At 61.2% G+C, this 43,204-nt stretch carries 40 protein-coding genes and 1 pseudogene; 2 read left to right on the top strand and 39 right to left on the bottom strand.

Translation table 11 applies throughout. From position 1 onward, the window contains the following. Positions 1-417: 417 nt before the first annotated feature. The 25 genes and pseudogenes from rplX to ACESWY_RS08535 all read right to left on the bottom strand — a co-directional run bounded on the left by rplX (position 418) and on the right by ACESWY_RS08535 (position 19,058). The gene (rplX, locus tag ACESWY_RS08415; RefSeq protein WP_099432059.1) at positions 418-723 is read right to left on the bottom strand and encodes a 50S ribosomal protein L24; all 306 of its coding nucleotides are present in this window, start codon (positions 721-723) and stop codon (positions 418-420) included. A gap of 13 nt (positions 724-736) precedes the next feature. Then, entirely contained in the window at positions 737-1,105 is a 369-nt protein-coding gene (rplN, locus tag ACESWY_RS08420) for a 50S ribosomal protein L14 (protein WP_006235041.1), read from the bottom strand. 118 nt (positions 1,106-1,223) lie between these two features. Beyond that, positions 1,224-1,484, bottom strand: a complete 261-nt coding sequence (gene rpsQ, locus ACESWY_RS08425; RefSeq protein ID WP_006235040.1) for a 30S ribosomal protein S17 — start codon at positions 1,482-1,484, stop codon at positions 1,224-1,226. A 16-nt stretch (positions 1,485-1,500) separates the two neighbouring features. Then, positions 1,501-1,716, bottom strand: a complete 216-nt coding sequence (rpmC, locus tag ACESWY_RS08430) for a 50S ribosomal protein L29 (RefSeq protein ID WP_006235039.1) — start codon at positions 1,714-1,716, stop codon at positions 1,501-1,503. 86 nt (positions 1,717-1,802) lie between these two features. Continuing rightward, positions 1,803-2,219, bottom strand: a pseudogene (rplP, locus tag ACESWY_RS08435) (50S ribosomal protein L16); the annotation flags it as partial. Further along, on the bottom strand, positions 2,219-2,929 hold the full coding sequence (gene rpsC / locus ACESWY_RS08440) for a 30S ribosomal protein S3 (RefSeq protein WP_006235037.1): 711 nt from the start codon (positions 2,927-2,929) through the stop codon (positions 2,219-2,221). The pseudogene rplP and the gene rpsC, both read right to left, overlap by 1 nt. Before the next feature lie 6 nt (positions 2,930-2,935). Further along, positions 2,936-3,307, bottom strand: a complete 372-nt coding sequence (rplV, locus tag ACESWY_RS08445; protein WP_006235036.1) for a 50S ribosomal protein L22 — start codon at positions 3,305-3,307, stop codon at positions 2,936-2,938. A 14-nt stretch (positions 3,308-3,321) separates the two neighbouring features. After that, entirely contained in the window at positions 3,322-3,582 is a 261-nt protein-coding gene (rpsS, locus tag ACESWY_RS08450) for a 30S ribosomal protein S19 (RefSeq protein ID WP_006235035.1), read from the bottom strand. Between the two features lie 32 nt (positions 3,583-3,614). Beyond that, on the bottom strand, positions 3,615-4,445 hold the full coding sequence (gene rplB, locus ACESWY_RS08455) for a 50S ribosomal protein L2 (RefSeq protein ID WP_022094198.1): 831 nt from the start codon (positions 4,443-4,445) through the stop codon (positions 3,615-3,617). Positions 4,446-4,624: 179 nt separating this feature from the next. After that, on the bottom strand, positions 4,625-4,912 hold the full coding sequence (gene rplW, locus ACESWY_RS08460; RefSeq protein WP_022094197.1) for a 50S ribosomal protein L23: 288 nt from the start codon (positions 4,910-4,912) through the stop codon (positions 4,625-4,627). Then, the gene (rplD, locus tag ACESWY_RS08465) at positions 4,913-5,539 is read right to left on the bottom strand and encodes a 50S ribosomal protein L4 (RefSeq protein WP_006235032.1); all 627 of its coding nucleotides are present in this window, start codon (positions 5,537-5,539) and stop codon (positions 4,913-4,915) included. Positions 5,540-5,585: 46 nt separating this feature from the next. Continuing rightward, entirely contained in the window at positions 5,586-6,206 is a 621-nt protein-coding gene (gene rplC / locus ACESWY_RS08470) for a 50S ribosomal protein L3 (RefSeq protein WP_035137484.1), read from the bottom strand. A gap of 451 nt (positions 6,207-6,657) precedes the next feature. Further along, positions 6,658-7,284, bottom strand: a complete 627-nt coding sequence (locus ACESWY_RS08475; protein ID WP_373094031.1) for a histidine phosphatase family protein — start codon at positions 7,282-7,284, stop codon at positions 6,658-6,660. A gap of 39 nt (positions 7,285-7,323) precedes the next feature. Continuing rightward, entirely contained in the window at positions 7,324-8,478 is a 1,155-nt protein-coding gene (locus ACESWY_RS08480) for a cation diffusion facilitator family transporter (RefSeq protein ID WP_373094033.1), read from the bottom strand. A 151-nt stretch (positions 8,479-8,629) separates the two neighbouring features. Beyond that, entirely contained in the window at positions 8,630-9,844 is a 1,215-nt protein-coding gene (locus ACESWY_RS08485) for a PTS sugar transporter subunit IIC (protein ID WP_148331880.1), read from the bottom strand. Positions 9,845-9,884: 40 nt separating this feature from the next. Next, positions 9,885-11,609, bottom strand: coding sequence for an acetyl-CoA carboxylase, carboxyltransferase subunit beta (gene accD / locus ACESWY_RS08490; protein WP_373094034.1), 1,725 nt, complete (start codon positions 11,607-11,609; stop codon positions 9,885-9,887). Then, the gene (locus tag ACESWY_RS08495) at positions 11,596-12,939 is read right to left on the bottom strand and encodes an acetyl-CoA carboxylase biotin carboxylase subunit (protein WP_373094036.1); all 1,344 of its coding nucleotides are present in this window, start codon (positions 12,937-12,939) and stop codon (positions 11,596-11,598) included. Before ACESWY_RS08495 ends, accD begins: the two co-directional genes overlap by 14 nt. A 10-nt stretch (positions 12,940-12,949) precedes the next feature. Continuing rightward, on the bottom strand, positions 12,950-13,372 hold the full coding sequence (fabZ, locus tag ACESWY_RS08500; protein ID WP_117563763.1) for a 3-hydroxyacyl-ACP dehydratase FabZ: 423 nt from the start codon (positions 13,370-13,372) through the stop codon (positions 12,950-12,952). Between the two features lie 9 nt (positions 13,373-13,381). Beyond that, positions 13,382-13,855 carry an acetyl-CoA carboxylase biotin carboxyl carrier protein gene (accB, locus tag ACESWY_RS08505; protein WP_022094191.1) on the bottom strand — a complete coding sequence of 158 codons (474 nt, stop codon included), beginning with the start codon at positions 13,853-13,855 and terminating at the stop codon, positions 13,382-13,384. A 3-nt stretch (positions 13,856-13,858) separates the two neighbouring features. Then, positions 13,859-15,106, bottom strand: coding sequence for a beta-ketoacyl-ACP synthase II (gene fabF, locus ACESWY_RS08510; protein WP_373094039.1), 1,248 nt, complete (start codon positions 15,104-15,106; stop codon positions 13,859-13,861). Positions 15,107-15,145: 39 nt separating this feature from the next. Continuing rightward, positions 15,146-15,919 (bottom strand): 3-oxoacyl-[acyl-carrier-protein] reductase, encoded by a 774-nt coding sequence (gene fabG / locus ACESWY_RS08515; RefSeq protein ID WP_138374774.1) that lies wholly within the window; start codon positions 15,917-15,919, stop codon positions 15,146-15,148. 30 nt (positions 15,920-15,949) lie between these two features. Next, positions 15,950-16,876 (bottom strand): ACP S-malonyltransferase, encoded by a 927-nt coding sequence (locus ACESWY_RS08520; RefSeq protein ID WP_373094042.1) that lies wholly within the window; start codon positions 16,874-16,876, stop codon positions 15,950-15,952. Further along, positions 16,864-17,808 (bottom strand): enoyl-[acyl-carrier-protein] reductase FabK, encoded by a 945-nt coding sequence (gene fabK, locus ACESWY_RS08525; protein WP_195520903.1) that lies wholly within the window; start codon positions 17,806-17,808, stop codon positions 16,864-16,866. The genes ACESWY_RS08520 and fabK overlap by 13 nt, the downstream gene beginning before the upstream one ends. A 2-nt stretch (positions 17,809-17,810) precedes the next feature. Then, entirely contained in the window at positions 17,811-18,047 is a 237-nt protein-coding gene (locus ACESWY_RS08530; protein ID WP_006235019.1) for an acyl carrier protein, read from the bottom strand. Positions 18,048-18,098: 51 nt separating this feature from the next. Next, on the bottom strand, positions 18,099-19,058 hold the full coding sequence (locus ACESWY_RS08535; RefSeq protein ID WP_055309399.1) for a 3-oxoacyl-ACP synthase III family protein: 960 nt from the start codon (positions 19,056-19,058) through the stop codon (positions 18,099-18,101). Between the two features lie 176 nt (positions 19,059-19,234). Here ACESWY_RS08535 and ACESWY_RS08540 point away from each other — a divergent pair, with 176 nt between their 5' ends. Continuing rightward, positions 19,235-20,011 carry a biotin--[acetyl-CoA-carboxylase] ligase gene (locus tag ACESWY_RS08540; protein WP_158554570.1) on the top strand — a complete coding sequence of 259 codons (777 nt, stop codon included), beginning with the start codon at positions 19,235-19,237 and terminating at the stop codon, positions 20,009-20,011. 116 nt (positions 20,012-20,127) lie between these two features. On the opposite strand, the gene rpsJ is transcribed toward ACESWY_RS08540, so the two are convergent. The 10 genes from rpsJ to ACESWY_RS08590 all read right to left on the bottom strand — a co-directional run bounded on the left by rpsJ (position 20,128) and on the right by ACESWY_RS08590 (position 36,380). Further along, entirely contained in the window at positions 20,128-20,436 is a 309-nt protein-coding gene (gene rpsJ, locus ACESWY_RS08545; RefSeq protein WP_022094184.1) for a 30S ribosomal protein S10, read from the bottom strand. Positions 20,437-20,496: 60 nt separating this feature from the next. Beyond that, entirely contained in the window at positions 20,497-22,596 is a 2,100-nt protein-coding gene (gene fusA, locus ACESWY_RS08550) for an elongation factor G (RefSeq protein ID WP_022094183.1), read from the bottom strand. A gap of 19 nt (positions 22,597-22,615) precedes the next feature. Then, a complete protein-coding gene (rpsG, locus tag ACESWY_RS08555; protein ID WP_006235013.1) occupies positions 22,616-23,089 on the bottom strand; it encodes a 30S ribosomal protein S7 in 474 nt (157 codons plus the stop codon). Positions 23,090-23,162: 73 nt separating this feature from the next. Then, positions 23,163-23,540 carry a 30S ribosomal protein S12 gene (rpsL, locus tag ACESWY_RS08560; protein WP_006235012.1) on the bottom strand — a complete coding sequence of 126 codons (378 nt, stop codon included), beginning with the start codon at positions 23,538-23,540 and terminating at the stop codon, positions 23,163-23,165. A gap of 712 nt (positions 23,541-24,252) precedes the next feature. Beyond that, positions 24,253-28,728, bottom strand: a complete 4,476-nt coding sequence (locus tag ACESWY_RS08565; protein ID WP_172677957.1) for a DNA-directed RNA polymerase subunit beta' — start codon at positions 28,726-28,728, stop codon at positions 24,253-24,255. A gap of 6 nt (positions 28,729-28,734) precedes the next feature. Further along, positions 28,735-32,226 carry a DNA-directed RNA polymerase subunit beta gene (rpoB, locus tag ACESWY_RS08570; RefSeq protein WP_443984554.1) on the bottom strand — a complete coding sequence of 1,164 codons (3,492 nt, stop codon included), beginning with the start codon at positions 32,224-32,226 and terminating at the stop codon, positions 28,735-28,737. A 287-nt stretch (positions 32,227-32,513) separates the two neighbouring features. Beyond that, positions 32,514-33,422, bottom strand: a complete 909-nt coding sequence (locus ACESWY_RS08575) for a UTP--glucose-1-phosphate uridylyltransferase (protein WP_373094048.1) — start codon at positions 33,420-33,422, stop codon at positions 32,514-32,516. A 313-nt stretch (positions 33,423-33,735) separates the two neighbouring features. Next, the gene (rplL, locus tag ACESWY_RS08580; RefSeq protein WP_006235005.1) at positions 33,736-34,113 is read right to left on the bottom strand and encodes a 50S ribosomal protein L7/L12; all 378 of its coding nucleotides are present in this window, start codon (positions 34,111-34,113) and stop codon (positions 33,736-33,738) included. Positions 34,114-34,215: 102 nt separating this feature from the next. Continuing rightward, positions 34,216-34,737 carry a 50S ribosomal protein L10 gene (gene rplJ / locus ACESWY_RS08585; RefSeq protein WP_117646079.1) on the bottom strand — a complete coding sequence of 174 codons (522 nt, stop codon included), beginning with the start codon at positions 34,735-34,737 and terminating at the stop codon, positions 34,216-34,218. Between the two features lie 506 nt (positions 34,738-35,243). After that, the gene (locus tag ACESWY_RS08590; protein ID WP_373094051.1) at positions 35,244-36,380 is read right to left on the bottom strand and encodes a pyridoxal phosphate-dependent aminotransferase; all 1,137 of its coding nucleotides are present in this window, start codon (positions 36,378-36,380) and stop codon (positions 35,244-35,246) included. A 93-nt stretch (positions 36,381-36,473) separates the two neighbouring features. On the opposite strand from ACESWY_RS08590, the gene ACESWY_RS08595 reads away from it, so the two are divergent. Continuing rightward, positions 36,474-37,133 (top strand): hypothetical protein, encoded by a 660-nt coding sequence (locus ACESWY_RS08595; RefSeq protein ID WP_373094053.1) that lies wholly within the window; start codon positions 36,474-36,476, stop codon positions 37,131-37,133. Position 37,134: 1 nt separating this feature from the next. On the opposite strand, the gene ACESWY_RS08600 is transcribed toward ACESWY_RS08595, so the two are convergent. The 4 genes from ACESWY_RS08600 to feoB all read right to left on the bottom strand — a co-directional run bounded on the left by ACESWY_RS08600 (position 37,135) and on the right by feoB (position 42,960). Beyond that, entirely contained in the window at positions 37,135-37,698 is a 564-nt protein-coding gene (locus tag ACESWY_RS08600) for a DNA-deoxyinosine glycosylase (RefSeq protein WP_195568931.1), read from the bottom strand. A gap of 3 nt (positions 37,699-37,701) precedes the next feature. Next, complete coding sequence (locus ACESWY_RS08605) at positions 37,702-39,078, bottom strand: alpha-amylase family glycosyl hydrolase (protein WP_373094055.1); 1,377 nt, start codon at positions 39,076-39,078, stop codon at positions 37,702-37,704. A gap of 153 nt (positions 39,079-39,231) precedes the next feature. After that, on the bottom strand, positions 39,232-40,428 hold the full coding sequence (locus ACESWY_RS08610) for an MFS transporter (RefSeq protein ID WP_346979492.1): 1,197 nt from the start codon (positions 40,426-40,428) through the stop codon (positions 39,232-39,234). Positions 40,429-40,548: 120 nt separating this feature from the next. Beyond that, complete coding sequence (feoB, locus tag ACESWY_RS08615; protein WP_373094057.1) at positions 40,549-42,960, bottom strand: ferrous iron transport protein B; 2,412 nt, start codon at positions 42,958-42,960, stop codon at positions 40,549-40,551. Between the last annotated feature and the right edge of the window lie 244 nt (positions 42,961-43,204).

Here is a 43,204-nt window from a genome sequence, read left to right on the forward strand (position 1 = left end):
ACGGCAGGCCCCGCCGACCGATTGCAAGCGGTCGGCGGGGCCATTGTGGCTCTTGACAGCGGATTGGGTCATATGAGAGAAGGCTGTATTACTTCACCCCTCTGGGGGCATCAGACATCAAAGGACCGTCCCAAATTGCCGGCACCTGAGGACTGTCCCTAAGTACCGCTTTCGTTGAAGCCCATCCCAGATGGCCAGATATATTAATCTAAAGACTGTCCTCATAGGCTAGTCGTTTAAGAACGTCCCAAACGACCAGTCATGTAAGTCTGTCCCCAATGAGTGTATGCTTACCCAGTTAGGGTACTCATTTAAGTCTGTCCCCAATGAGTAGGGATACCAAATGAGTGGGGATAGAAAAAGGCCCGGGTGCCGTGGCATCCGGGCCATTGCTAGCAACTTGATGTTGCGGGCAGCTTAGAACTTGTGGCCGCACTTCTTGCAGACGCGCAGCTTGTTCTTGCCGTCCTTCTCGTGACCGACGCGGGTAACCTTACCGCACTCGGGGCAAACGAGATTGACGTTGGAGGCATCGATGGGAGCCTCCTGCGAAACGATGCCGCCCTGCTGGTTGGCAGCGTTGGGCTTGACGGCCTTCTTGACGACCGAAACGCCCTCGACAACGACCTTGTTCTCTGCGGGGAGAGCACGCAGGATAACGCCCTGCTTGCCGCGATCCTTACCAGAGAGAACCTGGACCTTATCGCCCTTCTTGATATACATATATCTCCCCTAACTACAGGGTCTCGGGAGCGAGCGAGACGATCTTCATGTACTTCTTGTCACGAAGCTCGCGAGCGACGGGCCCGAAGATACGGGTGCCGACGGGCGAACCATCGTTGTTGATGACAACGCAGGCGTTCTCATCAAAGCGAATGTAGGAGCCATCCTTGCGGCGGATCTCCTTAACGGTGCGAACGACGACGCAACGGACAACGTCCTTCTTCTTGACGTTGGCGCCAGGGGTAGCCTCCTGGACAGCACCGATGAACACATCGCCGATGCCTGCATAACGACGCTTGGAACCGCCAAGCACCTTGATGCAGCGAATCTTGCGAGCGCCGGAGTTGTCGGCGACGTTCAGCATGGTTTGCATCTGAATCATGGTAGATGTTCCTCCGAACTAAGAACCGAAGAGAGGTGCGCAGCCTTTATACGGCCCGTGGTATGCAAGCCAGGCATACGCACATCTTCGGAAACGTACAAGTCGTAAGAGCGACTGCTTATTTAGCGCGCTCGACGACCTCGATGAGGCGCCAACGCTTCATCTTGGACATAGGACGGGTCTCCATAACGCGGACGGTATCGCCCACGCCAGCCGTGCACTCCTCGTCGTGAGCGTGCAGCTTCTTGGAGCTGGTCATCATCTTGCCGTACTTGGGGTGACGCTTGCGCTCGGTGATGGTGACAACAATGGTCTTGGCACCGGAGACGGAGGTAACGACACCCGTACGGACCTTACGCGAGTTACGCGAATCAGTCATGTTCTCTCCTTAGGTCCTACTCGGCGACAGCGGACTTCTCCGCTGCGATCTCGCGGGCGCGCTGCTCCGTGAGGACGCGAGCGATGTCCTTCTTCACGGTGTTGACGCGAGCGGTGTTGTCCAGCTGGCTGGTGGCCATCTGGAAACGAAGGTTAAAGAGCTCGGCGCGCATTTCCTTCAGCTTCTCAACGAGCTGAGCGTCCGAGAGCTCACGAATCTCTGCGGGCTTCATTAGTTCTCCTCCTTGGCGGCGGCGGCGTCCTCAGCAGCCCACTTGGCCTCGAGAGCGGCCTCCTCAGCCATCTCCTTCTCGATGCGCTGCTCAGCGTTCTTAGCAGCAACAATCTTGGTCTTGATGGGAAGCTTGTGCTGTGCAAGACGCAGAGCCTCGCGAGCGACCTCCTCGGGCACGCCCTTGACCTCGAACATGATGCGGCCGGGCTTGACGACGGCCACCCACTCCTCGGGGTTACCCTTACCAGAACCCATGCGAGTCTCAGCAGGCTTCTTGGTGATGGGCTTATCGGGGAAGATCGTGATGTACACACGACCGCCACGCTTCATGTAGCGGGTCATGGCAATACGAGCGGCCTCGATCTGACGGTTGGTGATCCAATGGGCCTCGAGAGCCTGGATACCAAACTCGCCGAAATGCAGCTCGGTATTACCCTTGGCCTGGCCCTTCATGGAGCCACGCTGCACCTTGCGGTGAAGAATACGCTTAGGGGCAAGCACTACTGACCCCTCCTCTCGGAGTTACGACGACGAGGACGGGAAGAGCCCTCGAGTGCAGGGTTGGGAACAGGCTGGCCCGGGAGCTTCTCGCCCAGGTAGATCCAGACCTTCACGCCGCAAGCGCCCATGGTGGTGCTGGCGACAGCCGTGCCGTAGTCGATCTTGGCACGGAGGGTGTGCAGAGGCACGCGACCCTCGCGGTACCACTCACGACGGCCCATCTCGGCACCGCCGAGACGACCGGAGCACTGGATACGGATGCCCTTAGCGCCGGCCTTGCGGGCGGACTGGACAGCCTTGCGCATAGCGCGACGGAAGGCAACGCGGCCCTCGAGCTGCTCGGCGATAGACTGAGCAACGAGGTTGGCGTCGAGCTCGGGGCGCTTGATCTCGACAACGTCGACGGAGAGCTGGCCCTTGGAGACGCCAGCAACCTTCTCGAGCTCGGTGCGGAGGGTATCGATCTCGGCACCCTTCTTACCGATGACAACGCCGGGGCGAGCGGTGAGGATGATGACCTTCACCTTGTCGCCAGCGCGCTCGATCTCGACGCGGGAGACAGCTGCGCGGGAAAGACGCTTCTCGAGGTACTTGCGGATCTCGAGATCGTTACCGAGGGTCTTAGCGTAATCCTTCTCTGCGAACCAGCGGGAGCGCCAGTTCTCGGTGATGCCAAGACGGAAGCCGGTGGGGTAGACTTTCTGACCCATACAGCTTTACGCCTCCTTTCGAGGAGCAACGACGACGGTGATGTGGGAAGTACGCTTCAGAATGCGAGAAGCGGAACCCTTGGCGCGGGGACGGATGCGCTTAAGCGTCGGACCCTCGTCAACATAGGCAGCGGCGACAACCAGGTTGTCGGCACGCAGACCGTTGTTGTTCTCGGCGTTCGCAACGGCGGAACGGAGAACCTTCTCGACATCCACGGCGACGGCGCGGTCGCAGAAGTGGAGGATGTCGAAGGCCTGAGCGACAGGCTTGCGGCGGATCAGATCGACCACCAGGCGGGCCTTGCTGGGGGAAACACGCACGTACTTAGCGACGGCGCGAACCTCGGTGGCCTCAGTTTCAATAGACTTAGTTGCCATTTACGGTTAACCCCCTATTTGGCCTTGTGGCCACGGAACGTACGAGTCGGCGCGAACTCGCCGAGCTTGTGACCAACCATGGACTCGGTAACATACACGGGCACATGCTTGCGGCCGTCGTGGACGGCGATGGTGTGACCAACCATCTCGGGGAAGATGGTGGACGCGCGGGACCAGGTCTTCACGACGTCCTTCTTGCCAGCCTCGTTCATCGCGGTGATACGCGAGAGAAGGCGAGTCTCCACGAACGGGCCCTTTTTGAGACTTCTGCTCATAAGTGCTTTCTCCTAAAACTCGGTATCCGAAATTACTTCTTACGGCGACGAATGATGTGCTGGTTCGAGACCTTCTTCTTCTTGCGCGTACGAAGGCCCTTCGTCGGCTTACCCCAGGGGGTAACGGAGGGACGACCAGAGGTGTGGTTCTTGCCCTCGCCACCGCCGTGCGGGTGGTCGACAGGGTTCATGACGGTACCGCGGACGGTCGGGCGCACGTTCATGTGACGCTTACGGCCGGCCTTGCCGATGACGATGTTGGAGTGATCGGCGTTGCCGACCTCACCGACGGTGGCGCGGCAGGTAACGAGGATGCGGCGCATCTCGGAGGAAGGCATACGGACGATAGCGTACTTGCCCTCCTTACCCATCAGCTGGCAGGAGTTACCGGCGGAACGGGCGATAGCAGCGCCCTTGCCCGGCTGGAACTCGACGGCGTGGATGAGCGTACCGACGGGAATGTCGGCGAGGGGCAGAGCGTTGCCCGGCTTGATGTCGGCGTCAGAACCGGACATGATGGTCTGACCGACCTCGAGGCCCTTGGGGGCCAGGATGTAGCGCTTCTCACCGTCAGCGTAGTGCAGCAGAGCGATGCGAGCGGAACGGTTCGGATCGTACTCGATCGTGGCAACCTTGGCGGGCACGCCGTCCTTGTTGCGCTTGAAGTCGATCACGCGGTAACGACGCTTCACGCCGCCGCCCTGGTGGCGGGTGGTGATGCGGCCGTTGTTGTTACGACCGGCCTTCTTGGGCAGGGGCTCGAGAAGAGACTTCTCGGGCTTGGTGCAGGTGATCTCGGAGAAATCGGAGATCGTCTGCCAACGCCTACCAGCGGAGGTCGGCTTAAGGTGCTTTACAGCCATTACAATCCCTTTCAATAGGAATCCGTTAGCCATCGCAGACAGGGATTCGAGGTTCTGCCTCGGGTGCGATGACACCGGACGTATACACGGTTCCGGGCGTGTCCATTTTATACGCCCAAAACCTTGAGCTCTCGCCTCCCCTATTTGGGAGGCATGAGCTCACTCAACAGCAGCGAGTCTTAGGCCTGGTTGCCAAAGACCTCGATGGTGTCGCCCTCGGCCAGCGTGACGATGGCCTTCTTCCAAGAACGGGTCTTGCCGGCGACATAGCGCACGCGCTTGGTCTTGGGCTTGACCGTCAGGGTGTTCACGCGAACGACCTTGACGCCGAAGATCTCCTCGACAGCGTCCTTGATCTGATACTTGTTAGCATCCTTGGCGACCTCGAACGTGTACTTGTTCAGCTCCATGCCGGAGAAGGAACGCTCGGACACGATCGGACGGATGATGATCTCGTGGGCGGTCATTTATGCAAGCACCTCCCCGAAGTGAGCGGCGATGTCGGCGGGCATCAGCACAGCGTTGTTGTTGACGAGATCGTAGGTGTTGGCCTCGTCAGCGGTGATGATGAACGTCTTGGGAATGTTGCGGAACGACAGGTAGGCGTTGACGTCCTCATCGCGAACGATGATGGTCAGACGCTTGCCCTCAAGACCGAGAGCCTTGAGCATGGCGACGGCAGCCTTGGTGGAAGGCTTCTCGAAGCCGTAGTCGTCGACGAGCACGAGCTCGCCATCGGCCAGCTTGGCGGACAGCGCGGAGCGCATAGCCAGCTTGACCTCCTTGTTGTTCATACGCTTAGCGTAGGAACGGGGCTTGGGGGCGAAGACAACGCCACCGTGACGCCACTGGGCAGCACGGATGGAACCCTGGCGGGCACGGCCGGTGCCCTTCTGACGCCAAGGCTTCTTGCCGCCACCGGAAACCTCAGAGCGACCCTTAGCAGACTGGGTGCCCTGACGCCAAGAGGCCATCTGGCACTTGACGATGTGGTGCATAACGTGGATGTTCGGCTCGATGCCGTACACCTCAGCGGCGAGCTCGGCCTCGGCGACCTTCTTGCCCTCGCTGTTCTTTACTTCAAACTTTGCCATTTAAGTGTTCTCCTTGGTATGACGCTGGGCTAAATGGGCTGGGCCCTTAGGCCATACGGATGGCGACGAGACCATTCTTGGCACCCGGGACAGCGCCCTTGACCAAGATGAGGTTCTGCTCGGCATCGATGCGGACAACGGAAAGGTTCTTGACGGTAACGCGCTCGTTACCCATGTGACCGGCCATCTTGACGCCCTTGAGGACGCGCGCAGGATAGGCACACTGACCGATAGAACCGGGGTGACGCTGGAAGTGAGAACCATGCGTCATAGGACCGCGGCGCTGACCCCAGCGCTTGATGCGACCCTGGAAGCCCTTACCCTTGGAGGTACCGATGACGTCGACCTTCTCGACATCAGCGAAATCAGCGACGGTAACGACCTCGCCGACCTTGTGCTCCTCGCCGTTCTCGACGCGGACCTCACGAAGGAAGCGGACAGGCTCGACGCCAGCCTTGGCGAAGTGACCAGCCATGGGCTTGTTCACGTTCTTGGCCTTGATGTCGCCGAAACCGATCTGGACGGCGTCATAGCCGTCGGTTGCCTGAGTTTTAACCTGCGAGACAGCGCAGGGGCCAGCCTGGATGACCGTGACGGGAACGACGTTGTCGTCCTCGTCCCAAACCTGGGTCATGCCAATCTTGCGGCCGAGAATCATGCTGATCAAGATATGATCCCAACTCTCGCGTGGTCTTGGGACAATGCGTACACCACCGAGCGTACGCCCCTAGAGGACCACTACTTACACGACGTGCTCCCCAGCCTTGTATTGCGTCCGGACTACCTGACAACCCTATTAAGCAGGCATTTTGTCCAGCCAGAATACTCCCTTGGTTACACACAGCTGTTTAGTATACACGGCTGCGGGCGTATCCATCGAGATTCATATTTCACTCACATTGTTTACGCAGGTAAAGTGCGTGGCACGTCTCCCGAGCACGGCGGAGGGCCGGAGAAATATATTAAGGTCCCTGCTCTACAGTCCTGCGCAAGACGAAGGCCACATTAAGTGGCCTTCTTTGCGTGCGGAACTCGCGATGACCTTAATATATTTCTCCGGCCCTCCGCCGTGCTCGGGAGACGACACGTTGATGTCTGCGTAACTCTGCTCGTTCAGGCTAATGACTTTGTTGGGGGTCCACTATTTGCTGGAGGGTGAACTTGCATTGCATTGGCTCGCCTTCTGCTTGTGGCTTTGCCTCATCAAAATTGAAGATCATGATGGCGCAGTTGGGGAGTTTTGTTGGGAGCTCGAAGCCCTCTGGGGCTGCGGCCTTGATAAATTGGCGGCTGGCGCTGCCGTGGCTTACCGCTAGAAGGGTCTCGATGCCCTCGGAGCCCATGAGATTGGTGAGGGTGCCTACCATGCGTTCTTGCAGCGCGCGGCTTCCTTCTCCTCCGAAGGGGACCAGGTCCTCGCCCGGATCCCAGACGTCGGTGGGTAGCGCGTCGTGGGGGCCTTCTTCGAAGGTGCCGTAGCAGCGCTCGATGATGCCTTCGCAGGGCTCGACGGCAGCGTCCGGGCCGAGGAGTTCGGTTGCGACGAGCTGAGCTGTGTCCATGGCTCGACCCAAAGGCGAAGAGACCACTTTGTCGGGGACAACGTCGTGGGCCTTGAGCCATGCGGCTGCCATTCCCGCTTGTTTGCGGCCCAGGTCGGTCAACGGTGAATCGCAGCGGCCCTGGACCAGCTTTTTGACGTTGAATTCCGTCTGGCCGTGACGGAGTAGGTATAGGCGCTTCATGCTCTCCCCTTCTGCATAATTTGCTTTGCCGGCACAGCTCTACTCGTGGGTATGGCCGACGTAGTCCTCGTCGATCGTAATCTTGGCAATCGACTTGGGATATTCCGATTCGACCCGTTTTGCCAGCGCGTGCTTTACGTCTTCGGCACTCATCTGCAGATCCGAGGGACGCACGCAGTCAAAGATCACGTTGGTGTGCGTGGGACCCGGCACACAGCGCAGATCATGAATCGAGAGGCGGCTATCGATCTGTTGGGCCATGGCGTGAATGCGCAAGCGCATGCTCGCCACCTTGGGGTCATCGGTCACGATGGGATCGTAGTGAAGCGTGACGATCATGCCGTCTTCGTTCCTAAACGCCTGCTCGATGTTGTCGAGCGTGTCGTGACTTTCCAGCGGGCTGGCCTCGGCCGCCATCTCGGCGTGAGCGCTTGCGAACTTCCTGCCCGGGCCGTAGTCGTGAACCATCAAATCGTGAACGCCCAAAACGCCGGGGTAGCTCATGATCTTGTCTCGAATGTGCTTGACCAGCTTGGGATCGGGCGCCTGGCCCAAAAGCGGGCTCACCGTATCCTGGATGAGTTCAAAACCGCTCCAGCCAATATAGGCGCCAACGGCAAGGCCGACCCATGCGTCAAGATTGATGTGCGTCGCCTGCGAAACAATTGCGCACGCTAACACGGCGCCTGTGGCAAGGACATCGTTCTTGGAATCCTGCGCGGTCGCATGCAGCGTCTCGGACTCAATGCGATCGCCGAGCTTTTGGTTGAGGGCCGCCATCCACAGCTTTACGGCCATCGAAAGCACAAGGACCGCCACCAGGGCAAGCGAGAACTCGACAGGCTCGGGGTGAATGACGCGCTCAACCGAGGACTTCACCAGCTCAACGCCAATCAGCAGCACGAGTGCTGCTACGACCAGACCCGAGAGATACTCGTAGCGACCGTGGCCGTAAGGATGCTCGGGGTCGGCCGGCTTGCTCGCCAGCTTAAAGCCCAGCACGCTCACGATATTCGAGCTTGCATCGGACAGGTTGTTCATGGCATCCGCCACAATCGAAACCGATCCCGACAGCACGCCAATTACGCCCTTCGCAGCGCATAGTGCCACATTGGCGAGAATACACACCACGCCCGTCAACGTGCCCACGCGCGCACGGTCACCCTGCGCACGCTTAACAATCCACTCGACCATCTACATCCGCCCCCACGGTACTACCTATATATCTATTGCTCAAACGGATTGTAGTGTAGCCACTTTGTCCCCCAGATACAAAAAAGGCCGCAACCCACACGGGCCACGGCCTTGGAATATGGCAAAGGAATCGTCCTTGTGTCGCACAGGTTTACGCGCTTACTTCGGCCACGCTCTTCGAGGTTTCGGGTGAATCGGCTCCGTCCCCCGTCGTCTGTCCCTTCGCCGGCACCACGCCAAAGCAGTAGCTCAGCGCCGCAGACACCGCAAATGCCACACCGCCGGCAGCGCAGCACCACAGCAGGTTCGAGATGCCGCCCGTGGCAAAGCCAATGACCATAAGGACATTCGTCATGCCGATGGTATAGGCCGTAACGTGGCCCACGGCCGCAACAAGGCCTCCGACGGCGCCGCCAATGGCCATGCACGTCAGGCACCTGCCATATTTAAAGCCGCAACCGTACAGCGCCGGCTCGCTTACGCCGCCAAGAACACCCGAGATTGAATAGCCCAGCATGAGCGCCTTCTCGTCCTTATCCGCAACGCGAAGCGACGCGCCAAAGGGCATGCCCCAAACGGCGAACGTTGCCATCGTCGCGGCGATCAGGATGCACGAATCCGTTCCCACACTCATAAACTGCGCATAGGCGAGCGATAGGACAACGTTGCTGACGCCGGCGATCTTTAGGAACTCCCAGCCCGCAGCAAGCCCCATGAGCGTGAGCAGCGACACGATGCCACCGGAATTGCCAAGCATAAACATAAGCTGGCCCAACAGCATGCCCAGATAGCTGCCCGCCGGCGCCGTAATACACAGCGAAACCGGAACCATGACAAGCATGGTCGCAAACGGAACGAACGAAAACGCCACGGCCTTAGGGATAACGCGCTTAAAGAAACACTCCACTCGCCATAGCACGGGCACCGAGATGAGAACCGGAATAACAGTCGTCGTGTAATCGTTGACCGGCGCAGGAAGCAGACCATACACGGAAGTCATCGATGCCCCCGTCGTCGATGCGGCATCGACAAGCTTGAGTAAATCGGGTGCAATCAATACGCCGCCCAGCATCATGCCCAGCTGCTCCGAGCAACCGAGCTGGCGGGCGGCCGCCCAACCAAGATAAATGGGCAAAAAGTAGTAGCCGGCGTTATAGAGCCAACTGTAGAACAGGCGATAGATATCGGAATCGGCAGACCACAGGCCCAGCATGCCTTCGCCCATAATGACAGCGACGGTGCGGAACAACGCCGCGCAGACAATAAACGGCAGCGCCGACATCATGCTTTTGGACAGATAGTCCACCACGGCCATGGCGTTTGATGAAACCGACGTTGTAAACGAGGTGTTAGAAACTTGTAGCATGGAACGCCTTTCCCAATATGACATGCGGGCTGTCCCTTTGTCACATCGTGCGGTATCGACCGATTGCGCGGTACTTTTCGTAGCGGAGGTTTGTGAGGGTCGCGTCGTCGAGCTGCCCAAGCGTATCGAAGGCATCAAATGCCGAGGACATGACGGCACCGGCGATCTCCTCATGCGACAGGCCCTTATCGTCAACAATGCCGTCGATGATGCCGAGCGCCAGCAGATCGGGGGCCGTGAGCTTAAGCGCCTCGGCGGCCTCATCCGCACGCTCGGTATCCTTCCACAGGATCGACGCACAGGCCTCGGGGCTCACGACTGAATAGGCCGAGCTCGAGAGCATCAGGATGCGGTCGGCCACGGACAGCGCCAGCGCGCCACCAGAGCCGCCCTCGCCTGTCACCACCGAGACAATCGGTGTCTTAAGGCCGCTCATCTCCATGAGATTCTGGGCAATCGCCTCGCCCTGACCGCGCTCCTCGGCACCGATGCCGCAAAACGCGCCCGAAGTATCGACCAGGCACAGAACCGGTCGACCAAACTTTTCGGCCTGGCGCATAAGGCGACGCGCTTTGCGGTAGCCTTCGGGATGCGCCATGCCAAAGTTGCGGCGCATACGCTCTTTGGTCGTGGTGCCGCGCTCGATGGCGATGACCGTTACGGGACGTCCGTCTTTCCAGCCAATGCCAGCCACCACAGCGGCATCGTCGCCAAAGTAGCGGTCGCCGTGCAGCTCCACAAATCCATCCAGGCCCAGCGAGATCATCTCGCCCGCCGTGGCACGATCTGCCGAGCGCGTCTGTTTGACAATTTCGAGTGCGGCTTTTGGCGCGGCCGAGCGCTTGAACAAATGTCCCAGCTTTTTGCCGCGGCGGCCCGTATGCACGATCTCATGTGGTGCCCCCAGGCCGGGTGCGCGCCCTTCGTGCAGCGCCAGCAGCTCGCCTACCGTGAGCGCAATCTCGCCACGCGGAACAACGGCATCGCAAAAGCCGTGCTCCAGCAAAAACTCGGAGCGCTGGAATCCCTTGGGCAAGCGCTTGTGCATGTTCTGCTCGATCACGCGCGGGCCGGCAAACGCCGTCAGGGCATCGGGCTCGGCCAAGATGATGTCGCCTTCCATGGCAAAGCTCGCAGTCACGCCACCGGTCGTCGGATCGGTGAGCACCGTGATGTACAGGCCGCCCGCCTCGCTATGACGCCTAACCGCCGCAGAGATTTTGGCCATCTGCATGAGCGAGGTCACGCCCTCCTGCATGCGGGCGCCACCCGATACGGTAAAGCCAACGACCGGCAATCCCAACTCGGTCGCATGCTCAAATGTGCGACAGATCTTCTCGCCCACCACGGAACCCATCGAGCCCATCATAAAGTTGGCGTCCATAAAGAAGAGCGCGGTATCGAAGCCGCAGATTTTACCCCTACCGCACACGACGGCATCACGCTCGCCCGAACGCTCGCTCACGCTCTTGAGCTTGTCGGCATAGCCGGGAAACGAGAGAAAGTCCTCCGACGCCAGATTGGCATCCCATTCCTCAAACGTGCCCTCGTCGACCGTCATGCGCATGCGCGCGCGACCACTCACGCGAAAGTGTTTTCCGCAACGAGGGCAGACCTCGAGGTTGTCGTGCAGGCGCGCCTCATCGATCACGCGGCGGCACTCCGGGCACTTGATAAACACATGGCGCGCGGGAAACTCGGCGCACGACTCGGTCATCGGCCCCTCGAGGACGTTGACCGTCTTCGCTTTTCTATTCATCAGCATAGAGATGCCCCATCAGATCGGTGTGATACATGCCCGACAAGAACTCGTCGTTTGCCAGCACGTCGAGCTGAAGCTCGCTGTTTTCGCTCACGCCCTCAATCACGAGCTCGCCCAGGGCCGAGCGCATCTTGCGAATGGCGCCGTCACGCGTGGGCGCACACACGATGAGCTTGCCAAGCATGGAGTCGTAGTACGGCGGAACTTTTGCACCGGTAAACATGGCGGAATCCCAGCGCACGCGCGGACCACCCGGCACACGCAACGCGGTGACCGTTCCGCATGACGGCAGAAAGTCCGGCGTTTCGGCATTGATGCGGCACTCCATGGCGTGGTTGCGGACCGGCATGTCCTCCTGCTCAAAGGGCAGAGGCTGGCCGGCTGCCACGCGCAGCTGCCACTTGACCAAGTCGGTATCGGTCACAAACTCCGTAACCGGATGCTCCACCTGCAAGCGCGTGTTCATTTCCATAAAGTAGAAATTGCCGTCGTCCGAATACAGGAACTCGATGGTACCGGCTCCTTCGTAGCCGACGGCACGAGCCAGGTCACGCGCTGCCTTGTGCATGCGAGCACGAATGTCGTCGTGTCCGTCGAGGCACGGCGCGGGGCTCTCCTCGATCAGCTTTTGGTTGCGCCGCTGCACCGAGCACTCGCGCTCGCCGAGCGAAAACACATGACCCTGCTTATCGGCCATAATCTGCACCTCAACGTGATGCGCCGGCGCGACGAACTTCTCCATGTAGCACTCGCCGTCGCCAAAAACGGCCTCGCCCTCGGCACGCGCCTCGATGAACGCCTTTGCCGCATCTTCCACGCGCTCGACCTTGCGAATGCCGCGACCGCCGCCACCTGCACGCGCCTTAATAAGCACGGGGCAGCCAATGCGCTCGGCCTCGGCCGTCGCCTCCTCGGGGCTTTTGAGCAAATCGCAGCCCGGTACGATGGGCACGCCCGCCGCGGCAGCCGTTCGACGTGCGGCATCTTTGTCGCCCATGCTGTCGATCACCTCGGCCGAAGGACCGACAAACGTCAGGCCATACTTGTCGCAGTCGCGCACGAAGCTCGCCTTCTCGGAAAAGAAGCCATAGCCGGGATGGATCGCCTTTGCTCCCGACTTCACGGCACAGGTGAGCACAGCATCGTCGTTGAGGTAGCTCTCGGCAAGACGCGGGCCGCCGATGCAATACGCCTCGTCGGCAAGCTGCACGTGCAGCGCGTCCGCATCGGCCGTGGAATAAACGGCGACGGTCTTGATGCCCATATCGCGGCACGCGCGGATAACACGGACCGCGACTTCTCCGCGGTTGGCGATGAGCACTTTGTCGAACATGAAGCCTTCCTTAACTTTCGTGCATGAGTGCAAAAGACATATCGGCGCGGCAGCAAACCTCACCGTTGACGCTCGCAGTACCCGTCGCAAAGCGGAACGGCCCGCGCGCACGCGTGATGGTGCACACCAGATCAACCGTGTCGCCCGGGCGCACCGGACGCTTAAAGCGCACCTTGTCCAGACTCGTGTAGAACGGCGTCGCGCCGCGCGCCTCCTCATCGCCCATCAGCAGCACGCAACAGTTTTGGGCGAGCATCTCGCACTGAATCACGCCGGGGACCACCGGGTTTCCCGGAAAATGCCCCTGCAAAAAGTATTCGTCGCCCGTAATCGTGATCTTGCCGTGGGCCTCGTCGCCCACCAGCTCGGCTTCGTCGAGCAAAAGCATCGGCTCGCGATGCGGTAACAGTTCTTTAAGCTCTTCTTTGTTCATGGATATCACCTATCCGATCCTCATGAGGCAGCTGCCGAACTCCACGAGGTCGCCGTCGGCCACGCAGATCTCGAGCACCTCGCCATCCGCCTCTGCCGTTACCTCGTTGAGAACCTTCATGGCCTCGATGATGCAGAGCGTCTCGCCGGCCTTGACCTTAGAGCCCACGTGCACAAACGGCTCGTCGCCCGGCGCCGGGGCAGCATAGAAAACGCCGACCATGGGAGCGGTCACCTCGGTGCCCTTGGGCTCCGGTGCGGCGGCAGGTGTCTGCGCGGCGGGCTCCGGTGCGGCAGGCGCGACTGTGGGAGCTGCAACTGGAGCGGCCATAGCGCTCGGCATGGGCATGGGCACGGCAACCGGCTGTGCGGCGCTCGCGCGCTCGAGTTCGACCGCGGTGCCATCGGGCTCCTCAACGCGTACGCGCGTGAGGCCGCGGTCCTCCATAACATCGGCTATCTCGGCAAGTCTTTTGGAATCCATGCTCTAGCTCCTCGTATATCTACGCAGCGCGATGGCGGCGTTGTGCCCGCCAAAGCCCAGGTTGGTCGAAAGCGCCCAGGTAAGGTCGGCGCGAACCGCGCGATTGGGCGTGTAGTCAAGATCGCAGGCGGGATCGGGCGTGTGGTAGTTAATGGTCGGCGGCACCACGCCCTGCTCGAGCGCCATGGCGCAGGCCATGACCTCGATGGCGCCCGTGGCACCGATCATGTGGCCGGTCATCGACTTAGTCGACGAGACGTGCGCGGCGCGCGCCGCGTCCTCGCCGAGCGCACGCTTAATGCCCGCCGTCTCGGACGAATCGTTGAGCTTGGTCGATGTGCCGTGGGCATTGATGTAGAGGCCCTCGGAAGGCCTGACGTCGCCCTCGGTCACCGCCAGCGATATCGCGCGGGCAATGCCGGCAGCCTCGGGATCAGGGCTCGTGATGTGATAGGCATCATCGGTGTTGCCGTAGCCCACGACCTCGGCATAAATGTGCGCACCGCGCGCCTGCGCATGTTCCATGCTCTCGAGCACGAGCACGCAGGCGCCCTCGCCCATCACAAAGCCATCGCGGTCTGCATCGAACGGGCGGCAAGCCGTCGCGGGATCAGGGTTGGTGGTCAATGCGCGGCAGGACGTAAAGCCCGCAACGGCATCGGGGATAATTGCGGCCTCGGCGCCGCCCGCGAGGATCGCGTCGGCATAGCCGTGCTTTATGGCGCGGAACGCCTCGCCCACCGCATGGGCCGAGGTTGCGCACGCGGTCACCACGGGCAGGGTCGGGCCCTTTGCCTTGTGGCGGATTGCGATATTGCCCGATGCCATGTTGGGGATCATCATCGCGATCATATAGGGCGATGCGCGGCGGGGCCCACGTTCGGCAATCGTATGGACGTTGTCGACGAGCGTCGTCATGCCGCCCACGCCCGAGCCCACGTAGACGCCCAGGCGCTCGCGATCGATGGCGCCTTCGATATCAAAGCCCGCATCGTGCATGGCCTCGTCTGACGCCGCCAGGGCAAACTGGACGCAGGGGTCCAGGTGCTTGGCGTCACGCTTGCCAAAGTACTCGTTGCCGTCAAAGCCCTTGACCTCGGCTGCCACCTTGACGGCAAACGCATCGGTATCGAAGTGCGTGATCGGGCCGATGCCGCACGTGCCGGCGCACATGGCCGCCCAGGTGGCAAGCGCGGTGTTGCCGAGCGGCGACACGGCACCGATACCGGTGATTGCAACTCTCTGTTCCATCATGGTCTCCTCATCCAAGCCGTTCTTCGGCCCTGGTTTCTACATCGCCATTCCGCCGTCGACGCGCACGACCTCACCCGTAATGTAGGCAGCCGCATCACTCGCCAGAAAGCGCACTACGCCGGCCACCTCCTCAGGGCGCGCCATACGCTTAAGGGGAATCTGCTCCTCGGTTACCGTACGCACCTTCTCCGAGAGCTTTGCCGTCATATCCGTCTCGACAAACCCGGGGGCAACCGCGTTCACTCGTACGCCGCGGGGCGCAAGCTCGCGCGCCACCGCCTTGGTCAGGCCGATCACGCCCGCCTTGGAGGCAGCGTAGTTGGCTTGCCCGGCATTGCCCATCAGGCCCACGACCGAGCTCATGTTGACGACGCAGCCGCCGCGCTGGCGCATAAAGGTCTTGGTGAGCGCGCGCGTCGTGTTAAACGTTCCTTTAAGATTGACATCGAGCACGCGATCGAAGGCGTCATCGCCCATGCGCATGAGCAGGCCATCGCGGGTGATGCCAGCGTTGTTGACGAGCGCCCAAATGGAGCCAAAGTCGTTGAGGACCGCTTCCACGCACGCGTTGACGGCAGCGGGGTCGGCCACGTCGCATTGATATGAGCGCGCCGTGGCGCCAGCCGCCTCGCAGGCGTCGCACGTCTCGCGCGCCGCATCGACGCTGCCGGCATAGACGACGGCGATATCGTAGCCATCCTCCGCCAGACCGATAGCGCAGGCGCGGCCGATACCCCGCGAGCCGCCCGTGACCAGTGCCACGCGACGTGAGTCGTTGCGCTCGAGCGCGCCATTGTTCAAGTTGCCCATGTCATTCCTTTCGGGTTACAGCCCTGTGGACTATGCGAGCTCGTCGGCAATAGCTGCGACCTGCTCGGCCGTCTCGCACGAATACACACGAACGTCGCTCAGCGTACGCTTGACCAGGCCGGACAGCGTTTTGCCGGGGCCGACCTCAATAAATGTGTCGATGCCTTGATCCTGCAGAGCATGCAGCGTATCGACCCAGCGTACGGCATGGCTCACCTGATTGGCCAAGACATCCGATGCCGTCTGGGGATCCGCCGGATAGGGCGCCGCTGTCATATTTGCCAAAACAGGAATGAGCAACGGGGACGGCGCGTGACCGGCCTCAATATATGCGGCAAGGCCACAGGTCGCCTCGGCCATATAGGGGCTATGAAATGCACCCGACACCGCGACCTTCATGGCGCGGCCGCCAGCCTCTTTTACTAGGACGTCGAGGGTCTGCAGCGCATCGGGCGCTCCGGCCACAACCGTCTGCTGTGGGCTGTTGTAGTTGACTGGCCAGCAGTCCTCGCCGGCCTGTTTTGCCAGGCCCTCGACTTGCGCCGCATCGAGCTTGATGACGGCGCGCATGCCGCCCGGATGGCGCTCGGCAGCCGCGGCCATCAGCGCCGCGCGCTCGCACACGAGCTCAAAGCCCGCTCGCGTATCGAACGCCCCCGCAAAGGTGAGCGCGGCGACCTCGCCCAGCGAGAATCCCGCACAGGCGGCAGGTACCACGCCGCGCTCACGCAGGGCGGCAGCCGCTGCCAGGTCGTGAACGAACACGCACGGCTGCGTGTTCTCGGTCTGCGAGAGCTCCTCCTTGGAGGCGCTCCGGCACTGCTCGCTCGTCCCCGGGCGCACCTCGTCGGCAATGGTGAACACCTCGGCGGCCGCCGGCGATGTCTCGATCAGGTCGACGCCCATCGCGGGGTGTTGGGCACCCTGGCCGGCAAACAGAAACGCTACGCTACCCATGCGGACGCACCCTTCAGGACGCGCTCGGCGCCATCGACCAGATCGTCAACGATTTCGCGTGCGCTCTGGCGCTCGCTAACCATGCCGGCAATCTGTCCACACAAAAACGAACCCTCTTCGTAGTTGCCGTCCTTGGCGGCCTTACGCAGCGCACCGGTTCCCATAGCACCGAGCTCCTCGGCACTCGCGCCGGAACCCTCGCTCTTGGCATAGGCGTTGGTGAAGGGGCTCTTGAGGGCGCGCACTGGATGTCCCGTCGAGCGACCGGTCGCACGCGTTGAAGTGTCGTTGGCCTTCAGGACCATCTCTTTGTACTGCTCCGAGACGGTGCACTCGTCTGCGACCAGAAAGCGCGTACCCACTTGCACGCCTTCGGCGCCCAGCATAAAGGCGGCCGCCACGCCGCGGCCGTCGGCAATACCGCCGGCGGCCACGACGGGAATGTCAACCGCATCGACGACCTGCGGCACCAGTGCCATCGTCGAGGTCTCGCCAATATGGCCGCCCGATTCGGTACCCTCGGCAACAACCGCCGTGGCTCCACGACGTGCCACGAGGCGCGCCAGCGCCACCGAGGCAACGACCGGGATGACCTTGATGCCCGCCTCGTTCCACGCCTTCATGTACTTGGCGGGATTGCCGGCGCCCGTCACGACGACCGGCACTCGCTCGTCAATCACGACCTGTGCAACCTCGTCGGCGAACGGGCTCATGAGCATGACGTTGACGCCAAAGGGCTTATCCGTCCTGGCGCGCAGCTCGTGAATCTGGTCGCGCAGCCAGTTGGCGTCGGCGTTCATGGCCGCAATGATGCCTAAGCCACCCGCCTCGGACACTGCGGACGCCAGCGAGGCATCGGCAATCCAGGCCATACCGCCCTGGAACACGGGCTTTTCGATGCCGAGCAGATCGCAGAGAGGAGTCTTGAGCATCTCTACTTCTCCAATGCCGCCTCGACCGTATCGGCGAACTCGCCGACCGTCTTGGGGTTCTCCTCGGTATCGAGCTGGATGCCAAACTCGTCCTCGACGGCGACGAGGATCTCGACGGTGCCCAGGCTGTCGAGACCAATCTCCTCGAGCGTGGACTCGGGCTTCATCTCAACGTCGTCAAGACCAGCGGTCTCGCGGATAACGTCGCAAACGCGCTCGAAGGTCTTCTGATCTGCCATGGTAGTTCTCCTTTGGTTGTGCCCTAGGGCGTTTTTATTTCCTATGTGCGACTACTTCCAACGAAGCAGATAGCCACCTATATCCAGACCGGCGCCAAATCCAACCAAGGCGATCGTGTCGCCCGTGTGAAGTGCACCGGCGTTTGCCAGCCGGTCGAGGGCAAGCGGAATGCATGCGCTCGAAATGTTGCCGGTCTCGCGCAACGTGCGAACCACACGCTCGTCCGGCACGCCCAGACGCTTGACCGCCTGGCTCAGGATTCGTTCGTTAGCCTGATGGAATACAAAATGATCGATGTCTTCGACCAAAATGCTCGCATCGATCGCAAGCTTATGGACCGTGTCACAGATGGCGTTGACGCCGAACTTGAACACGCGGCGGCCATTCATGGACAGCACGCTCGCGCTATCTGCGGAAGCCTTAAACGGCGAGGTACCGACCAGACCGGGAACGCGCAACGTCTCGACGTCGGGCGCCGTCGAAAGCTCAACGGCAAGGGGGTTGTCTCCCCCAGCTTCAATCACTGCGGCGCCTGCCCCATCGCCAAATAGCACGCAGGTGGCACGGTCGGTCCACTCGAGCGCGCGCGTCATCTGCTCGGCAGCAACAACAAGCACGCGCTCGGCACGGCTGCGGGCGATATAGCCCTCGGCGACATCGAGCGCAAATACGAAGCCGGCACAAGCCGCCGAGACATCGAAGGCAGGGCACGTCGCGCCTAGTCGCTCAGCAACGGCACACGCCTCGGCGGGAACAAGGTGGTCACCCGTCGTCGTCGAGCAGACGATCAGATCCAGCTGGCTCGCGTCGATTCCGGACACCTGGAGTGCCCGCTCGCTCGCTGCTACGGCAAGGTCGTCAAGTGACTCGGTGGTGCAGACGTGGCGGCTCTTGATACCTGTGCGAGTAAAAATCCACTCATCCGAGGTATCGAGGAACTCAGACAGCTCGTCATTGGAAACACTGCGCTCAGGAAGTGCCGAACCTGTTCCAAGAATCGTGAAACCCATCACTAACCTCCTTTGAGTTGTTGACGTGTTTACATCGACCAAGAGAGGATAACGCATTTCAGTCTTTGTTGACGTGTTAACATTAAATTGTCCAAATGCGACAAAGGCTTCACATTGTGTCTATCTCTCGACACCATTGCGTCATTCACTTATTCAATAAGGAGGTAGCAGCCGCTATGGATGCCCAATTAACGATTGTCGATGTAACCGGATCGACCAACGATGACCTGCTCGAGGCAGGAAAACAGGGTGCGCCGCACGGCACAGGACTTGCCGCCCGCGCGCAAACGGCAGGACGCGGCCGGCGCGGCCACAAGTGGGATTCAACCGCCGGCAACCTATTGCTTTCGATTGTCCTGCGTCCATGCGTTAATCCCGCAAAGTACTCTGGTCTTGCCGCCGTCAGCGGCCTAGCGGTGCTCGAAGCACTCGAAAAGCAAGGCCTTGCAAGCGAAATAGCCCTCAAGTGGCCCAACGACCTGGTCGCGCGAGGACGCAAGCTCGGCGGCATTCTGGTCGAGGCCGCACGCGATAACGAAGGCAAACCTTTCGCCGTCTGCGGCATTGGTGTCAACGTAAACTACACGCCCCAAGAGGTGCCCGATGGCGGCCTGGCGGCAATTGGCCTCTCGGACCTCAACGAGAGCGTTCCCGCCGTCGACATGCTCCTCGATGAGGTCTATCACGCAGTTATAGACGCTGTAGATACCTGGGCAGAGCGCCTCAACGCCATGGAAGAAAACGCCGGACCGCTCGCGCCCGTCCACGACGAATATGTCGCACACCTCAATTGGATTGGGGAGCACGTTATCGCCCGCTCCCCCGCTGGAGACGAGCTGGCACGCGGCATATTTAGAACGGTCGACGATTGCGGCCGCGCAAGCATTGAGACCGAGAGCGGCTTGTGCGTCTTCCACTTCGAAGAAGCGTCCTTGCGCCCCCTGAGCGAATAGGGCGCCGCAGCCATCAGCTCGGCAGACGAATTCGCTATCCCAAAATCTAAACTCAAAACAAAAGAGCCCCGCTACCAAGATGGCAGCGGGGCTCTATAAGCTATGAGCGATATCGCTTAGAGCTTGATGTCGATGTCGACGCCAGCGGGGAGGTCGAGACGCATGAGCGAATCAACGGTGCCCGAGGTGGGGTCGAGGATGTCGATGAGGCGCTTGTGGGTGCGCATCTCGAACTGCTCACGGGAGTCCTTGTTCACGTGCGGCGAGCGGATAACCGTGTACAGGTTGCGCTCGGTGGGCAGGGGGACAGGACCGGAAACGCGAGCGCCGGTCTTCTGAGCGGTCTCGACGATGAGCTTCGCGGACTGATCGACGACCTCGTGATCATAGCCCTTGAGGCGAATGCGGATCTTCTGGGTAGCCAACTTAAACCTCCAAAGAGTGCGAGAGATGTTCTCGCGGATTACGTAACAGGGAGCTCGAACTTAGGCGTTCTTGCTCATGACCTCGTCCACGATGGACTTGGGCGCGGGCTCATAAGAGTCGAACTGCATCGTGTAGGATGCACGGCCCTGGGTCTGGGAGCGAAGGTCGGTAGCGTAACCGAACATCTCGCCCAGCGGCACCTTGGCACGGATGAGCTTGCTGTTCTTGCGATCCTCCATGCCCTCGATCTTGCCGCGGCGACCGGAGAGGTTGCCCATAACGTCGCCCATGTACTGCTCAGGGGTCTCGACCTCGACAGCCATGATCGGCTCGAGCAGCTGCGGATCGGACTTCTTGAGGGCGTCCTTGATAGCCATGGAACCGGCGATCTTGAAGGCGGCCTCGGAGGAGTCGACCTCGTGGTAAGAACCGTCGAACAGGGTGACCTTAACGTCGAGGACCGGGAAGCCGGCGATAACACCGGTGTTCAGGGCCTCCTGGATGCCCTTGTCGATGGACGGGATGTACTCCTTGGGCACGACGCCGCCGACGATAGCGTTGACGAACTCGTAGCCGAAGCCCTCCTCCATCTTCTCGAGCTTGATGACGGCGTGGCCGTACTGACCGCGACCGCCGGACTGACGGACGAACTTGCCCTCAGCCTTCTCGACGTCGTGACCAGCGGTCTCGCGGTAGGCAACCTGGGGCTTACCAACGTTAGCGTCAACCTTGAACTCGCGGAGCAGACGGTCGACGATGATCTCGAGGTGCAGCTCGCCCATGCCGGCGATGATGGTCTGGCCGGTCTCGTGGTTGGTGGACACCTGGAAGGTCGGGTCCTCTTCGGCGAGCTTGGTCAGAGCCAGGGACATCTTGTCCTGCTCGGCCTTGGTCTTGGGCTCGATGGCAACGTCGATAACGGGCTTAGCGAACTCGATCTTCTCGAGGACGATCTCCTTGCCCTCGGCGCACAGGGTGTCACCGGTGGTGGAGTTCTTGAAGCCGACGCAAGCGACGATGTCGCCAGCGGCAGCGTCGTCACGGTCGATACGCTCGGCGGCGTTCATCTCGAGGATGCGGCCGAGGCGCTCGCGCTGACCGTTGGAAGCGTTGACCACGTAGGAGCCGGACTCGGCGCGGCCGGAGTAAACGCGGACATAGGTGAGCTTACCGACGAACGGGTCGGTCATGATCTTGAAGACCAGGCCGGAGAAGGGCTCGTCGAAGGAAGGATGACGCTGAATCTCCTCGCCGGTGTCCGGATCGGTACCGGTGACGGCCTCGACGTCGAGCGGGCTGGGCAGGTAGTCGACGACAGCGTCGAGCAGCTCCTGAACGCCCTTGTTCTTGTAGGCGGAACCCACGAAGACGAGGTTGAGCTCGTTGGCCAGAACGCCCTTGCGCAGAGCAGCCTTGAGCTCCTCGACGGTGAAGTCCTCCTCCATGAGAATCTTCTCCATGAGCTCGTCGTCAAAGCTGGCAGCAGCGTCGAGGAGCTCCTCGCGCTTGGTGGCAGCGATGTCGGCAAACTCAGCCGGGATCTCGTCCATCGGCTCGGGGTAGGTCATGCCCTTCTCGTCGGCCTTGAAGTCCCATGCAGTCATGGTGACCAGGTCGATGACGCCCCAGAAGTTGTCCTCGGCGCCCATCGGGACCTGAGCGGCCACGGCGTTAGCGTCGAGACGATCCTTCATGGTCTCGATAGCGTTGAAGAAGTCAGCGCCCACGCGGTCATACTTGTTGATGAAGGCGATGCGGGGGACGTTGAAGGTAGAAGCCTGACGCCAAACGGTCTCAGACTGGGGCTGAACGCCGGCAACGGCGTCGAAGACGGCGACAGCGCCATCGAGGACGCGCAGGCAGCGCTCGACCTCGGCGGTGAAGTCAACGTGGCCCGGGGTGTCGATGATCTGGATGCGGTAGTCCTTACCGTCCTTGTTCCAGAAGCACGTGGTAGCAGCGGAGGTAATGGTTACGCCGCGCTCCTGCTCCTGAACCATCCAGTCCATGGTGGCAGCGCCCTCATGGACCTCACCGATCTTGTGGGTCTTACCGGTGTAGTAAAGAATACGCTCGGTCGTGGTGGTCTTACCGGCATCGATGTGGGCCATGATGCCGATGTTACGGGTATCGGAAAGCTTGTACTTAGGCTTAGCCATGTTAGTTCCTTACCTTAACTTACCAACGATAGTGAGAGAACGCGCGGTTGGCCTCGGCCATCTTGAAGACGTCCTCACGCTTCTTGACGGAAGCGCCCAGGCCGTTGGAAGCGTCGAGGATCTCGTTGGCGAGACGCTCGGCCATGGTCTTCTCCTTGCGAGCGCGGGAGAAGTTGACGATCCAGCGGATACCCAGAGCGGTGGAACGACGGGAGTTGACCTCCATCGGGACCTGATAGGTAGCGCCACCGACACGCTTGGGCTTAACCTCGAGCGTGGGCTTGACGTTGTCCATAGCCTTCTTGAAGGTAGCGAGAGCGTCGCCACCCTCGGACTTCTCGGCAACGATCTCGAAAGCGGTGTAAACGATGCGCTCAGCGGTGGCCTTCTTGCCGTCAAGAAGGACCTTGTTGATGAGCTGAGTCACCAGGCGGTTGTTGTAAACGGCGTCAGGCTGAACCTCACGACGATTAGCTGCTGCACGACGCGGCATGTGAAATCTCCTTAAGTGTCTACCGTGCGGCGCTTAGGCGGCACACGGCGAAAGTATCAAAACGTTATCTGGCTTATTTGGCCTTGGGGCGCTTAGCACCGTACTTGGAACGGGCCTGCATACGGTTCTGGACCGGAGCAGCGTCGTAGGCGCCACGGATGACGTGATAACGGACACCAGGGAGGTCACGGACACGACCGCCGCGGACGAGCACGATGGAGTGCTCCTGCAGGTTGTGGCCCTCACCCGGGATGTAAGCAGTAACTTCGATGCCGTTGACAAGGCGAACACGGGCAACCTTACGAAGAGCCGAGTTCGGCTTCTTGGGGCTCGTGGTGAAGACGCGGGTGCACACGCCGCGCTTCTGGGAGTTGTGCTGCAGAGCAGCGTTCTTGGACTTCTTGGGCACGGAACGACGGCCCTGGCGAACCAGCTGGTTAATAGTAGGCAAAGCGTACTCCTTCTCGAATGATTCCAGCTTTCTGTAAAGTGCAACGGCTTGAATCGAGGGGTCAGCATCCCCCTACGAAACACGCAGTTCGATAGGATACGTGGCGTTAGCTGTGCCGTCAACAGACCACGCCGCCGGGCGTATCCCAAAATTGGCACATTTCCGCAAAGCCTACACAAAAGGAATCCCTTCTGCTGTGCGCGTGGGCGGATTCCCGGACCGGGCCGGGAATCCGACGTGCTTGTCGGGGCAACGTTCCCTTCCAAATAGGAACAGGTTTATTTTGGTCGGTTTTATCTGGGGAAACGTCGCGCTCCAGCGTTGATCTGCTCTCATCTGTCGCATGGAAATCGGCGGCGTCTTCGGAAGTATGCGGCAAATTTTGATCTTGCTGAGCGCACAGGGGTTTTGCGATAACAAACCTGCAGGTAGAGCGCTTGAGCATATGCGGTGTGGTCGACCCATCAAGATTTTGACGCATACTTCCGAAATCGCACCTCAAAATGATCCGTTTTCCTCCGTCCCCAAGGGGTTAACGAAACGCAACAGGTTGAGCGCGCATAAGCGAGCGGCCCCCAGAGCGTACAAGGTGGCATGAAAAAGGCAGGGCATTGACCTTTTGGTCATGCCCTGCCTTTTGAATGACAGATTGTAGCTCTGGGGGCTGCGCAGCGACGGAGGTCGCCGCCGTTCGTTAGAACGGCGGAACTAGTTACTCCTCGTCGTTGTCCTTGGCCTCTTCGGCGTCGTCGGTGTCCACGAGCTGGTTGAGCAGCTCGTCGAGGGAAGCCATGTCCTCGTTGATCGCACCGTTGGCGGGAGCCTTCTTGTCGTCGATCGGGGCGCCCAGGAGCTCCTCGTCGGCGTCAGCGTGATGCGTCGGAGCGGAGGTACCCAGCAGGATGTCGTCCGGACCGTCGGGGCTAAAGACCATCTGCAGCAGCTGCGAGAGGTCTTCCTCGTCGGCAACGTCGTCGTTGTTCTCGAGGATGTAGAGCAGGTCGTGGGCCTCCAGGCCATCACGGAGCTCCTCGATCGCCTTGGCACCGATGCCATCGATGCGCAGCAGATCCTCCTCGGACTTGCCGACCAGGTCGCCGACCGTCTCGATGCCGACCTCGCTGAACTTGTTGGTCCAGCGCTGCGACACGCCCAGGTCGTCGAACAGGTACAGGCGAGCCTTCTCGGCGGAGATGGTGTGGCCGTTGCGGGTGAACGAACCGTCAGCACCACCAAACTCGTCGTAGCCGGCCCAGTCGAGCTGCTGCGGGAGCTGCTCGTCCAGGTCCTTGAGCTCAACCGGAGCCCACTCGGGCAGCGACTTGGCGTTGGGCGAAGCCGGGCCGTCGATGTCCACGTAGCCGTCGGCCGTGCGATACGTCAGCTTGGCGTTGGCGTACGGCTTGAGGCCGGTACCGGCCGGGATCTTCTTACCGACGATGACGTTGGACTTAAGGTCGAGCAGGTGGTCGACCTTGCCCTCGATGGCAGCCTCGGTAAGGACGCCAGCGGTACGGATGAACGAAGCGCTCGACAGCCAGGAGTCGATGTTGGACGCGACCTTGAGCGTACCCAGGATGACGGGCTCAGCCACGGGAGCCTGACCGCCTAGACGGGCAACGCGCTCGACCTCGTCGGCAAACTCGTAGCGGTCGACGTACTGACCAAGCAGGTACTTGGAGTCGCCGGGGTTGGTGATCTGAACGCGACGCAGCATCTGACGTGCGAGCACCTCGATGTGCTTGTCGTTCAGGTCGACGCCCTGGCTGGTGTAGACGTCCTTGACGCTCTCGACGAAGGTGTGCATCGTCGACTCGATGTCGGTCAGCTTGCGCAGGTTGCGGAAGTTGACGAAGCCCTTGGTGATCTGGTCGCCGGCGCGAACCTCGCAGCCGTCCTCGATCTCAGGCATGAAGCGCACCGAAGCGGGGACGCGACGCTCGTCGAGGACACGGGTGTGATCCTCGGAGTCGGTGAGCGTCAGCACGTACTCGGACTTCTCGGGCTTAATCGAGAGGTGACCGGAGTACGGAGCCAGCTCGGCCTCGCGACCCAGAATCTTCTCGTTGACGTTGCCGACGATATCGAACATACGGCTGACCGTAGGCAGACCCTGCGTAATATCGTCGACGCCAGCGACGCCGCCGGAGTGAATGGTACGCATCGTAAGCTGCGTACCGGGCTCGCCGATGGACTGGGCGGCAATAATGCCGACGGCGGTACCGATGGCGACCGGACGACGAGTGGAAAGATCCCAGCCGTAGCACTTCTGGCAAACGCCGTACTTGGAGCGGCAGGTGAGCAGCGCGCGGAGCTTGACCTTCTTAAGGCCGGCATCGACCATCTTCTGGATGTCGGCGACCTTCTCGATGTAGCCGTCCTGCTCAAAGAGTACGGTGCCATCGGGAGCCACGACGTCCTCGATGAAGCAACGGCCGACAAGGTCGGTGTTGAGGTCGGTGGTGCCGGGGATGATGAGGTTGTAGGTGACGCCCTCGTGCGTACCGCAGTCCTCCTCGCGGACGATGACGTCCTGGGCCACGTCGACCAGACGACGGGTCAGGTAACCAGAGTCCGAGGTGTGGGATGCGGTATCGACCAGGCCCTTACGGGCGCCGTAGGTCGAAATGAAGTACTCAAGCGGCAGCAGGCCCTCGCGGAAGTTCGCCTTAATGGGAAGGTCGATCGTCTCGCCGGACATGTCTGCCATCAGGCCACGCATGCCGCCGAGCTGACGCAGCTGGGTCTTAGAACCACGGGCGCCGGAGTCGGCCATCATGTACAGCGGGTTCTCCTCGTCGAACATGTCGAGCATGAGCGCTGCAACCTTATCGGTACAAGCGGTCCACTCGTTAACGACTTCGATGTGGCGCTCCGTCTCGTTGATGAAGCCCTCCTCGAAGTACTCGTTGATCTGGTCGACGTTGGCCTGGGCGCGGTCGAGCAGCTCCTGCTTCTCGGCAGGGATGAGAGCGTCCCACACCGAGATGGTGAGGCCGGCGCGGGTAGCGTAGTGGAAGCCGGAGTACTTGATGGCGTCGAGGATCGGGCCGACCTTGGCCTCGGGGTAACGATCGCAGCAGTCCGCAACCAGCTTGGCCACATCGCCCTTGACCATCTTGTAGTTCATGAACTCATAGTCTTCGGGCAGGCACTGGCGGTTGAAGATGATGCGGCCGATAGAAGTCTCGAAGCGCGCGGTCTTGTTGCCGGTGACGTCGTAGTCGACAAACTCGTTCTTGCCGTTCTTGACGCGGAAGATACGGGTGCCGTCCTCGTTGATGACATTGGCATCGGCAGCGGACACGCGGACCTGGATCTTGGCCTGCATGTCGACCTCGGAGCGGCAGTCATAGGCGTGCAGCGCGTCGTCGAAGCTCGAGAACACGTGGTTCTCGCCCGGCAGACCCTCGCGAACCTGGGTGAGGTAGTACACACCGATGATCATGTCCTGCGAAGGGATGTTGACCGGCTTGCCGGATGCCGGCGAGCGCAGGTTGTTCGCAGAGAGCATGAGCACGCGGGCCTCGGCCTGAGCCTGGCTGGACAGCGGCACGTGGACAGACATCTGGTCGCCGTCGAAGTCGGCGTTGAAGGGCGAGCAGACCAGCGGGTGCAGGTGGATAGCCTTGCCCTCGACCAGCACCGGCTCAAAGGCCTGGATGGACAGACGGTGCAGGGTCGGTGCACGGTTGAGCAGCACGACGCGGCCGTCGATGACCTCTTCGAGGATATCCCACACAAAGGTGGCACCGCGGTCGATAGCGCGCTTGGCGCCCTTGATGTTCTCGACCTTGCCAAGCTCGACCAGGCGCTTCATGACGAAGGGCTTGAAGAGCTCCAGCGCCATGGTCTTGGGCAGACCGCACTGGTGCAGCAGCAGCTTGGGGTCGGTAACGATTACCGAACGGCCGGAGTAGTCGACACGCTTGCCCAGCAGGTTCTGACGGAAACGACCCTGCTTGCCCTTGAGGGCCTCGGCGAGCGACTTGAGCGGGCGACCGCCACGGCCAGAGACCGGGCGACCACGACGGCCGTTGTCGAACAGGGCGTCCACGGACTCCTGGAGCATGCGCTTCTCGTTATTCACGATGATCGCAGGGGCGTCCAGGTCGAGCAGGCGCTTGAGTCGGTTGTTACGGTTGATCACGCGACGGTACAGGTCGTTGAGGTCGGACGCGGCGAAGCGGCCACCGTCAAGCTGGACCATCGGGCGCAAATCGGGCGGAATGACCGGAATGACGTCCAGGATCATGTTCGCGGGGCTGTTGCCGCCCTTCAGGAAGGCGTCAACGACCTCGAGGCGCTTAACGGCCTTCTCGCGCTTCTGCTTCTGGGAGTCCTCGTCGGCGATGATGGCCTTGAGCTTCTCGGCCTCGGAGGGGAGGTCGATGGCAGCGAGCAGGTCGCGGACGGCCTCGGCACCCATGCCACCCTTGAAGTACATGGAGTAGTAACGGGTCATCTCGCGGAACAGCGGCTCATCGGAGATGAGGTCGCGCTCGGAGAGCTTCATGAAGGCGTTGAAGGCGTCCGTGCGGAGCTGCTTCTCGTCCTTGCACTCTTCCTCGATGTCGACGATGCCGGAGGCAATCTCCTCGGGGGTCAGCGGCTCCTCGTCGGAGAACTCGTCAAAGTTCTCGGGGTTGCCCTGCTCCTTGAGGGACTCGATCTGGCGGGCGCACTCAGCATCGATCTCTTCCAGATCGGCGGCGAGCTCCTCGCGCAGGTCGTCAGCGTCGGCCTCGCGAGCCTCGTAGTCGACCTCGGTGATGATGTAGCTGGCAAAGTACAGAACCTTCTCGAGGTCCTTGGACTTGATGTCGAGCATACGGCTCATCGGGAAGCTCGTGGGGCTCTTGAAGTACCAGATGTGGGACACAGGAGCGGCGAGCTCAATGTGACCCATGCGGTCGCGACGCACCTTGGCCGAGGTGACCTCGACGCCGCAGCGCTCGCAGACGATGCCCTTAAAGCGGATGCCCTTGTACTTGCCGCAGGAGCACTCCCAGTCCTTGGCGGGACCGAAGATCTTCTCGCAGAACAGGCCGTCCTTCTCGGGCTTGAGGGTACGGTAATTGATGGTCTCCGGCTTCTTGACCTCACCGTGCGACCAGGAACGGATCTGGTCGGCGGAGGCAAGGGAGATCTTTACCGAGTCAAAATCAGTAGCTTCGAAATCTGCCACAGTCAACTACTCCTTATCAGTGGTCGTGGCGGCGACAGCCTCGGGTGCCTCGGCGGTCTCGGAATCCTGGGCCTCGACGTCGGCGTCAACGCCGGCGAGCGCAGCCAGGTCGTCGAGAGCGGAGGTCTCCTCGGCGGTCACAGGGGCGGAGGCGTCCTCGTCGGCATCGTGCATGGGCTCGATGTCCAGCGCGAGGGAACGGATCTCCTTGACGAGAACCTTGAAGGACTCGGGGATACCCGGAACCGGGACGTTCTCGCCCTTGACGATGGACTCGTAGGTCTTGACGCGGCCCACGGTATCGTCGGACTTGACGGTCAGGATCTCCTGCAGGACGTTGGAAGCACCGTATGCGTACAGTGCCCAAACTTCCATCTCGCCGAAGCGCTGGCCGCCGAACTGAGCCTTGCCGCCCAGCGGCTGCTGGGTAACCAGGCTGTAAGGGCCGGTCGAACGGGCATGAATCTTGTCGTCGACCATGTGGCCGAGCTTGAGGATGTAGGACGTACCCACGGTAATGGGCTCGCGGAACTCCTCGCCGGTGCGGCCGTCGAACAGACGGGTCTTGCCGCGCTCGTCAAGCTGGGTGACAAACTCGGGGCGCATGTGATCGCCAAAGGCAGCGGTGGCCTTGTTGAGCATGTTCTTGTTGGCACGACGGATGACCTCGGCGATCTCGTCCTCCTTGGCGCCGTCGAAGACGGGCGTCGAGACGAAGAACGGACCGGGAACATACTTGTCGGAGTCGGCATCCTCGGTATCCCAACCGCAGGCAGCAGCCCAGCCAAGGTGGCACTCGAGCAGCTGGCCGACGTTCATACGCGAAGGAACGCCCAGCGGGTTGAGGATAACGTCGATCGGAGTACCGTCAGCCATGTAGGGCATGTCCTCGACCGGCAGAACGTTACAGATAACGCCCTTGTTGCCGTGGCGACCGGCGATCTTATCGCCCTGCTGGATCTTACGACGCTGGGCGACGTAGACGCGCACCTGCTCGTTGACGCCGGGGGCCAGGTCGTCGCCGTTCTCGCGGCTAAAGCGGACGACGTCGATGACGCGGCCATAAGCGCCGTGAGGCATCTTAAGGGAGGTGTCGCGAACATCGTGAGCCTTGGCACCGAAGATGGCGCGCAGCAGGCGCTCCTCGGCGGTCAGAGCACTCTCGCCCTTAGGCGTGACCTTGCCGACCAGGATGTCGCCAGGGCCGACCTCGGCGCCGATGCGGATGATGCCGTCCTCGTCGAGGTTGGCAAGCATGTCCTCGGAGAGGTTCGGGATCTCGCGGGTGATCTCCTCGGGACCGAGCTTGGTGTCGCGGGCGTCGATCTCGTGACGGGTGATGTTGATGGTCGTCAGCAGGTCCTCGGCCACCAGGCGCTCGGACACGACGATACCGTCCTCGTAGTTAAAGCCTTCCCACGGCATGTATGCCACGGTGAGGTTCTGACCCAGTGCGAGCTCGCCATGATCGGTCGAAGGACCGTCGGCCAGAGGCTCGCCCTGCTCAACGGTGTCACCGACGCGCACGAGCGGACGGTGGTTGATGCAGGTGGACTGGTTGGAGCGCTGGTACTTGGCCAGGTGATACTCGTCCATGCCGCCAGCGTGCTTGACGATAATCTTGGAGGCGTCGGCAAAGATGACCTCGCCGGCGTTCTTGGCCAGGGTGACCTCGCCAGAGTCCAGGGCGGCGCGACGCTCCATGCCGGTACCGACATAGGGAGCGGCGGGGTGAACCAGCGGCACGGCCTGACGCTGCATGTTAGCGCCCATGAGCGTACGCTTGGCGTCGTCGTGCTCGAGGAACGGGATCAGCGTGGCTGCGACGGAGAGCATCTGACGAGGCGAGACGTCCATGTAGTCGACGTCCTCGACAGGCACGTCGGCGGGAGCGCCGAAGGAGCCGTCGAAGTCGCGGGTACGGGCGATCACGGTGTGCGGACGGACGATTTTGCCCTCGGCATCGGTCGTGATGAACTCGTTGGTCTTGGGATCGAGCGGCGTGTTGGCCGGCGCGATGACGTGCTTCTCTTCCTCGTCAGCGGTCATCCAGTCGATCTGGTCGGTAGCAACGCCGTTCTCGACACGACGGAACGGGGCCTCGATGAAGCCATACTCGTTAACGCGGGCGTAAAGGGCGAGCGAGCCGATCAGGCCGATGTTGGGGCCTTCGGGGGTCTCGATCGGGCACATGCGGCTGTAGTGCGAGTTGTGAACGTCGCGGACGGCCGTCGGCACGTTGGTGCGGCGGCTGGAGCCCGACTTGTGGCCGGCAAGACCGCCAGGGCCGAGTGCGGACAGACGGCGCTTGTGGGTCAGACCGGTCAGGGGGTTCGCCTGGTCCATGAACTGCGAGAGCTGCGAGGAACCGAAGAACTCCTTGATGGAGGCCACGATCGGGCGGATGTTGATGAGCGACTGCGGGGTGATCTCGTCGATGTCCTGGGAGCTCATGCGCTCGCGGACGACGCGCTCCATACGGCTCATGCCGATACGGAACTGATTGGCGACGAGCTCGCCGACGGTGCGGATGCGGCGGTTGCCAAAGTGGTCGATGTCGTCGACCTTGAAGCCCTGCTCGCCGGCAGCGAGGGACAGCAGGTAGCGCAACGTCGCGACGATATCCTCGTCGGTGAGCACCGTGACCTCTTCCTCGGTGGTGAGGTTGAGCTTCTTGTTGACCTTGTAGCGACCGACGCGGGCCAGATCGTAGCGCTGCGGGTTAAAGAGCAGGCCCTCGAGCAGGCTGCGGGAAGCGTCCACGGTGGGAGGCTCGCCCGGGCGCAGGCGACGGTAGATCTCGATGAGAGCATCCTCGCGGGTGAGGGCGGTATCGCGCTCGAGGGTGCGCTTGATCACATCGGAGTTGCCGAGCAGCTCGATGATGTCGTCGTTGGTGACGGCGATGCCAAGGGCGCGCAGGAACATCGTGGCGCTCTGCTTGCGCTTACGGTCGATGGAGACCATGAGCTGGTCGCGCTTGTCGACCTCAAACTCGAGCCAGGCACCGCGGGACGGGATGATCTGAGCCTTGTAGATCTGCTTGCCCGAATCCATCTCGGAGCTGTAGTACACGCCCGGGGAACGGACGAGCTGCGAGACGACGATACGCTCGGTACCGTTGATGATAAAGGTGCCCTGATCGGTCATCATGGGGAAGTCGCCCATAAAGACGAGCTGCTCCTTGATCTCGCCGGTCTCCTTGTTGGTGAGACGGACGTCGGTCAGAAGCGGAGCCTGATAGGTCATGTCCTTCTCGCGGCACTCCTCGACGGTGTGCGCGGGATCGCCAAACTGATGCTCGCCGAAGGTAACCTCGAGAACATGGTTCTGGCTCTGGATGGGGCTGGATTCCTTGAACGCCTCACGAAGGCCCTCGTCCTTAAAACGCTCAAAGGATTCCCTTTGAACAGAGATAAGGTTGGGGAGCTCCATGGCCTCCGGGATTTTCCCGAAGCTGACGCGCTTGCGCTCAGTGGCAGTGTATGCGTAGGTCACCAGGTTTTTCCTCCTTCACGGAAATGCTCGGTGGATTGGCGAGGCATGGCTTCGCCAGTTATCGCAACCTAATAGTTTATCAGGTACCGACCGTTGAGCAAGAAAAGCCTTGACGCGATTAAGTTTTTGGAGTAGCAAAGTTTTTCAACAGAAAAGGTGCAGGTAGATAGGTATGTATCGAACACCTGTTCATATATTTTCTGTGAACAGGGAGCCGGCAATCGCAGCTCTTATAAAAAACGGGTGCAGACCGAAGTCCGCACCCGTAAATGTTGATGCCCGAAGGCTTACTTGCGCATCAAACCGCCGCGCTCGTCGATGGCGTCCCAGAAGGCGCCGGCAAAGCGAGGATCGCTTGCGGCCATGAGGGCATTGGTGGCCATCCAGCCAGACGGGGTGCCGGTATCGTAGCCCGAGAGCGGGTCGATGACGACGGCGTACATGGCCTCGCGGTCGAGCGAGCGGGCCATGGCGTCGGTAAGCTGGATCTCGCCGCCCTTGCCGGCCTGCTGATCGGCGAGCAGGTCCATGACCAACGGGCTCAGCAGGTAGCGACCGACGATGTACAGGTTGGACGGAGCCGCCTCGGGAGCAGGCTTCTCGACCAGACCGCCGATGCGCCAAACGGCACCGGGCTCGTCGTCGGCAGCATTCTCGAAGCCCTCGAGCGAGCCAACGCGATCGCCGGCGATAACGCCGTAGCGGCTGACCTCCTCGGGCGAGCAAGCAGCAACGGCGATAACCGAAGCGCCGCCGTGCTCCTTGGAAACGGCGAGCATCTTGTCGCAAATGTCACGGTTAGGCACAACGTAGTCGCCCAGAAGAACCAGGAAGTTCTCCCCTGCCACGGCGTCGGCAGCAGAGCGGATAGCATGGCCGAGGCCCTTGGGCTCGTACTGATAGCGGAAGTCGACCGGCATACCGCCAGCGTGGGCGACGGCATCGGCATAGGCGTTCTTGCCGCGCTCGCGCAGCAGGTTCTCGAGCGAGCGGTCGGGCTGGAAGTAGCTCAGCAGCTCGGGCTTACCGGGAGAGGTAACGATGATGGCGTCGTCGACCTCCTCGGGGTCGAGTGCCTCCTCAACGACATACTGAATGACCGGCTTGTCGAGCACCGGCAGCATCTCTTTGGGCGTGCACTTAGTGCCAGGCAGAAAACGCGTACCAAGACCGGCGGCGGGAATGATTGCCTTCATGTTATTCAAGGATCCTTTCGCAGGCGCAGAGTGCGCCCTGTGCGTGCGGCACAGCGGCCGCAGACCAAATTGCGATACTGAAGTATCTTACCGCCGGAGACATACGTCGCCGTAAGGCAAACGCAATTCTTCAGCAGGTCAACGCAAATTATTGCCCGAATGGCGCAATTTTACGCCCCAGCGGTAATGGGATTGGCACGGCGAAGACAACGGTGTTCTGCGTGCCGAGCAATGGGAATGAGGGGCCAAAACAAAAAAGACGGGACTCGCATAGCGAGCCCCGTCTGCAAAGAAATCTGGCGAGAAAGCCTGATTACTTGAGGGTGACAGCAGCGCCAGCAGCCTCGAGCTTCTCCTTGGCAGCCTCGGCGTCCTCCTTCTTGGCACCCTCGAGAACAGCCTTGGGAGCGCCCTCGACGACCTCCTTGGCCTCCTTCAGGCCAAGATTGGTGAGCTCACGGACGGCCTTGATGACCTGGATCTTGTTGTCGCCGAAGCCCTCGAGCACGACGTCAAACTCGGTCTTCTCCTCGGCCTCAGCAGCGCCAGCAGCGGGAGCGGCGACAACGGCGGCAGGAGCAGCGGCGGAAACGCCGAAGGTGTCCTCGATAGCCTTAACGAGCTCGGAAGCCTCGAGAAGGGTCATTTCCTTAAGAGCATCGATGATCTCATCGGTGGTAAGCTTAGCCATTTCTAAGTCCTTTCGGTTTCCGTGTCTGTGCACGGAGATCAGTTAAAACACGGCGCGAACGCGCCAGGGGTGCGGCGTTGCCGCCGCGGGTGAAAACAGCAACTAGGCTGCCTTCTGCTCGGAGACCTGCTGGATCGAACGAGCGAGACCAGAGGAAACGCCGTTGACGCAGACAGCGATGTCGCGAGCGAAACCGGAGATGAGACCGGCAATCTGGCCGAGAAGCTGATCCTTGGTGGGCAGCTCGGCGATAGCCTTAACATCATCAGCGGAAACGGCCTTGCCGTCGGAGATACCGCCCTTGATCTCAAGGACGCCCTTGGACTTAGCGGAGAAGTCCTTAAGGGTCTTAGCGGCCTCGACCGGCTCGGTCTCGTAGAACACATAAGCGACGGGGCCGGCGAGGATCTCGTCGAGCTCGGGCTGCTCCTGGTTCTTGAGAGCGATCTTGACCAGGTTGTTCTTGTAGACCTTCATCTCGGCGCCGCACTCGCGAAGCTGATGACGCAGCTCCTGAGCCTGCTTAACCGTCAGACCGTTGTAGTTGACGACGAACAGACCGGCGTTCTCGGCGATACGGGACTCGATCTCTGCAACCTTGTCGATTTTGTACTGCTGGGGCATGAATTACACCTCCTCGAATTCTTTCCGGGCACGGTCCGCCACAAGGACGTGACGGGGGCATGTCCAAAAAGAAAGCCCCCGCGCTGCATGAGCGACGGGGGCGAGAAGACATATCTACTCGACCACCTCGGCTGGCGGGATATCCCATTAAGCTCGCGGGCAATGCCCGTTTGCACCGGCTGTCTCTGGCAGCGGATTCGTGCGTGAACCGAAAGTATTATGGCGGGGACCCCGGCGTCGGTCAACGGAAAACCGGGCTGCACACAATTCCACCATCCGGTCGCGCCGCCGAAGGCCGGGCGCAAGGTTTTCGCTCGGTCAGGTCCTGGGCTCGCTCGGAAAGCACATTAAGTGCTTTCCGGCTCGTGCGGAATCTACGAAAACCTTGCGCCCGGCCTTCGGCGGCGCGGCCTGCGGTGACTTTGGGGCAGCCAGGGTTGCCGTTGACCGGCACGCCCCACGCATAACCCTTATGTCGGTGGACTGATGTGTTGCGTCCCTGATGACTATAGGGTTGAGACGAAGGTGGATAGGCGGTGGAGGCCTTCGTCTAGGTCTTTGTCGGAGACGCAGTAGCTTAAGCGGATGTGGCCTTCGGTGCCGAAGCAGTCTCCGGGGACTAGGGCTACGTTGGCCTCTTCGATGGCTTTGATGCAGAAGTCTTCGCTGGTTAGGCCATACTGTTTGATGCTGGGGAAGGCGTAGAAGGCGCCTGCCGGCTCTACCACGTCGAGGCCCATGGCGTTTAAGGCTGCGAGCACGCGTTCGCGGCGGGCTCGGTAGACTTTGAGCATGGGGGTTGGGTCGACGGTCAGGGCTCGCGCTGCGGCGTCCATCTCAAAGGAGACGGCGCTCGATACTAGGTATTGGTGAGCCTTGGCAATCTCGGCGATGACGGGGGCTGCGGCTGCGAGCCAACCCAAGCGCCAGCCGGTCATGGCCCAGGGCTTGGAGAAGCTCTCGATGATGACCGTCTGCTCGCGCAGCTCCTGGTGGCGCTGGGCAAATCGCTCGTAGCCATCCACATAGACCAGACGGTTGTATACGTCGTCGCAGACTACGTAGATGCCCGCCTGCTCCGCTACGCGCGCCACGGCGTCGAGCGATGCCGCGTTGAGAATGCAGCCCGTGGGATTGTTGGGCGAGCAGATAACGATGGCCTTGGTCGCCGGGGTCACGCAGGCGCGAAGCGCTTCCTCGTCAATCTGAAATTGCGCGGGCTCCGTATCCAAAAAGACCGCTTTGGCGTGGTTGGCAACGACGATGCTCTCGTACAGGCCAAAGGCCGGCGTGGGGATGATGACCTCGTCGCCTGGATTGAGCATAGCCATAAACGTAGCCGACAGGGCCTCAGTCGCACCATCGGTCAGGATGACCTCGTCAGCAGAAAACGAAAGGCCCGCGTCGCCCATATATGCGGACAGCGCCTCGCGCAGGGCAGGGCGACCGTTGTTGGGCGGATAATGCGTGTCACCGCGGTCCAGCGCGGCGGTCACCTCGGCGCTAATCACGTCGGGCGTGGGAAAATCGGGCTCGCCGAGCGCAAGCGCGATGCACCCTGGGTGCTGGGCAGCGAGCGCGTTAATCCGACGGATGCCGGAGGGCTTGAGCGTGGCAAGCGAAGTATTCATGGGCAGGCGCATGGCGTTCCTTTCGTAAGGGTTGCACTAGGATAGCGCGGCGAGGCGCCGCCAGACGGTGTAACCTAAACGGAAACCAACCGGAAAGGAGGCGGCATGGAGACGATCGCGCGCGGCGATGTACCAAAAACGTTGCAGACCATTGCGTATATCAGCATTCCCGATAGCGCCGATCTTGAGTTTTTGCTTTGGGACCTCCAGGATGCCATCGCGGCCTATGCACAGCTTTCTGGCACCACGCTCCCCCGCCCGATCGATTTGGAAGCGGATGATGCCGGTGCAGTCGATGGCATCGTGCTAGCCATTGAAGATGTGGCTGACGATGAGACGTTGACAGCTATCGAGCAGGCGCTTGAGCGCTTTGGCGGTACGGGAACGCGCGTCTATGCCGCGATTCGAGCCGCACAAGAGGGCGCTAAGCAGGCGCGCGGGACCGCCGTTCGTCTGCACGAGGCATGTGAGCGCCTTGACCAATTGTGGTGTGGCGGCGTTGTCGTCTGTGCCGACAGCGGTATTGCGGCGCTTCGCCACTCCCCGCGTATGGGTCTCTTGCGTCGACCACTTTCAGAAGCGATGGATAAGCTTGTGGGCGCTGTGCGCATGGGCTGCTCCATTGAGCATGCGCAGCTGCTTGGCGGTGGCAATGCCGGTAGCGTCGATGCCGACGGCATGGTGCGCGCTAGGCCCGCTGTGCCCGCACTAATCTGGCGCGCCATCATCAAACGCCTCGGCGCCCGTGCCCAATCAGATATCTAAATTAGCGAGCGCCCCAGTCAACGGCCTCGCGCCAGCGCCCAACAAGACGCTCTAGGCGCCACGCCGCGTTAGCGGGACTAGTTGACGGCAATACGACAGCGGGCAGGCCTGTCCGCTCCTGTAGATAGCGCTTATAGAGGCGCCCCGCCGTACCTCCGTTGCATACCACCTGCTCAATAGGCGCATTGCCCGCAATGCGCTCGATATGTGCCGGCACAACGTTGCGAATGCTCGCGTCACTCGAGCCCTTGATGTCGCAGCTCCCGATCACGTCCCACAGGGCCACGCCGCCGTTAAGCAGCATGGAGCGCTTGGCGGCAATCGAGGCATCGAGCGTCGCAGGCTCACTGCCTGCCAAAAGGTCGCCCTCGTTGGGCGGCACGGACACACCGAGGCATGCGGCTATCACGCGCCAAAAGCGGTTCTGCGGATTGCCATAGTAGAAGGCATTGGCGCGCGAGAGCACCGAGGGAAACGACCCCAGCACCAAAACGCGCGAGCGCTCGTCAAACACGGGCTCAAACCCATGCTCAATATGTTGATAGCCCTCGTCCGTCGCGGCCACGAGCTAGACCCTCAGCAGATAACGCACCTCATAGGGCGCAAGTTCAAGGGAGCCCGGCAGCTCGACCGTGGGCACGTCGTCGGCAAGCAGGTCGACGAAGGAACCGTTGAGCTCGCCGGCGGTGAAGGTATAGGGCTCGTTCACGGCATTGACCGCCACGAGTACCGTCGCGTCATCGCAGGCGCGCTCGAACAGCAGCTGCTTGTTCTGTATCACCACGTTGCGGTACGCGCCGTAGTTGAGAGCACGGGCCGCCGCGTCGTCGGTCGAGCGCAGGTGCGCGAGCTGCTTGATGAAGGTCGTCAGCTCGTTGGGCGCAGGCTTATCGAGCGCAGGCCGCAGCGCCCAGTCGCCATCGGGACCGCCCTTTTCGCCGGCAATCCCCCACTCGCTGCCGTAGTAGACGCACGGGATGCCCGGCATGCCAAAGAGCATGCCATAGGCGGGACGCAGGCACGACTTGTCGGTGAGGATGCTTGCTAGGCGCGGCACGTCGTGGTTGTCGACAAACGACAGCAGGTGTTTGCCGCGGTAGATGCACCACGGGTCACCGCCAAACTGACGGTGCAGCGAGTGCGCGATCTCGAACATGTTGACCGAATTAAAGCTGGAGTACAGGCCCTTGTAGCACTCGTAGTTGGTGCAGGAGTCGAGCATTTCGTCGCTGACGATCTGGTTGTAGTCGCCGTGGAGCGTCTCGCCGATCAGCACAAAGTCGGGCTTGAGCTCACGGGTAAAGGCGTGCAGGCGGCGCATGAAGTCGCGGTCGAGCATATAGGCAACGTCCAAGCGCAGGCCGTCGACGCCAAAGACCTCGGCCCAGCGACGCACGGACTCAAGCAGGTAATCGACCACGGCGGGATTTTGCAGGTTGAGCTTCACAAGCTCAAAATGGCCCTCCCAGCCCTCGTACCAAAAGCCATCGCCATAGCACGAGTCGCCGTCAAAGCTGATGTGGAACCAATCCTTGTAGGGCGAGTCCCACTTGTGCTCCTGCACATCGCGGAAGGCCCAAAAGCCGCGACCGACGTGGTTAAAGACGGCATCGAGCACCACGCGAATGCCGTGGGCATGCAGCGTCTCGCACACGGCGGCAAAGTCGGCATCCCCACCCAGGCGACGGTCTATATGGCGCAGGCTGCGCGTGTCGTAGCCATGGCTATCAGACTCGAGCGGCGGATTGATGAGCACAGCACCGATGCCGAGCTCTTGCAGGTAGTCGGCCCATTGGGCGATTTTCATAATGGGAGCATCGGGGTTGGGCGCGGCAACGGCAGCTTGGGATAGTTCATCCTCGGCAACGGGGGCGGCGTTTTCGCGCGGAGCTCCGCAAAAGCCCAGCGGATAGATCTGATAGAACGTCGTCTCGTATGCCCACATAGCAACCTCCCGGTAAGCTCAACACAACGACATTCATTGTATGCCCAGCTTGTATCCTCTTCCCCAAAATAAGTTGCGGTGAAATAGTTCCTGCTTGGACCTTCAGAGGCCTTAAACAGGAACTATTCCACCGCAACTGATGAGGAAACGTGATTAGGCGACAGACTTTGCGCGGCGTATGGCCGGGAACATCACCGTGATAGCGAGGATGACGCCCACGACGGCAATCGACCCGCCCGCGAAGCCGATCCAGGCGATACCGGGACCCGAAACCACGGCTCCGCCGATCGCGGTACCCGTGCCAATGCCCAGATTAAACAGGCCCGAGAAGATCGACATGGCGACGGCCGACGAATCTGCCGGCGTGTGCTTGATGAGCTCGGCCTGAAACGCCACGTTAAAGGCCGTGGCGCAGCAACCCCACAGTGCGCAGACGGCAAGCACTGTCACGAGCGACGATGCGGCCGGCCCCATGAGCAGCAGGGCCACCGGCACGCCGGAGAGCGTGATAGCCAAGAACGGGAAGCGATGCCCATCGAACAGGCGGCCGAACAGCCAGCTTCCGAGCAGACCGGAGCAGCCGAACGCCGTCAGCGTCATGGTGATAGCGCTTGCGTCGACATGGGCGACCTGAGCCAGGAAAGGCTCGATATAGCTGTAGCTTGCGTAATAGCCGGTCGCCATGAAGACCGTGACTGCGTAGAGCGCGATGAGGAGCGGGTTCTTGAGCAGCTCGGGCAGCTGTCTGACGGTAAAGCGCTCACCCGCCGGCATGGCCGGGAACACCGCTGCCTGGTAGACGGCCGCGATGGCTGAGAGGCCCCCGACCACGGCAAACGTCATGCGCCAGCCCACGGCCAAGCCAATGGCGCGACCGAGAGGCAGGCCAAAGATTTGCGCGATGGACGAGCCCGTAGCGATCATGCTGATGGCGAGCGCGCCGTGGCGAGTGTCGACCAGGCGCGAGGCCATAATCGAGGCGACTGACCAGAACACGGCATGTGCGCAAGCGACCACCAGGCGCGCGCAGACCAGGATGGGATAGGTCGGCGCCACAGCGGACAGGAACTGACCGAGCGAGAACACGGCAAGCACGCCCAGCAGCATCCGCTTAAACTCGAAACGCGAAGCGAACACCATGAGCGGCAACGACAGCAGCATGACGCCCCAGGCATAGACCGAGATCATGATGCCCGCCTGGGCCTCGGTGAGCGAGAACGACGCGGCGATATCAGTCAAAAGGCCGATGGGCATAAACTCCGACGTGTTGAACACGAACGCACAGCAGGTGAGCCCGACGAGTGGGAGCCACTGCCTGAGCGTGATGCCGTCTTGCCTTGCCTGACTCATATATAACATCTCCAATCATTTTGAGCGGAGGCGATTATATAGCAACGGTCCCGCATCCGTCAGTAACGGACACGGGACCGAAACAATTCGATACACAGAGGTTGCGCCGTCAATAAATAACTAAGCCAACCCCAGTAATATGCCCGCCGAATGCACGACAAACGCCACGATCCAGGCGACCGTCACTTGAAACGCGAACACGGCAACGGCATAGCGTGCGCCCAACTCGCTCCTGACGGCGCCGATGGCCGCCACGCAGGGCGGGTACAGCAACGTAAAGACCAGGAACACGTAAGCGGTAAACGGCGAAAACATGGTCGACAGTGCCGCGGGCGAGGTCGCGCCCAAAAGCACGGTGAGGGTCGAGATGACACTCTCCTTGGCGATAAGTCCGGTGACGAGCGCCGTGGATGCGCGCCAATCGCCAAAGCCAAGCGGCGCCAGCGCCGGCGCGATGATGCTGCCGAGGCCCGCAAGCAGGCTTTGCGACTGATCGGCGACCACGTTAAAGCGGATGTCGAACGTCTGAAGGAACCAGATGACCACGGTCGCGGCAAAGATAATGGTAAAGGCCTTGGTGATGAAGTCCTTAGCCTTATCCCATGCCAGCATCACCGTCGTCTTGACGCTCGGCAGGCGGTAATTGGGAAGCTCCATGATAAACGGCACCGGGTCGCCCTTAAATGCAGTGCGGTTGAGCACCAAAGCCGCGATGCAGCCGACCACGATACCGATCAGATAGAGCGAGACCATGGCGGGGACCGTCGCCTGCGGGAAAAACGCCCCGCACAGCAAGCCGTAAACAGGCAACTTGGCTGAGCAGCTCATAAACGGCGTGAGCATGACCGTCATCTTGCGGTCGTGCTCGGATGGGAGCGTACGGGTCGACATGATAGCCGGCACGGTGCAGCCAAAACCGACGAGCATGGGCACGAAGCTGCGGCCCGACAGGCCAAAGCGACGCAGCACCTTATCCATGACAAAGGCCACGCGCGCCATGTATCCGGAGTCTTCCAGAATGGAGAGGAACAAAAAGAGCACGACGATAATCGGCAGAAAGGTCAGCACGCTGCCCACACCCGTAAGCACGCCGTCGACAGCCAGCGAGCGCACCACGTCGTTGGTACCGAACGCCTTGAGGCCTGCATCGGCCGAGGCGATGATGGTAGCGATACCGTCCTCCATGAGTCCCTGCAACGCCGCGCCGATCACGCCAAACGTCAGCCAAAAGACGAGGCCCATGATCACCAGAAACGCCGGAATGGCTGTGTAACGACCTGTCAGGATGCGGTCAATCTTGACGGAGCGCACGTGCTCGCGGCTCTCGTGCGGCTTGACGACGCAACGCCCGCACACGTCGCCGATAAAGCTAAAACGCATATCGGCCAGCGCAGATAGGCGGTCGGTGCCGGCCTCGCCCTCCATCTGGGTGATGATGTGCTCGATAGCGTCGAGCTCGTTGCGGTCCAGGTGAAGCGCCTCGGTCACCAGCTCGTCGCCCTCAACCAGCTTGGTCGCCGCAAAGCGCACTGGGATGTGCGCCGTCACGGCATGGTCCTCGATCAGGTTGGCAATGCCGTGGATGCATCGATGCAGCGCGCCGCCGTCCGGACCGTCGGGCGCGCAAAAGTCCAGACGGCCGGGGCGCTCGCGGAACCGCGCCACGTGCAAGGCATGATCCACCAGCTCGCCGATACCCTCGTTGCGGGCAGCGCTAATGGGGACAACAGGCACGCCCAACAGACTCTCGAGCAGGTTGACATCGATGGCGCCGCCGTTGGTCGTCACCTCGTCCATCATGTTGAGCGCAATGACCATGGGACGGTCGAGCTCCATAAGCTGCAGCGTTAGGTACAGATTGCGCTCGATGTTGGTGGCGTCGATGATGTCGATGATGGCGTCGGGATGCTCGTCGAGGATGAACTGACGGCTCACGACCTCCTCGCCTGTGTACGGCGACAGGGAGTAAATGCCGGGCAGGTCGGTAACGCTTGCCTCGGGATGGTTACGGATTGTGCCGTCCTTGCGGTCGACCGTCACGCCAGGAAAGTTACCGACGTGCTGGTTGGAGCCCGTCAGCTGGTTGAATAACGTGGTCTTGCCGCAGTTTTGGTTGCCGGCGAGGGCAAAGTGCAGCGGCGCGCCCTCGGGCACGGCCGTCTTTGCCGCACGGGGCGAATACGTCCCCTCGCCCAGCGCCGGATGCTCCGTCGTGCCGATTGCGGCGTTAGCGCGCGGACCTGTATCGGTGTCGTGAATACCCACGAGCTCGATGCGAGCGGCATCGTCCTTACGCAGTGTCAACTCGTAGCCACGCAGGCGGATCTCGAGCGGGTCACCCATGGGGGCGTACTTCATCATGGTGACTTCGGTGCCCGGCGTTAGACCCATGTCCAAAATATGCTGTCGGAGTGCCTGATCGTCCGATGCCACCGATGCGACAACGGCGTCCTTTCCAATCTCGAGTGTATCGAGCTTCACGTCCGTGTTCCTCCCCCGGCGCCCGCAGGGCGTTGTATTTATGTTCACCATGGCTAACCGTTTGCCATGGCTAACCAATTTTAAACTTACATGATAGCGTGAACACACAACGACGTTCAATCGACAGATTGCTGCAAGGAACGTCCCCAAGTGCCGGCACAAAAGGAACGTCCCCAAGTGCCGCATCTGGGCCATGGCAACGCCGATGTTTTGGCGCGGACAGACACTATGACCCAATCCGAGGGCACTAAAAAGATAGGAGCCCCCGCTCGTGGCCGCGGGTCGGGGCTGCGAC

This window comes from Collinsella aerofaciens ATCC 25986, assembly GCF_964237925.1.
Lineage (GTDB): Bacteria > Actinomycetota > Coriobacteriia > Coriobacteriales > Coriobacteriaceae > Collinsella > Collinsella aerofaciens_BJ.

Bases quoted from the DNA above. Each gene is read 5' to 3' on its own strand.
- rplX (WP_099432059.1), bottom strand. From the start codon at position 723: ATGTATATCAAGAAGGGCGATAAGGTCCAGGTTCTCTCTGGTAAGGAT.
- rplN (WP_006235041.1), bottom strand. From the start codon at position 1,105: ATGATTCAGATGCAAACCATGCTGAACGTCGCCGACAACTCCGGCGCT.
- rpsQ (WP_006235040.1), bottom strand. From the start codon at position 1,484: ATGACTGATTCGCGTAACTCGCGTAAGGTCCGTACGGGTGTCGTTACC.
- rpmC (WP_006235039.1), bottom strand. From the start codon at position 1,716: ATGAAGCCCGCAGAGATTCGTGAGCTCTCGGACGCTCAGCTCGTTGAG.
- rpsC (WP_006235037.1), bottom strand. From the start codon at position 2,929: ATGGGTCAGAAAGTCTACCCCACCGGCTTCCGTCTTGGCATCACCGAG.
- rplV (WP_006235036.1), bottom strand. From the start codon at position 3,307: ATGGCAACTAAGTCTATTGAAACTGAGGCCACCGAGGTTCGCGCCGTC.
- rpsS (WP_006235035.1), bottom strand. From the start codon at position 3,582: ATGAGCAGAAGTCTCAAAAAGGGCCCGTTCGTGGAGACTCGCCTTCTC.
- rplB (WP_022094198.1), bottom strand. From the start codon at position 4,445: ATGGCTGTAAAGCACCTTAAGCCGACCTCCGCTGGTAGGCGTTGGCAG.
- rplW (WP_022094197.1), bottom strand. From the start codon at position 4,912: ATGACCGCCCACGAGATCATCATCCGTCCGATCGTGTCCGAGCGTTCC.
- rplD (WP_006235032.1), bottom strand. From the start codon at position 5,539: ATGGCAAAGTTTGAAGTAAAGAACAGCGAGGGCAAGAAGGTCGCCGAG.
- ACESWY_RS08475 (WP_373094031.1), bottom strand. From the start codon at position 7,284: ATGAAGCGCCTATACCTACTCCGTCACGGCCAGACGGAATTCAACGTC.
- ACESWY_RS08480 (WP_373094033.1), bottom strand. From the start codon at position 8,478: ATGGTCGAGTGGATTGTTAAGCGTGCGCAGGGTGACCGTGCGCGCGTG.
- ACESWY_RS08485 (WP_148331880.1), bottom strand. From the start codon at position 9,844: ATGCTACAAGTTTCTAACACCTCGTTTACAACGTCGGTTTCATCAAAC.
- accD (WP_373094034.1), bottom strand. From the start codon at position 11,609: ATGCTGATGAATAGAAAAGCGAAGACGGTCAACGTCCTCGAGGGGCCG.
- ACESWY_RS08495 (WP_373094036.1), bottom strand. From the start codon at position 12,939: ATGTTCGACAAAGTGCTCATCGCCAACCGCGGAGAAGTCGCGGTCCGT.
- fabZ (WP_117563763.1), bottom strand. From the start codon at position 13,372: ATGAACAAAGAAGAGCTTAAAGAACTGTTACCGCATCGCGAGCCGATG.
- accB (WP_022094191.1), bottom strand. From the start codon at position 13,855: ATGGATTCCAAAAGACTTGCCGAGATAGCCGATGTTATGGAGGACCGC.
- fabF (WP_373094039.1), bottom strand. From the start codon at position 15,106: ATGGAACAGAGAGTTGCAATCACCGGTATCGGTGCCGTGTCGCCGCTC.
- fabG (WP_138374774.1), bottom strand. From the start codon at position 15,919: ATGGGCAACTTGAACAATGGCGCGCTCGAGCGCAACGACTCACGTCGC.
- ACESWY_RS08520 (WP_373094042.1), bottom strand. From the start codon at position 16,876: ATGGGTAGCGTAGCGTTTCTGTTTGCCGGCCAGGGTGCCCAACACCCC.
- fabK (WP_195520903.1), bottom strand. From the start codon at position 17,808: ATGCTCAAGACTCCTCTCTGCGATCTGCTCGGCATCGAAAAGCCCGTG.
- ACESWY_RS08530 (WP_006235019.1), bottom strand. From the start codon at position 18,047: ATGGCAGATCAGAAGACCTTCGAGCGCGTTTGCGACGTTATCCGCGAG.
- ACESWY_RS08535 (WP_055309399.1), bottom strand. From the start codon at position 19,058: ATGGGTTTCACGATTCTTGGAACAGGTTCGGCACTTCCTGAGCGCAGT.
- ACESWY_RS08540 (WP_158554570.1), top strand. From the start codon at position 19,235: ATGGATGCCCAATTAACGATTGTCGATGTAACCGGATCGACCAACGAT.
- fusA (WP_022094183.1), bottom strand. From the start codon at position 22,596: ATGGCTAAGCCTAAGTACAAGCTTTCCGATACCCGTAACATCGGCATC.
- rpsG (WP_006235013.1), bottom strand. From the start codon at position 23,089: ATGCCGCGTCGTGCAGCAGCTAATCGTCGTGAGGTTCAGCCTGACGCC.
- ACESWY_RS08575 (WP_373094048.1), bottom strand. From the start codon at position 33,422: ATGAAGGCAATCATTCCCGCCGCCGGTCTTGGTACGCGTTTTCTGCCT.
- rplL (WP_006235005.1), bottom strand. From the start codon at position 34,113: ATGGCTAAGCTTACCACCGATGAGATCATCGATGCTCTTAAGGAAATG.
- rplJ (WP_117646079.1), bottom strand. From the start codon at position 34,737: ATGCCCCAGCAGTACAAAATCGACAAGGTTGCAGAGATCGAGTCCCGT.
- ACESWY_RS08590 (WP_373094051.1), bottom strand. From the start codon at position 36,380: ATGCGCCTGCCCATGAATACTTCGCTTGCCACGCTCAAGCCCTCCGGC.
- ACESWY_RS08595 (WP_373094053.1), top strand. From the start codon at position 36,474: ATGGAGACGATCGCGCGCGGCGATGTACCAAAAACGTTGCAGACCATT.
- ACESWY_RS08605 (WP_373094055.1), bottom strand. From the start codon at position 39,078: ATGTGGGCATACGAGACGACGTTCTATCAGATCTATCCGCTGGGCTTT.
- ACESWY_RS08610 (WP_346979492.1), bottom strand. From the start codon at position 40,428: ATGAGTCAGGCAAGGCAAGACGGCATCACGCTCAGGCAGTGGCTCCCA.
- feoB (WP_373094057.1), bottom strand. From the start codon at position 42,960: ATGGTGAACATAAATACAACGCCCTGCGGGCGCCGGGGGAGGAACACG.